This window comes from Croceicoccus mobilis (genome assembly GCF_001661965.1).
GTDB classification, from domain to species: domain Bacteria; phylum Pseudomonadota; class Alphaproteobacteria; order Sphingomonadales; family Sphingomonadaceae; genus Croceicoccus; species Croceicoccus mobilis.
Genome location: NZ_LYWZ01000011.1, coordinates 227,086 through 268,435, shown reverse-complemented (window position 1 = coordinate 268,435; position 41,350 = coordinate 227,086). Strand labels below are relative to the sequence as shown.

Annotated in this window: 42 protein-coding genes and 1 other annotated feature (1 of these 43 cut by a window edge); of the genes, 27 read left to right on the top strand and 15 right to left on the bottom strand. The window is 62.9% G+C overall.

Features of this window, described 5'->3' with window-relative positions:
- The first annotated feature begins 50 nt into the window (after positions 1–50).
- The 5 genes from A9D13_RS04010 (at position 51) to A9D13_RS03990 (ending at position 4,395) form a co-directional block, all read left to right on the top strand.
- Positions 51–1,279 (top strand): IS3 family transposase gene (locus A9D13_RS04010; RefSeq protein WP_373288794.1). Its coding sequence is split into 2 segments (ribosomal slippage): positions 51–342 and positions 342–1,279, totalling 1,230 coding nucleotides; the frame shifts between segments, so codons are not numbered across the junction.
- Positions 332–446 (top strand) — a sequence feature (AL1L pseudoknot). Its footprint overlaps the gene before it by 115 nt.
- A 187-nt stretch (positions 1,280–1,466) precedes the next feature.
- Positions 1,467–2,522: a hypothetical protein gene (locus tag A9D13_RS04005; protein WP_156521911.1), complete on the top strand. Its 1,056-nt coding sequence runs from the start codon at positions 1,467–1,469 to the stop codon at positions 2,520–2,522.
- 1 nt (position 2,523) lies between these two features.
- A complete protein-coding gene (locus A9D13_RS04000; protein ID WP_066770410.1) occupies positions 2,524–2,955 on the top strand; it encodes a hypothetical protein in 432 nt (143 codons plus the stop codon).
- Positions 2,956–3,363: 408 nt separating this feature from the next.
- Complete coding sequence (locus A9D13_RS20415; protein ID WP_156521910.1) at positions 3,364–3,762, top strand: hypothetical protein; 399 nt, start codon at positions 3,364–3,366, stop codon at positions 3,760–3,762.
- A gap of 276 nt (positions 3,763–4,038) precedes the next feature.
- Positions 4,039–4,395: a T6SS immunity protein Tdi1 domain-containing protein gene (locus A9D13_RS03990; protein WP_156521909.1), complete on the top strand. Its 357-nt coding sequence runs from the start codon at positions 4,039–4,041 to the stop codon at positions 4,393–4,395.
- Between the two features lie 363 nt (positions 4,396–4,758).
- Here A9D13_RS03990 and A9D13_RS03985 read toward each other — a convergent pair whose 3' ends face one another.
- From A9D13_RS03985 to A9D13_RS03970, 4 genes are all read right to left on the bottom strand, one after another.
- A complete protein-coding gene (locus A9D13_RS03985) occupies positions 4,759–5,004 on the bottom strand; it encodes a DUF2842 domain-containing protein (RefSeq protein ID WP_066770401.1) in 246 nt (81 codons plus the stop codon).
- The gene (locus A9D13_RS03980) at positions 5,001–5,591 is read right to left on the bottom strand and encodes a 5-formyltetrahydrofolate cyclo-ligase (protein WP_066770399.1); all 591 of its coding nucleotides are present in this window, start codon (positions 5,589–5,591) and stop codon (positions 5,001–5,003) included. The genes A9D13_RS03985 and A9D13_RS03980 overlap by 4 nt, the downstream gene beginning before the upstream one ends.
- 203 nt (positions 5,592–5,794) lie before the next feature.
- Positions 5,795–6,127 (bottom strand): cell division protein ZapA, encoded by a 333-nt coding sequence (locus A9D13_RS03975; protein ID WP_066770395.1) that lies wholly within the window; start codon positions 6,125–6,127, stop codon positions 5,795–5,797.
- Positions 6,127–6,423, bottom strand: coding sequence for a hypothetical protein (locus A9D13_RS03970; RefSeq protein WP_066770392.1), 297 nt, complete (start codon positions 6,421–6,423; stop codon positions 6,127–6,129). Before A9D13_RS03970 ends, A9D13_RS03975 begins: the two co-directional genes overlap by 1 nt.
- Before the next feature lie 430 nt (positions 6,424–6,853).
- Between A9D13_RS03970 and tkt the strand changes: the two genes are divergently transcribed.
- The 5 genes from tkt to A9D13_RS03945 are packed head-to-tail and all read left to right on the top strand — an operon-like array spanning position 6,854 to position 12,523.
- Positions 6,854–8,875: a transketolase gene (gene tkt / locus A9D13_RS03965; RefSeq protein WP_066770390.1), complete on the top strand. Its 2,022-nt coding sequence runs from the start codon at positions 6,854–6,856 to the stop codon at positions 8,873–8,875.
- Positions 8,876–8,911: 36 nt separating this feature from the next.
- Positions 8,912–9,919, top strand: a complete 1,008-nt coding sequence (gap, locus tag A9D13_RS03960; protein WP_066770388.1) for a type I glyceraldehyde-3-phosphate dehydrogenase — start codon at positions 8,912–8,914, stop codon at positions 9,917–9,919.
- 21 nt (positions 9,920–9,940) lie between these two features.
- A complete protein-coding gene (locus tag A9D13_RS03955; protein WP_066770386.1) occupies positions 9,941–10,411 on the top strand; it encodes an MOSC domain-containing protein in 471 nt (156 codons plus the stop codon).
- The gene (locus A9D13_RS03950) at positions 10,408–11,604 is read left to right on the top strand and encodes a phosphoglycerate kinase (protein WP_066770383.1); all 1,197 of its coding nucleotides are present in this window, start codon (positions 10,408–10,410) and stop codon (positions 11,602–11,604) included. The genes A9D13_RS03955 and A9D13_RS03950 overlap by 4 nt, the downstream gene beginning before the upstream one ends.
- Before the next feature lie 40 nt (positions 11,605–11,644).
- Positions 11,645–12,523, top strand: coding sequence for a fructose bisphosphate aldolase (locus A9D13_RS03945; RefSeq protein ID WP_066770380.1), 879 nt, complete (start codon positions 11,645–11,647; stop codon positions 12,521–12,523).
- An 83-nt stretch (positions 12,524–12,606) separates the two neighbouring features.
- Here A9D13_RS03945 and A9D13_RS03940 read toward each other — a convergent pair whose 3' ends face one another.
- The gene (locus A9D13_RS03940; RefSeq protein ID WP_066770377.1) at positions 12,607–13,035 is read right to left on the bottom strand and encodes a hypothetical protein; all 429 of its coding nucleotides are present in this window, start codon (positions 13,033–13,035) and stop codon (positions 12,607–12,609) included.
- A gap of 41 nt (positions 13,036–13,076) precedes the next feature.
- On the opposite strand from A9D13_RS03940, the gene thiE reads away from it, so the two are divergent.
- The 5 genes from thiE to trxB all read left to right on the top strand — a co-directional run bounded on the left by thiE (position 13,077) and on the right by trxB (position 17,312).
- Positions 13,077–13,718 (top strand): thiamine phosphate synthase, encoded by a 642-nt coding sequence (gene thiE / locus A9D13_RS03935; RefSeq protein WP_066770374.1) that lies wholly within the window; start codon positions 13,077–13,079, stop codon positions 13,716–13,718.
- Between the two features lie 76 nt (positions 13,719–13,794).
- Positions 13,795–15,090, top strand: coding sequence for a L,D-transpeptidase family protein (locus A9D13_RS03930; RefSeq protein WP_066770372.1), 1,296 nt, complete (start codon positions 13,795–13,797; stop codon positions 15,088–15,090).
- Complete coding sequence (locus A9D13_RS03925) at positions 15,087–15,800, top strand: M23 family metallopeptidase (RefSeq protein WP_229665524.1); 714 nt, start codon at positions 15,087–15,089, stop codon at positions 15,798–15,800. Before A9D13_RS03930 ends, A9D13_RS03925 begins: the two co-directional genes overlap by 4 nt.
- Before the next feature lie 9 nt (positions 15,801–15,809).
- The gene (locus tag A9D13_RS03920; RefSeq protein WP_066770370.1) at positions 15,810–16,241 is read left to right on the top strand and encodes a cupin domain-containing protein; all 432 of its coding nucleotides are present in this window, start codon (positions 15,810–15,812) and stop codon (positions 16,239–16,241) included.
- 102 nt (positions 16,242–16,343) lie between these two features.
- On the top strand, positions 16,344–17,312 hold the full coding sequence (gene trxB / locus A9D13_RS03915) for a thioredoxin-disulfide reductase (protein WP_066770368.1): 969 nt from the start codon (positions 16,344–16,346) through the stop codon (positions 17,310–17,312).
- A gap of 16 nt (positions 17,313–17,328) precedes the next feature.
- On the opposite strand, the gene A9D13_RS03910 is transcribed toward trxB, so the two are convergent.
- Complete coding sequence (locus A9D13_RS03910; protein ID WP_066770365.1) at positions 17,329–17,610, bottom strand: acyl carrier protein; 282 nt, start codon at positions 17,608–17,610, stop codon at positions 17,329–17,331.
- Between the two features lie 78 nt (positions 17,611–17,688).
- Here A9D13_RS03910 and A9D13_RS03905 point away from each other — a divergent pair, with 78 nt between their 5' ends.
- Together A9D13_RS03905 and A9D13_RS03900 are read left to right on the top strand one after the other, a co-directional pair.
- A complete protein-coding gene (locus A9D13_RS03905) occupies positions 17,689–19,227 on the top strand; it encodes an acyl-CoA ligase (AMP-forming), exosortase A system-associated (protein ID WP_066770362.1) in 1,539 nt (512 codons plus the stop codon).
- Positions 19,224–20,447, top strand: coding sequence for a pyridoxal-dependent decarboxylase, exosortase A system-associated (locus A9D13_RS03900; protein ID WP_066770360.1), 1,224 nt, complete (start codon positions 19,224–19,226; stop codon positions 20,445–20,447). Before A9D13_RS03905 ends, A9D13_RS03900 begins: the two co-directional genes overlap by 4 nt.
- On the opposite strand, the gene A9D13_RS03895 is transcribed toward A9D13_RS03900, so the two are convergent.
- The 5 genes from A9D13_RS03895 to A9D13_RS03875 all read right to left on the bottom strand — a co-directional run bounded on the left by A9D13_RS03895 (position 20,444) and on the right by A9D13_RS03875 (position 25,138).
- Positions 20,444–21,139, bottom strand: coding sequence for a pirin family protein (locus tag A9D13_RS03895; RefSeq protein WP_066770357.1), 696 nt, complete (start codon positions 21,137–21,139; stop codon positions 20,444–20,446). The two genes, A9D13_RS03900 and A9D13_RS03895, sit on opposite strands and share 4 nt — an antisense overlap.
- Positions 21,140–21,260: 121 nt before the next feature.
- A complete protein-coding gene (gene zapE / locus A9D13_RS03890; RefSeq protein WP_066770356.1) occupies positions 21,261–22,376 on the bottom strand; it encodes a cell division protein ZapE in 1,116 nt (371 codons plus the stop codon).
- Positions 22,377–22,379: 3 nt separating this feature from the next.
- A complete protein-coding gene (locus A9D13_RS03885) occupies positions 22,380–22,778 on the bottom strand; it encodes a PaaI family thioesterase (RefSeq protein ID WP_229665521.1) in 399 nt (132 codons plus the stop codon).
- Between the two features lie 68 nt (positions 22,779–22,846).
- Positions 22,847–23,632 carry a succinate dehydrogenase iron-sulfur subunit gene (locus A9D13_RS03880; protein ID WP_066770353.1) on the bottom strand — a complete coding sequence of 262 codons (786 nt, stop codon included), beginning with the start codon at positions 23,630–23,632 and terminating at the stop codon, positions 22,847–22,849.
- Between the two features lie 129 nt (positions 23,633–23,761).
- Positions 23,762–25,138 carry a lipopolysaccharide biosynthesis protein gene (locus tag A9D13_RS03875; RefSeq protein ID WP_066770351.1) on the bottom strand — a complete coding sequence of 459 codons (1,377 nt, stop codon included), beginning with the start codon at positions 25,136–25,138 and terminating at the stop codon, positions 23,762–23,764.
- A 126-nt stretch (positions 25,139–25,264) separates the two neighbouring features.
- On the opposite strand from A9D13_RS03875, the gene A9D13_RS03870 reads away from it, so the two are divergent.
- A complete protein-coding gene (locus tag A9D13_RS03870) occupies positions 25,265–26,017 on the top strand; it encodes a phosphocholine cytidylyltransferase family protein (protein ID WP_066770349.1) in 753 nt (250 codons plus the stop codon).
- Positions 26,018–26,029: 12 nt separating this feature from the next.
- On the opposite strand, the gene A9D13_RS03865 is transcribed toward A9D13_RS03870, so the two are convergent.
- Both A9D13_RS03865 and A9D13_RS03860 read right to left on the bottom strand, forming a co-directional pair.
- Positions 26,030–26,458 (bottom strand): HIT family protein, encoded by a 429-nt coding sequence (locus A9D13_RS03865; RefSeq protein ID WP_066770507.1) that lies wholly within the window; start codon positions 26,456–26,458, stop codon positions 26,030–26,032.
- A gap of 5 nt (positions 26,459–26,463) precedes the next feature.
- Positions 26,464–27,591: a CDP-alcohol phosphatidyltransferase family protein gene (locus A9D13_RS03860; protein ID WP_066770509.1), complete on the bottom strand. Its 1,128-nt coding sequence runs from the start codon at positions 27,589–27,591 to the stop codon at positions 26,464–26,466.
- A gap of 103 nt (positions 27,592–27,694) precedes the next feature.
- Here A9D13_RS03860 and A9D13_RS03855 point away from each other — a divergent pair, with 103 nt between their 5' ends.
- Complete coding sequence (locus A9D13_RS03855; RefSeq protein WP_066770348.1) at positions 27,695–28,474, top strand: nucleotidyltransferase family protein; 780 nt, start codon at positions 27,695–27,697, stop codon at positions 28,472–28,474.
- Positions 28,471–29,193 carry an SDR family NAD(P)-dependent oxidoreductase gene (locus tag A9D13_RS03850; protein WP_172808089.1) on the top strand — a complete coding sequence of 241 codons (723 nt, stop codon included), beginning with the start codon at positions 28,471–28,473 and terminating at the stop codon, positions 29,191–29,193. The genes A9D13_RS03855 and A9D13_RS03850 overlap by 4 nt, the downstream gene beginning before the upstream one ends.
- 60 nt (positions 29,194–29,253) lie before the next feature.
- Here the strand turns inward: A9D13_RS03850 and A9D13_RS03845 are convergent, their stop codons facing one another.
- Positions 29,254–32,064 carry a ribonuclease E/G gene (locus A9D13_RS03845; RefSeq protein ID WP_066770344.1) on the bottom strand — a complete coding sequence of 937 codons (2,811 nt, stop codon included), beginning with the start codon at positions 32,062–32,064 and terminating at the stop codon, positions 29,254–29,256.
- 683 nt (positions 32,065–32,747) lie between these two features.
- Here A9D13_RS03845 and A9D13_RS03840 point away from each other — a divergent pair.
- The 7 genes from A9D13_RS03840 (at position 32,748) to A9D13_RS03810 (ending at position 40,804) form a co-directional block, all read left to right on the top strand.
- Positions 32,748–33,674 (top strand): N-acetylmuramoyl-L-alanine amidase family protein, encoded by a 927-nt coding sequence (locus A9D13_RS03840; protein WP_066770341.1) that lies wholly within the window; start codon positions 32,748–32,750, stop codon positions 33,672–33,674.
- A 96-nt stretch (positions 33,675–33,770) separates the two neighbouring features.
- Positions 33,771–36,299, top strand: coding sequence for a penicillin-binding protein 1A (locus tag A9D13_RS03835; protein ID WP_082922075.1), 2,529 nt, complete (start codon positions 33,771–33,773; stop codon positions 36,297–36,299).
- 55 nt (positions 36,300–36,354) lie between these two features.
- Positions 36,355–36,906, top strand: a complete 552-nt coding sequence (locus A9D13_RS03830; protein WP_156521908.1) for a peroxiredoxin — start codon at positions 36,355–36,357, stop codon at positions 36,904–36,906.
- A 164-nt stretch (positions 36,907–37,070) separates the two neighbouring features.
- Positions 37,071–38,198 carry a peptide chain release factor 2 gene (gene prfB / locus A9D13_RS03825; RefSeq protein WP_066770338.1) on the top strand — a complete coding sequence of 376 codons (1,128 nt, stop codon included), beginning with the start codon at positions 37,071–37,073 and terminating at the stop codon, positions 38,196–38,198.
- Positions 38,195–38,977, top strand: coding sequence for a class I SAM-dependent methyltransferase (locus tag A9D13_RS03820; RefSeq protein ID WP_066770336.1), 783 nt, complete (start codon positions 38,195–38,197; stop codon positions 38,975–38,977). The genes prfB and A9D13_RS03820 overlap by 4 nt, the downstream gene beginning before the upstream one ends.
- Positions 38,974–40,380, top strand: a complete 1,407-nt coding sequence (locus A9D13_RS03815) for an NAD(P)H-dependent flavin oxidoreductase (protein WP_066770333.1) — start codon at positions 38,974–38,976, stop codon at positions 40,378–40,380. The genes A9D13_RS03820 and A9D13_RS03815 overlap by 4 nt, the downstream gene beginning before the upstream one ends.
- A gap of 16 nt (positions 40,381–40,396) precedes the next feature.
- Positions 40,397–40,804 carry a GFA family protein gene (locus A9D13_RS03810; protein ID WP_229665519.1) on the top strand — a complete coding sequence of 136 codons (408 nt, stop codon included), beginning with the start codon at positions 40,397–40,399 and terminating at the stop codon, positions 40,802–40,804.
- 1 nt (position 40,805) lies between these two features.
- Here A9D13_RS03810 and A9D13_RS03805 read toward each other — a convergent pair whose 3' ends face one another.
- A protein-coding gene (locus A9D13_RS03805) for a 2-hydroxyacid dehydrogenase (protein ID WP_066770331.1) crosses the window boundary here: on the bottom strand, positions 40,806–41,350 show its 3' portion. The gene runs 484 nt beyond the window's last position; the window shows 545 of its 1,029 coding nt (coding positions 485–1,029); its start codon lies beyond the right edge, outside the window; the stop codon is at positions 40,806–40,808.

The following is a 41,350-nucleotide window of genomic DNA, read 5'->3' as shown; positions in this document are numbered from 1 at the left end:
TGAAGCGTCCCGGGTTTTCCGGAGGCTCCTATTTGTGAGAAGGAGCCAGAATGAGCGCTACAAGGAACAAGTTTTCGCCAGAGTTTCGTGACCGCGCGGTGCGAATGGTGGATGAGCACCGGGGGGATTACCCGTCGGAATGGGCAGCGTTGTCTTCGATTGCCGGGAAGGTTGGCTGCACGACCGAGACGCTGCGCCGCTGGTGCCGTGAGGAGGCGAGCCGACGAGCGGGACCAGCGGCGCAGGCCGCCAGCGACCGGGACCGGGTCAAGGCGCTGGAACGCGAAGTGAAGGAGTTGCGCCGGGCCAACGAGATACTCCGCAAGGCATCCGCATATTTTGCTCAGGCGGAGCTCGACCGCCACGGCAAATGGTGATGTCGTTTATCGACACGCACCGTGAGGAACTGGGTATCGAGCCGATCTGCCGTGAACTGGCGATCGCCCCGTCCTCCTACCACGAGCATGCTGCCCGGCTTGCAGATCCTACCAGGCGTCCGGCCCGTGCCCGGCGCGATGATGAGATCAAGGAAGAGATCAGGCGTGTCCATGACAACAACTTTGGCCTCTACGGTTCCCGCAAGGTCTGGCACCAGTTACGCCGCGAGGGCATCGCTGTGGCCAAGTGCACCGTGGAACGGTTGATGCGCACCATGTCGCTGGCAGGCGTGCGACGAGGCAAGACGACGGTCACGACCGTCAGCAACCCCAAGGCGCCGTGCCCGCTCGACAAGGTCAACCGCGAGTTCCGCGTCAGCCGGCCGAACGCTTTGTGGGTGGTCGACTTTACCTATGTCCACACCTGGGCCGGGTTCGTCTACGTGGCATTTGTGATCGATGCCTATGCCCGCCGGATCGTGGGCTGGAAGGTCAGCACGTCGGCGACCGCCGGCTTCGTGCTCGATGCTCTGGAACAGGCGATCCATGCGCGCAGGCCTGGCCCTGATGACGGCCTGATCCATCACAGCGACAGGGGCGTCCAATATCTGGCCATGAACTACACCCAGCGCTTGGCAGAGGCCAACCTCGTCCCGTCCGTTGGCAGCGTTGGCGACAGTTACGACAACGCTTTGGCCGAGACGATCAACGGCCTCTACAAGGCGGAAGTGATCTGGCGGCAGCGATCATGGCCAAGCGTGTCGGCCGTGGAAATGGCAACGCTACGCTGGGTCGATTGGTTCAACAACCAGCGTCTGTTCGGCCCCATCGGGCACATCCCACCCGCTGAGGCCGAAGCCAATTACTATGCAGCTAGAGGGAACCTCGATATGGTCGCATGACTCAATTGAAACTGCCTCCGGAAAATCCGGGACGCTTCAACCCGTGCCGGGGGGGGGGGCGGTTTGGATTATTTTGAGACGGCGCGTGGTGCCGATGCGTTTTAACGCGCCGAATAGATGCCACCAATAATAATCGTTGTTGGTGGCAACAAATAAAAAATGGACGATGGGTATAAATCTTTAAGCATTGCGATTTGTAATTGATCTTAATTTATCGGTGTTTCATCTGTCATTTCAGGAAGTGCGCTCTTTCATGCACTTAACGACAGAATGGAACATCAACCCAATGCCTACTCTATCCCGCCATAAACCCGCACAGAATGAGCGCTCGCGGTTTCAAATCTTGCTTGACGGTGCGTCCCAGCAAGTCGGCTTCACCCACGTAACGGACGCCGACAACACAGTTCGCGCTTCCCTTAAAAAGCCTGCCGCGTCGGTTGATCATGTCAGCTTGCGCGAGATGGACGTTCCCGCATTTCCCGCGCGGGATGGCGTCAGGGTCCATTTCCCTATGGCGCAAGAGGCAGGCAAGCGGTCGAAGCTGTCGGCGGCACTCTTGAATGCCAGCCGCGTTGCGGATGCGGGCGCGGTCATCATTACCGTGCCCGACGCCGCGCCCGTCCAAACGGTCAATGGTGTAATGGCGTTTGAGCGAGCGTCGATGCGTTTTGATCTGATCGAAGCCGCGACCTTCTCCGCTGTGACCGACGGTGCCGACGCTCAAGAAAGCGCCCTCCCGTTCTTTACCGCGCCCATTGAGGTTGACGAGACTGCGAATCTCGCGTTTCGCGTGAAGCTGACGCGGGCCGACCGGCGCGCCTATGAGGCGGGCTATCTATCGGACGCCGCTCTAGCCAGCGTCTGCCTTGGCCTTGCCCGCGCCGCCGACAAAGTGTTGCTGGACGCAATCCTTGCTACCGCGCCGGACGCATTCAGTCTTGGGGCAGCCGCCGCGCAAGGCTTCAAATTCTCCGAACTGCGCGCACTGGTGGGCGCGGCTGGCAGTGGGGCAGCCGTAAGTCAGGATGGCGCTTTGCGCGTGTCTGGCGTGTCTGCTGAATTTACAGCAGACGCTACCGATACCGTGATTGGCTCTTTTAACCGTTCGGCTGTCGCGATCAGCGAACGCATTACGCTCACGGCGGAGCGGGCGAACGTGCGTAGTGACCTCAATGTGACGTGCTGGGCGAATATGCAGGCGTTGCTACCGATGCCTGCCGCGTTCTGGACAGTGGGAGGCTGATATGCGGCGCAAGTTTATCTCTTTCTTCAAGCGCGATCCATTGCTCGCGTTTGACACTGACGGGCCGGAAGCGGATTCGCCGCCCCCGGTCGATCCTAAAACTCCGGTAAGCCTGCCTGCGACAGTAAGGGACGCAATTGATGCGGCTAACATCGTTGTGCAGTTTAGTGCGCAGCATGATGAACCTCGCGTGCTTTTCAATCTGCCGGGATACAATCCGACGGTTTATTCAGATGAGGGCGTGAGAAAGATATTTGAAAATATCTTCCCTGAACTCTCGGAGCGTCAGCTTGATAAGGTGCTCAAGCGCGTTGATTTTCGGATTGTTTCGGCCGCTCAAGCTAAGTTCAATTCGGTGATGGAGCGTCAGACTTACTCTGCCAGAGTCGGCGGTGTTAATTGGGATGATGATTTCAGGAACGGCCGATGGTGAGGCGGGAGCGCGTGCGGCGCGAACGCCACCAAATGACCGTCTATCTTGAACCCGACCTCTTGGCAGCGATTGAGGCGGAGCGCGCCAGAATACTCGCAAGAGACGGGTTAAAAGTTGGCAGGTGCCAAGTCGCTACGCGCGCGATGCGTGCGGGCATAGCGACAAACGCTAGGACTTAAAATTCTGCTCGCGCAAACCGAAGGGCAGTCTCGGTTGCGGGCAGGACAGGTGGCCGGGCTAGGGTTTAATCCATTTTCCTAGCCCGGTGACCGAATCATTATCGTCGGGATCTACTTCCGCCATATTTGCCCATTTCGGTCATGCCGACCGGTCGGCGAGTGTCCCAAAAGCGGAATGTCAGCAAACGACCGATTGCGGACGATCAGATGTTGGGGCATAAATCAATTTATGAGCCAACCTCCCTCCAAGTCTGAGCGCATGGAAATTCGGAAGGCGATTGGCAACCGATCTATTCCGAGACCGAGCAATACGCCTACGCACCGCGGGCCGGATTACCTGACCGCCCATGCCTGTTTCGACTGCCGAAAGTCGTGGAAGCTGTCCGAAGACAGCGCCGCAATTTGCCCTGAATGCGGAAAGTCAGCGCATTTCATGGGCAGAGCCTTCAAGGCACCGAAGAAAACGGACAAGGAGCAATGGAAGAAAGTTGAGCGGCTTTGGACGGCTGGCTTTCGGTTTTTCCCCAATACCGGTTGGCGAGATGTTGTTCCCTATCCCGAGCGATTGCGGGAGGTCAGCGACTTCATTCGGCAAAATCCAAAACATCCGTTTAGAGTGCAAAGCTAACGGCAGCTTCCCACCCCGTTCCGGTCATTAGCCTGCGCAATAGCCCTGCCCGAAAGCGGACCGGCAGCTATTTGCTTTTTTTGTCCAAAAGCGGAATGTCTGCAAACGACCGATTGCGGACATTAGGTCGATAGGCTTACTTTCGCACCGATGAGCATAACTTGGCGAGACATTGCGTTCCAGTTGGAGCCAGGCATTGCGGGCGAGGCCGCCAAGGCTTGGTCTTGGCTTGTGCAGGAGCCATGGCAGCCAATAATCTGCTCGATGGTAGCAGGCGTGTTTCTGGAAACGCCGAAAAGCGGGGTCCTTTGGCTTGATACCGGGACAGGCTTGGTTGAGCAGGTCGCCCAAAGCCGCAGACATTTTGAGGAAATCGTCCGGTCGTCACCCGATCTTGTGGATGAGTGGTTTCTTGCACCGCTAGTCGAGCGACTTCACGGAGCGGGCAAGAGGCCGAACGAAGGGGAGTGCTACGGCTTCACAATTTTGCCGGTTTTTGCCGAAGGTAAGTATGACACAGACAACATGTTTGTGTTGCCTATAAGGGAACAAATCGTCGGAATTGCAGATGTTCATCGCCAGCTTGCTGACTTGCCGGACGGCGCGTCAGTTCAAGTCAAGGTAACGGATTAGAGCCCCGACGCATTGTGACTGCTTCCCACCCCATCCCGGTCGCTAGCGCATAAGATCCACACGCCCGAAAGCTGCCGCGGCCACGGCAAGGTCGTAGCTGTCACGTTGAACGGATCACTGCGGCTCAAAGGTCCTTGCGTCCGCTAGCCGAGGCACCGCCTCTGCCGATTTAGGTGGGTGCCGATGCTCACCTATCCATCGTTTAGACATTATCCGACTAGGCGCTCTCCAAGCTTTCGGCAGTCGAAACGTTTTCTCCACAATTGTTGAGCGTTCGTCATCGACCGCAATCGTCCGCGCTTGCAATATTTCACGCTTATTTCACAAAGACAGGTGAAAATATCTAAGCATTTGATAAATATACTATTTCCAGCGCCCTGTTTCCATCCAGATCAGGAAGCGCTTCAACGGCAGCAGCCACGCGACGCCCAACACCAGCCAAACCGGCACCTGCAGCAATATGTGCCAGTTCGAAATCGGCTCCACCAAGGTGACGCAGATTCCGGCATAGATCAGGATCGCCAATAGCAGCAGCAGAATGCCGATCGGCTTGCGCCACGTCGGCTGCCAGTCCTTACGCTTGCCATCGGGGCGTTCGGGACCGCTCATCTGACACCTGCGACGCCAAAGGGGCCAAAGATGCGCTGCGGGGTCACCACGGCGGTCAGCGGGCGGTCATGCGCCTCAACCGGCAGCGCGGCCAGTTCCTGCACGTCCCAGGCAAGACCCACGGCCATCGCATCGGGATTTGCGGTAAGCCAGCGGTCGTAATGCCCGCCGCCCTGTCCCAGCCGCGCGCCAGTGGCGGTAAAACCCAGCAGCGGCACGAACAGGAATTCGGGGTTGAGCGGTTCAGCGTCGCCTGCCGGCTGCAATGCGCCATAGGGGCCGACCTCCAGATCGGCATCGCCCCATGGATCGGACCAGCGCGCGAACTGCATCGGCGTATGCTCCGCCTCGAAACGGGGGAGAGCCAGCGGATGGCCGGCCTCTGCGAAAAAGCGCGCATAACCGCCCGTGGGCGCTTCGCCGGGGGTAGGGTGGTAGAGGCCGATCACCGCACCGGGCGGGACCAGCGTCTCGATCGGGGCGGGTGGGCGACGGAACAGCAGTGCGCGCACTGATTCGGGCAGCGCCGCCATATGCTCACGCCGGGCCTGGCGCAGCCGCTTGCGCAGATCGCGCTTGGTATCCACCAATTGCCCCCTTTTGGATCCATTATAAAGGTGACGGGCCCACCATGGGTCGTTTGCCGTATGAAATCCACCGACGCCTCAAGCATCAGGTGGGGGCCGATTGCCCCGGCCCACGAGCCGGGACAGGGTCAGCCCCCTTGGATTGTTTATAGCCTCAGGGATGTTCTGTCGGCTCGTGCCGGGCAGAACCCGTCGCCGCAGATTTAGGCGTGGTGGTCGCTACCCTCAAGGTGTCGCGCGATATTTTCGATGCGCTGCGTCAATCCGTCAATGCGTCCGGCAAGCGCGGCGCGGGCCTTCGGGTCAAGGCCGGGCGCGGTTTCGCGCGGTTCGCGGCGCAATGTGTCCAGTTCATCGGCCAGCATCAGGGCCGCGAAAAGCAGCATTCGCGGTTCCGACATCTCGACCGCGCCTGCGGCGCGCGCCTTGCCGTCGATCATCCGGCCCAGCGCCTGGATATGCGCTTCCTCGCCCTTGCGGCAGGAAACGGCAAAGCGGCGGCCCGCGATGGAGAGGGTGAGATTGCTGTCTGCCATCAGTGCTTTGCCTGCAGGTTTTCAAGCAATGTATCGAGTTGCTTTAGCGCGCCCCCGACCTGCGAGCGCATGGAGGCGTGCTTCAAGCGAAGTTCCGCCAGCTCGCTCTCGGCAGGGCTGGAAAGGACTGCGGCACGTTCCAGCCGTGACAAGGCCTTGTCCAGCCGCGCCAGCGCATCGCCCAGCACGACGATATCGCTGTCGCCTGTCGCGGCCGCCTCGACGCTCGCCGCAGGCGGCTGCGCCTCGGCGGTTTCTTCGCTTTCGAACAAGGAGTGCGAATTAGCCTGCGCCATGAATTCCCTCTCGCAAGATCATGGCGGACGCGGTTCGGTTTCCCGAAACGGCCTGCCACGCGAACATTGCGCTGCGTCACAGCAATGTCGGTTAATGGATTGTTGCAGGCGGGTAAAGCACGGCGGGCGATGCACCACCCCCTCTACGGTAAAGCACCCGTCAATCGCGACGGGCGGTGAAGTGGCCGGGGGATTGGTGCATCGCACAGCGCCCAGCCAGCCTTGACGCGCACGAGCCTGCGCCGCAAAGCGCCCCTGCGAATCGAATCGCCTGTCCAAAGGTGCGGTATGAAGGGGCAGGCGAACTCCAATACGGGGTCTGCCCGGGTGGTCGGTTGGATCGGCCATTCCGCCCGCGCGGTCCCTATGTGAAAGGTCGCCCCGTCAAGGGTGGCCTCAATCCTCGGACGGGAAAGCCTGGACTAGTCTTATGAGCATCGACAACGCCCGCATCGGCCCCATGGCCAATGCCATTCGTGCACTTTCCATGGACGCGGTTCAGGCCGCCAATTCGGGTCATCCCGGCATGCCGATGGGCATGGCCGATGTCGCCACCGTGCTGTGGGGCGAATATCTGAAGTTCGATCCCAGCGCGCCGGACTGGATGGACCGCGACCGTTTCGTGCTGTCGGCGGGCCACGGTTCGATGCTGATCTATTCGCTGCTGCACCTCACCGGCTATGCGAACCCGACGATGGACGAGATCAGCCGTTTCCGTCAGCTTGGCAGCCCCTGCGCGGGCCACCCAGAGAACTTCCTGCTTCCCGGCGTCGAATGCACCACCGGCCCATTGGGGCAGGGCGTTGCCATGGCGGTCGGCATGGCGATGGCGGAACGTCACCTCAACGCGAAGTTCGGTGACGAGCTTGTCGATCACCGCACCTGGGTGATAGCGGGCGACGGCTGCCTGATGGAAGGCGTGAACCATGAAGCCGCAGGCCTTGCCGGCAATCTGAAGCTGGGCCAGCTGATCGTTTTCTGGGACGATAACAACATCACCATCGATGGCGCGGTGGAACTGTCCTCCAACGAGGATATCCTTGGCCGTTACGATGCCTACAAGTGGCACACCGTCCGCTGCGACGGGCACAATCCGGATTCGATCCGCGCCGCCATCGACGAGGCGCTGGCCGATCCGCGCCCCTCGCTGATCGCGTGCAAGACCGTCATCGGCAAGGGCGCCCCAAATATGCAAGGCACCAGCAAGGTGCATGGCGCGGCACTGGGCGCAGACGAAATCGCTGCTGCCCGCGAAGAGCTGGGCTGGCCTTATGAGCCCTTCGTGATCCCGTCGGACATCCTCGCCGACTGGCGCAAGACGGGCGAGAAGGGCAAGCTGGCCCATGGCGAATGGGCGCAGCGTCTGGAAAGCAGCGACAAGCGCGGGGAGTGGGAGCAGCACATGATGCCGGTGGGCGATTTCGCCTCGGCCGCATTAGAAAGCTTCATCACCGATCTTGCGGCCGAGCCGAAAAAGGTCGCGACCCGCAAGGCGAGCGAAATGGCGCTGGGCCCGCTGACTGAAAAGCTCACCAGCCTGATCGGCGGCAGCGCCGACCTCACCGGTTCCAACAACACCAAGACCAAGTTCACCGAGCCCTTTACGGCGGAGGACTATGCCGGTCGCTATGTCTATTACGGCATTCGCGAATTCGGCATGGCCTGCGCGATGAACGGCATGGCACTGCATGGCGGTGTCGTGCCCTATGGCGGCACTTTCCTGATCTTCAGCGACTATGCCCGCAATGCGATCCGCATGGCCGCGCTGCAGCAGATCCGCTCGGTCTTCGTGCTGACCCACGATTCGATCGGCCTTGGCGAAGACGGTCCGACCCACCAGCCGATCGAGCAGGTGATGAGCCTGCGCCTCATTCCCAATCTCAACGTGTTCCGCCCGGCGGACGTGATCGAGACGGCGGAATGCTGGGCGCTGGCGCTGGAAACGCCCGATACTCCTTCGGTGCTGGCGCTGACCCGTCAGAACCTGCCGCAGCTGCGCGGTGCCAACATGCCGGGAGGGGGGGACGAGAACTGGACCCGCCTGACCAACCGCTCGGCCCGCGGCGGCTATCGCCTGAAATCGGCGGACGCGGCGCGCAAGGTTATCCTGATGGCCAGCGGTTCCGAAGTCGAAGTGGCGATGGATGTTGCCAAGGCGCTGGAAGCCGACGGCATTGGCGCGGATGTTCTTTCGATGCCGTGCCTTGAACTCTTCGAGGCACAGGACGCTGCCTATAAAGACGATCTTCTTCCGCACGTTAATCCGTCCGAGATACTGCGGGTATCCATCGAGGCGGGTGTCACGATGGGCTGGGAACGCTACACGATGGCCGACGGTCTCAATATCGGGATCGACAGATTCGGTGCATCCGCGCCCGCGGGCGATCTTTTCGAACGGTTCGGCTTTACCGCCGATACCATCACCGCGAAAATCAAGGAGCGGCTGGCCTGATCCGGGCTGGCGCACAATAGAAGCAGGAGCGAATTCATGGCGACCAAGGTTGCGATCAACGGTTTCGGACGTATCGGGCGGCTTGTCGCCCGCGCGCTGCTTGAGCGTGATGACCACGATCTGGAGCTGGTCGCCATCAACGACCTGGCCGATGCCAAGTCGAACGCTTTGCTGTTTGCCTACGATTCCTCGCACGGGCGTTTCCCCGGCACCGTGGAATCCGATGGCAGCAGCATGACGGTGAACGGCAAGAAGATCGCCGTCACCGCAGAGCGTAACCCCGGCGACCTGCCGCATGCCGACATGGGCATCGACATCGTGCTGGAATGCACCGGCTTCTTCCAGTCGAAGGAAGCGGCCAGCCCGCACCTGACCGCTGGCGCCAAGCGCGTGCTGATTTCCGCACCTGCGTCGGGCGTTGACCAGACCGTGGTGTTCGGCGTGAACCAGGACGTGCTGAGCGCGGACGACATCGTCGTTTCGAACGCATCGTGTACCACCAACTGCCTCGCCCCGGTTGCCAAGGTCCTCAACGACACCTTTGGCATCGAGCGCGGTTTCATGACCACGATCCACAGCTACACCAACGACCAGCGCATGCTGGACCAGATGCACAAGGACATGCGCCGCGCCCGCGCCGGTGCGACCAACATGATTCCGACCACCACCGGCGCTGCCCGCGCGGTCGGCCTCGTGCTGCCTGAGCTGAACGGCAAGCTGGACGGTTCGTCGGTTCGCGTGCCGACCCCGAATGTTTCGCTGGTCGATCTTGTGTTCGTCCCCAAGAAGGACGTGACCAAGGAAGCCATTAACGAGGCGCTGAAAGCTGCCGCCGATGGTCCGATGAAGGGTGTTCTTGCCTATACGGACGAGCCGCTGGTCTCCTCGGACTTCAACCACTACCCCGCTTCGTCGACGGTCGACAGCCTCGAAACGTCGGTCATGGAAGGCAAGCTTGGCCGTGTCGTCAGCTGGTACGACAACGAGTGGGGCTTCTCCAACCGCATGATCGACACCGCCGGAGTGATGGCGAGCTTCCTTTAAGGAGTGCGGGAGATAGAGGGCATGACAAGCGGACGATTGGCCGGAATTGCGCGGCACGATCGTCCGCGTGGCCCCATCTCTACTGTCGATGAAGTCGATGTCACCGTGCGCGAGGGCGTGCACGGTGACTATCGCGGCGCGTTGAAACCCGACGGGCCGCGCAAACGCCAGGTCTCCCTGATCGCGGCCGAGGACTGGGCCGCCGCCATGGCGGAGATCGGCGAAACCCCCGAAACACTGGAATGGTGGCACCGCCGGGCAAACCTGCTCGTCAGCGGGGTCACCTTGCCGCGCCGCGACGGCGCGCGCATCATGATCGGCGATAATCTTGTCATAGAAGTGGTGCAGGAATGCGACCCCTGCAGCCGCATGGAAGAAATCCGCCCGGGCCTGAAGGCCGCCCTCACGCCCGAATGGCGTGGCGGGGTGCTGGGACGCGTGCTGACGGACGGCACGATCAAGCTGGGCGATGAAGTGAGGATCGAGGAATGAGCTTCAAGACACTGGATGATCTTGATAATATCAAGGGCAAGGTTGCGCTGGTGCGCGTTGACCTGAACCTGCCGATGAACGGCGGTCAGGTGACCGACAAGACGCGCATCAATGCCTCGGCGCCCACTATCCTCGAACTGGCCGATGCCGGGGCGAAGGTCCTGCTGCTCGCCCATTTTGGCCGCCCCAAGGGCGCACGCAATTCAACGATGAGCCTGTCGATGGTCGTCGATGCCGTGCAGGACGTGCTGGGCCGCGAGATAATGTTCGTGCCCGAGGTTGCGGGCGACATTGTCGCGCAGTCGGTCGGCATCATGGGCGACGGCGATATCGCGATCCTAGAAAACACGCGCTTCTGGCCGGGTGAGGAAGCGAATGACGCCGATTTCGCCAAGGCGATTGCCGCGAACGGCGATTTCTATGTGAATGACGCTTTCTCCGCCGCACACCGCGCCCATGCCAGCACGGAGGGGCTGACCCATCTGCTGCCGTCATACGCCGGTCGTTCGATGCAAAAGGAGCTTGAGGCGCTGGACAAGGCGCTGGGCACGCCGGAGAAGCCGGTGGCAGCCGTTGTCGGCGGGGCGAAGGTCTCATCGAAGCTTGCGGTGCTCGAGCATCTGGTCGGGCAGGTCGATCACCTGATTATCGGCGGCGGCATGGCCAACACCTTCCTTGCCGCGCGCGGGGTCGATGTGGGCAAGTCGCTGTGCGAGCATGAGCTGACCGGCACTGTCGAGAAGATCATGGAAGCCGCCGATGCTTCGGGCTGTACGGTGCACCTGCCTTATGATGTGGTGGTGTCGAAGGAGTTCGCCGCAAATCCCGCATCCCTGCGCACCTGCAATGTGCATGAGGTCGCCGGGGACGAGATGATCCTCGACGTCGGCCCGCTTGCGGTCGAGGCGCTGGGCGATGTTTTGAAGACCTGCAAGACGCTGGTGTGGAACGGCCCGATGGGCGCGTTCGAGACCGAGCCCTTCGACGAGGCGACGGTGAAGCTCGCGCGTACTGCCGCGGCGCTCACGACCGAGGGCTCGCTGGTCTCGGTCGCCGGTGGCGGGGATACGGTCGCTGCGCTTAATCACGCAGGTGTTGCGGAACAATTCTCTTATATTTCAACTGCTGGCGGCGCCTTCCTCGAATGGATGGAAGGCAAGGAACTGCCGGGCGTCGCGGCGCTTGGCGCCTGACAGCAGCACATCAATTTCAAACAGAGGGAACGCTTGAACAATGGATATGAAGAAGCAGATCGCTGAAGGTCAGGGCTTCATCGCCGCACTCGACCAGTCGGGCGGTTCGACGCCGAAGGCGCTGCGCGGCTATGGCGTTGAAGACCATGAATGGTCGGGCGATGATGAGATGTTCGGCAAGATCCACGAGATGCGCAGCCGCATCATCACCTCGCCCTGCTTTTCCAAGGGCAAGGTCATCGGCGCGATCCTGTTCGAAAAGACCATGGACGGCATGGTCGAGGGCAAGACCACGCCGCAGGCGCTGATCGATCGCGGCATCGTGCCCTTCATCAAGATCGACAAGGGTCTCGAGGACGAGGCCAATGGCGTGCAGATGATGAAGCCGATGCCCACGCTTGACGAATTGCTGACCCGCGCCAAGGGGCTTGGCGTTTTCGGCACCAAGGAGCGTTCGGTCATCAACTCGGCCAACCCCGAGGGCATCGCCGCCATCGTGAAGCAGCAGTTCGAAGTGGGCATGCAGGTGCTTTCGCACGGCCTTGTCCCGATGCTGGAGCCTGAATACACGATCACCGCCGCCGACCGCGCGGAGGGCGAGAAGATCCTGAAGGACGAGATCCTCAAGCTTCTTCCCACCGTGCCCGAGGGCGAGCAGATCATGCTCAAGCTTTCGATCCCGGTCGAAGCGAACCTGTACGCCGAGCTGATCGCCCACCCCAAGGTGCTGGCCGTCGTCGCCCTGTCGGGTGGCTACAAGACCGAGGAAGCCTGCGAAAAGCTGGCCCAGAACAAGGGCATGATCGCCAGCTTCAGCCGAGGCCTGCTGCAGGACCTGCGCGCCGGGCAGAGCGACGATGAATTCGACGGCACGCTGTCGGCCGCGATCGACCAGATCCACGCTGCCAGCGTCGCCTGATGCGCTGACAGCCTCTCGTTTTCGAGAGACGCCGGTTGGAGAGAGGAAGGGCCGTTTCCCGAAAGGGAGGCGGCCCTTTTTGGTCACATGACCGGTTTCATGTCATTGGCGTCGAGCTTGAAACGATAATCGCTGGCGGAGATTTCGCCGGTCCCCTTGGTGGGGGCAACTTCATACAGCACGACATGCACGCCGCGCACCGATTGGTCCTGTCCGGCGATCAGGTTCACCGTCTCACGCCAGCCTGCGCCATCGACACGGGTGGTGACCACCACGCGGCCCTGCCAGACGCATTCGGTTCCAGCGGCGCAGCGGCTGTCCTCGATCACCTCCATCGGGGTCAGGACAACCGTATCGGCGGACACCGGCTGTCCCAGTGCGACCGCACTGCCATCGGGGGCAGGGGTGCCGCCATCGACGATGGGCGCATCGCCCGGATAGGTCGCGCAGGCCCCCAACGGGGCGGCAAGCAGCATGATGGTAAGCGAAATAGCGAACGGGCGGTTGCGCATGGGTCTTTTCTCTCCTTCCACTCCGCATTAAGGCGGCGCGCATGAACGCGACCCAAATCTATCTCATCTCGCCGCTCGATGTCTCGGGCGATTTCCCCGAACGGCTGGCCCGCGCCATTGATGCCGCGCCCGATGTCGTCACCGCTTTCCAGTTCCGGGTTAAGGGACTGGACCAGCACGAGGCGGCCGCGCTGGCGGAACCGCTGCAGAAAATCTGCGCTGAGCGCGAGGTTGGCTTTATCGTCAATGACGACATCGCGCTTGCCAAGCGCCTGAAGGCCGATGGCGTGCACCTTGGTCAAAAGGACGGCACGGTAAAGGAAGCGCGTGAGCAGCTGGGGCGCGATGCGCAGATCGGTGTGACCTGCCACGATAGCCGCCATTTCGCGATGGAAGCGGGCGAGGCGGGGGCCGATTATGTCGCCTTTGGCGCGTTCTTCCCTTCGACTACCAAGGAAACCGAGCATACCGCCGAGATCGAGACGATCGAGTGGTGGTACCGGATCTTCGAGATACCTTGCGTCGCCATTGGCGGCATCACGCCTGATAATTGCGCGCCGCTCGTGACGGCAGGCGCCGATTTCATCGCCGTGTCGGGCGCAGTGTGGAAGGGGGACGAGGGCGCCAATGTCCGCGCCCTTGCCGATGCCATCGCCAAGGCGCCGCCTCCGCCCGAAGACTGATCCGGATACCTTCGCCGGACCCTTTCCCCCAGTTTACGCGTTGCAGGGGGCAAGAAGACGAAGCGAAGGGAAAGAAATGCCGATCCGCCGTACCGCCGTTCAATTCTGCGCGCCGTTCGCGCTGGCTGTCGTGCTGGCTGGTTGCAGCCAGAGCGAAGAACCGGCCGAGGAGACCCAGACAGCCCCTCAGCCGGAAGCCGACGACAATTACGCCGATGAGATGCGCAGCGACGACAGCGCCGCCGCATCGCCCGATGTCATTGCCGACAGCGAAGAGCGCCCGGTCATGCAGGCGCAGGTCATCCTTGACCGGATGGGCTTTTCCCCCGGCGTGATCGACGGGCAGATGGGCATGAGCACCGAAAACGCGCTGCTCGCCTTTCAGGAGGCGAACGGGCTGACCGAATCCGGGGAACTGGATGATGCGACCCGCGCCGCGCTGCTTGGCTCCACCGCGCTTTCCGAACAGGGGCCGCAGGTGAATGCCGATGGTGAGATCGAAAATACGCCGCAGCCTACCGCGACAGCGCCCGGCGCGCATGCTGTCCCCGCGACCCGCGTAGTGACGATCCCCGAAAGCTTTGCGGTTGGCCGGTATGAAGCCATTCCCGACGATGCCGCCGATCAGGCCGAGATGACACGGCTCGGGTACGAATCGCTGGATGAAAAGCTGGCCGAAAGGTTTCACACGACCGTCGACACATTGATGATGCTGAACCCCGATGGCCAGCCGGCGGGTGCGAAAGCAAAGGGTGAAAAGCCCGCCGCACCGGATGAGGCGGAAGAGGAAGATCCCAACCCGACCGATGACGCGAGGCCGGGGCCGAAAAGCCACTTCAAGGCAGGACAGCAGATTCGCGTGCCCAATATCGGCGCCGATTTCATAGATGCGAACAAGGACATCGCCAGCGACTGGCGCGATACGCTGCGCACATTGGGCGTCGGGAGCGAGCAGCCCCATGCCGCGCGCATCGTGGTCGACAAGTCGGACGATACGCTGATCGCCTATGACGAGGACGGCAAGATCATTGCCGCGTTCACCGTAAGTTCCGGCTCCAGTCATGACCCGCTGCCGATCGGGGACTGGAAGATCCTTGGCGTCGCGCATAATCCGCCATTCGCTTATGATCCCACCCTGTTCTGGGATGTGCCCGACACGGCGGAGAAGCAGCAGCTGCCGCCCGGCCCCAATGGCCCGGTCGGCGTGGTCTGGATCGACCTGTCCAAAGAGCATTATGGCATTCACGGCACCAGCGAGCCGCAGACGATTGGCCGTGCGCAGAGTCATGGCTGCGTGCGCCTGACCAATTGGGATGCGGCCCGGCTTGCCGAAATGGTCGACCAGTCGACCGAGGTGCATTTCCAGAAATGAGCACGGCAGCATCAGACACGAAGCCTGTGAGCGGCTCTGCCAAGGGCGGGCTGGTGCGCGACATGCGGCTGGTGCTGGTGACTGCGGGCTTTGTTTCGCTATTCTGGCTGGTCGTTGGCGGGCTTTTGATGGGGTGGCTTTGGCAAAGGCCGGATGATGTGGTCGAGACGCCCGTAAAGCCGAATGCGAGCGTTTCCGACGAAGATGGCGACACTCTCGACATAAGCGCCAATGCCCCTGCGGTTCTGGCGCCGCAGGTCACTGCGGCGGGCGCTCGGCTTGCGATACCCGTCGCTGGAGTGGAAGCGGCGCAGCTGACCGACACCTATACCGACGCGCGCGGAGCAGGGCGGGCCCATGATGCGATCGACATCATGGCACCTGCCGGAACGCCTGTGCTGGCCGCGAGCGGGGGGATGATCGAAAAGCTGTTCCTGTCGGACGATGGAGGCAAGACCATCTATGTCCGCAGCCCTGATGGATCGCGTGAATATTACTACGCCCATCTTCAGGCTTATGCTCCGGGACTGGCCGAAGGACAGGCCGTGGCCACCGGCGATCTGCTGGGCACAGTGGGATCGTCGGGCAATGCCGATGCGTCCGCCCCGCATCTGCATTTCGCGGTGAACGCGATGAGCGAGAGCGATGACTGGTACGAAGGCACGCCGATCAACCCCTATCCATTGCTGGCGGGCGCTTCGGCGCGCTAAGGGCAGGGCATGAGCAATGCCCAGGACATCATCACCGCCCTTTCCATGCAGCCCCATCCCGAAGGCGGCTGGTACAAGGAGACATGGCGCGAAGGAGAGGGCCGCGGGCTTGCCAGCGGCATCCTCTACCTCATTGAGGAAGGGCAACGCTCACACTGGCATCGGATCGACGCCGCGGAGATGTGGATCTACAACGCCGGATCGCCGCTAACACTCTCAATCGCGTCGGGCGATGATGGTGAAACGGTCGTGCCCGACGTCATCCTTGGGCCCGATGTCGTCGCTGGGCAGCAGATCCAGCATGTCTATCGACCCGGCGAATGGCAGGCTGCCCATGCGGCAGCGGGTTGGACGCTGGTAAGCTGCATCGTGTCGCCCGGTTTCCGCTTTGAGGGGTTTGAACTGGCTGCGCCCGACTGGGTACCGGCGGCGTCTCGCTGACCACCATACCGTACCCTGTCCACAAGGACTGGGCATTGGGGCATTGCATTGCACGGCTTGCCCCCTAGATCGTGCCCCAGACTTACGAACGGGAACAGATTCATGACCACGCACACCACCCGCATGCTCATCATCGGTTCGGGGCCCGCCGGGCTTTCCGCCGCGATCTATGGCGCGCGCGCCGGGATGGAACCGATCGTGGTGCAGGGCCTGCAGCCCGGCGGACAGCTGACCATTACCACCGATGTCGAGAATTATCCCGGCTTCCGCGACGTGGTGCAGGGCCCGTGGCTGATGCAGGAAATGCAGGCGCAGGCCGAACATGTCGGCACGCGCATGATGTGGGACACGATTACCAGCATCGACATCAAAGGCGGCTCTCCGTTCAAGGCGGTGGGCGACAGCGGCGATGAATATGTCGGCGACGTGCTGGTCATTGCCACCGGCGCACAGGCCAAGTGGCTGGGCGTAGAGGGTGAGCAGGAATTTTCAGGCAAGGGCGTTTCGGCCTGCGCCACCTGCGATGGGTTCTTTTATCGCGGCAAGAAGGTCGTCGTCATCGGCGGCGGCAATACCGCCGTGGAAGAGGCGCTGTACCTCACCAATCATTCCGACGATGTGACCCTGATCCACCGCCGCGACGAACTGCGTTCGGAAAAGATCCTCGAAGAACGCCTGTTCGCCAATCCCAAGATCAGCGTGTTGTGGAACAAGACGGTCGAGGAATTCCTTGGCGACGAGAAGGGTCTCAACGCCCTGCGCCTGAAGGACACCGTGACTGGCGAGACCAGTGAATTTGCAACGGAGGGTGCTTTCGTCGCCATTGGTCATGCGCCTGCGACCTCGTTGTTCGAAGGACAGCTGGAGATGGACGAGAGCGGCTATCTGGTGGTCGAGGCGGGCACGCCCAAGACCGCCGTACCCGGCGTGTTCGCCTGCGGTGACGTGATGGATCATACCTATCGGCAGGCCGTGACGGCGGCTGGCACGGGCTGCATGGCGGCGCTGGATGCGGAACGCTTCCTTGCCACGCTGGATTTTGCGAAGGCAGAGGCGGAAGCGGCCGGCTGATTGCCTGCCGAAACGCTTAATCCGGGCGGCGCGCCATCACGAAGGTGAGGAGCGCGCCATAGGTCTCCAGCATATCGCCGTCGACGTCATCGTCATCGATGATGAAGCCGAAGCGATCCTCGATCTCGGTAAGAAGGCCCATGACGGCCTGCGAATCGAGTTCGGGGATAGCGCCGAACAGTTCGGTATCCGCATCGAAACCGGCCACGCGTTCCTTGTCCAATGCAAGGACATCGACAAGAATGGCGCGCAGCTTGGCGTCGGAGGATTCGGTGGCGGGCGGTGTCGTTTCGGTCATGACGGTGGCGGGCCTTAGCTTTTGCGAAAAGCACTGGCAAGCGTGGCGCATGTTTCAAGGAATGGTATCACCCCGGCAATGACCCGTCAGGCACACCCCGAACCGCTCGATCACCTGCCGCTGAAAGGGCGCGGCGATGCCCCCGCGCTAATGCTGAAGGGCGAGGTCCTCGATTATGCCGCGCTGGAGGCGTTGACCGGGAAACTGGCCGCATGGCTGGTGAATGCGGGGCGTGAGAATGGCTGGGAAAAAGGCGCGCGTATCGCCAGCTGGGCAGGCAAGGGGCTGCTGACCTGCCTGATTCCGCTTGCCGCGCCGAGAGCGGGATTCGTGCATGTGCCGGTGAACCCCGTGCTGAAACACGCGCAGGTGGCGCATATATTGTCCGACAGCGGGGCACGGGCGCTGATCGCCAATTCGGGCAGGCTGGGTGCGCTGGGCAATGGCGATGTGCCGCCCTCATGCCTTTCCGTCGATGAAAAGCAGGTGCTGGAGGAAGCGGAGCAGTGCGATCCGCTAGCTCCCTCGGATGCCGATCCACAGGATCTGGCGGCGATCCTTTACACCAGCGGTTCGACCGGCAGGCCCAAGGGCGTGATGCTGTCACATGCAAATATGTGGCTGGGGGCCGAAAGCGTTGCCGAATATCTGGGGCTGGAGCCTGACGATCGCGTTCTTGCCGTCCTGCCCTTCGCTTTCGATTACGGCCAGAACCAGCTGCTATCGACATGGTATGCGGGCGGGGCCGTGGTGCCGATCGACTATCTGCTGCCGCGCGAAGTGGTAAAGGCGGTAGAGGCGAGGCAGATCACCACGCTGGCCGCCGTCCCGCCGCTGTGGGTGCAATTGCTGGAGCAGGACTGGCCCGAGGCCGCCATCGCCCCGCTGCGCCGCCTGACCAATACCGGAGGCGCCTTGGGAGAGCCGCTGGTGCGCCGCCTGCGCGCGACGTTTCCCGATGCGCGCCTGTTCGCCATGTATGGCCTGACCGAAGCCTTCCGATCCGCCTTCCTCGATCCGGCGTTGATCGACACGCACCCCACGTCATTCGGCACGGCCGTCCCATATGTCGAGATCATGGTCGTGAACGATGCCGGACAGCCAGCGAAACCGGGCGAGGAGGGCGAGCTGGTGCATGCAGGCCCGTTCGTGGCGCAGGGCTACTGGCAGGACCCGGAGCGCACGGCAGAGCGGTTTCGGCCCGCCCCCGCGTGGTCCGAATATGGGGGCACGGCGGTGTGGTCGGGCGACCGTGTGATGCGCGATGCGGATGGCCTGCTCTATTTCGTGGGCAGGCGCGACGCGATGATAAAGGTGCTGGGCCAGCGCGTCAGCCCGCAGGAGATCGAGGATGCGGCCATCGCCACCGGCATTGTCGCAGAATGCGTGGCACTGGGTTTGCCGGATGAGAGGCTGGGACAGGCGGTCCACCTGATCGCGCGAGCGGCGCCGGATGCGACGGGCGATGTGACCAAGCAACTGGCCGCCGCCCTGCGTAAGGAGCTTCCCGCCTATATGCTGCCGCAGACCATCCATTGGCGTGACGAACTGCCACGCGGCGCGACGGGCAAGCTGGATCGCGCTGGCCTGAAACAGGAACTGGAGGTTGCGCAATGAAACCGATGGGCCCCATTCCGGCAGGTTTTGCCGGCAGCAATGGCGAATTGCTGATCGGTGGGTGCACTGCCAGCGATCTGGCTCGTGAAGGCACGCCGGTCTTCGCCTATGATCGCGCCATGCTCGCAGCCCGCGTCGCATCGCTGCGCGAGGCCATGCCCGGCCGCTTGGCCATGCATTATGCGATGAAAGCCAATCCCCACCCGGCACTGCTGCGATATATGGCGGAGCTTGTCGATGGCTTCGACATCGCATCGGGCGGCGAATTGGCATTGGCGCTTGAGGCCGGGATGGATGCGGACCGGATCAGCTTTGCCGGGCCGGGCAAGGACGATGGCGAGATCGAAGCTGCAATCCGTACCGGCGTGACGCTCAACACGGAATCAGCGGCAGAAATCCGCCGCGCGCTGGCCATCGGCGAAAGCCTTGGCACCGTGCCCCGACTGGCGATCCGGGTTAACCCCAGCTTCGACATAAAGGGATCGGGCATGAAGATGGGCGGCGGCGCCAAGCCATTCGGCATCGACGCCGCGCTCGTCCCCGATCTGGCGCGCGAAATCGTGGCGAGCGGGGCCGTTTGGCGCGGGTTTCACATCTATGCGGGCAGCCAGGCTCTCGATGCCGAAGCCGTGATCGCGACGCAGGCGGCAACGCTGGCGCTGGCCGCCGAACTGGCGGAGGCGGCGGGCGTGGATGTGCCGCACTGCAATCTGGGCGGCGGTTTTGGCATTCCCTATTTCCCAAGCGATACGCCGCTTGACCTGACCGCAGTCGGCGCGGCGCTGGGCGATGCGCTCGCGTCGATGCCCGACAGGCTGGCCGATACGCAATTCGCCATTGAATTGGGGCGCTATCTCGTGGGGGAGGCGGGGGTCTATCTGACCCGCGTGCTCGATGTGAAAGAAAGCCATGGCGAGATATTTGTCGTCACCGATGGCGGATTGCATCACCAGCTGGCGGCATCGGGCAATTTCGGCACGGTCGTGCGGCGCAATTATCCGGTGGCGGTGGCCAACCGGTTCGGTGAACCCGCGATCAATCAGGAGCAGACGGTCGTCGGACGGCTGTGCACGCCGCTGGACATCCTCGCGAACAAGGTCACCCTACCCGAAATCCGGGTGGGCGACCTTGTCGCTGTGTTCTGCGCGGGAGCCTATGGCGCAAGCGCGAGCCCCGCAGCTTTCCTGGGCCATGGCCCGGCGCGAGAGCTTCTGGTCTAGCGCGTATCGACGAGCAGCAGCTCGACATCATCCTTTGCGGTGATGGTCAGGCTGTCTTCCCCTGTCACCGCGATGCCGTCGCGGCCATTGGCGGTCTTGCCATTGGCCTTCACCGAACCGCCGACCGGCACGGTGTAATAATGGCGCGCGGGATCGAGCGGCAAGGTGATCGTGTCGCCCGCCTTCACTGTCGCGGCCAGAACCCGCGCATCGGCGCGCAGGGGCAGGGCCTCGCCCGTCGGATTGCCGCTGGCAACCGTGACCCAGCTGCCCGCCCGGTCGCCGCGCGGGAATTCGCGCTGGCCCCAGCCGGGCGCTTCGCCGGCCTGATCTGGCAGGATCCAGATCTGGAACAAGGTCGTGTCTTCGGATTCTAGGTTATATTCGGCATGGGTAATGCCGGTGCCCGCGCTCATCACCTGCACGTCGCCTGCCGCCGTGCGCCCTTCATTGCCCAGCGAATCGCGGTGGCTGATGGCGCCGCTGCGCACGAAGGTCACGATCTCCATGTTCTGGTGCGGATGCGGGGGGAAGCCGCTGCGGGCCTGGATCCAGTCGTCGTTCCATACGCGCAGACGGCCCCAGCCCATCCGGGCGGGATCGTGGTAATTGGAAAAGCTGAAATGATAGCTGGTGTCCAGCCAACCGTGATTGGCCTTGCCCAGCTGGTCAAAGGGACGGATCTCAAGCATGTGTTCTCTCTCTTCGGCGGGGTTGTCCGGCCCTGCAATCGGCACGGGGCCGCCGGTAACGATGGAGAGATGGCAGGTCTGGAGCGTCCTTCAAGAAGGCACAAATATGTGACCTTGGCGTCTACTGTTCCCCGTGTCCGCGCGCGAGATAGTCAGCCGACTGCATTTCCATCAGGCGGCTGACGGTGCGATCGAACTCGAACGCGCCATCGCCGCTGGGGTACAGGTTGGCCGGCTCCGCATCGGCCGTGGCGACCAGCTTGACGCCGTTTTCGTAAAGCGCGTCGATGAGTGTGGTGAAACGCTGCGCCTCGTTCCGCATTTCGGGGCCCATGATCGGGATGCCGACCACGATGACCGTGTGGTAATGCCGTGCAATCGCAAGAAAATCGGACGATCCGCGCGGCTGTTCGCACAGCCGTTTGAAGGAAAACACGGCCACGCCTTTCAGGCTCTTTGGAACCCACAGGGTTCGCGATTCCCCGACGGGAAGGTCATATCCGGTTACATGGGCAGCATCTTCGGGCGGATAGTCGGTCAGGCGGAAAAAGGCCTGCCGCGCCTTGGCCGTGGCCTCGTCGCCAGTGGGGCTGTACCAGACATCCATGCCGCCAAGGCGCTGCAGGCGGTAATCGGTCGGGCCGTTCAGTGTCAGCGTGTCCAGCTCCGCCTCGATCAGGTGGATGAAGGGCATGAACAGCCCGCGATTGATGCCGTCCTTGTACAGATCGCTGGGCGGCCGGTTCGACGTGGTGACGACGACCACGTCCTCCACCTCGATCAAGGCGGTGAACAGGCGGCTCATGATCATGGCGTCGGCGGTATTCTTGACCACCATCTCGTCAAAGCACAGGCAGCGGATACCGCTGGCGAGCTGTTTGGCGACAGGGCCGATGGGGTCACCCGCTTCCTTCTTGCGCTCCTCGCGGATGCGCTGGTCGACCTCCAGCATGAACTCGTGGAAATGGACGCGGCGCTTGGCCTCGATCTCCAGCGTGTCATGGAACAGGTCCATCATCATGGATTTGCCGCGACCGACATCGCCATACATATAGACGCCGCGCGGGCGAGGCGGTTTCTCGCCCTTCAGCTTTGCAAAAAAGCCTTGCTTTGGCGGCGGAGCCTCAAGCTCGTCCTGAAGCTGCGCAAGCCGCAGGATCGCAGCGCGCTGCTCGGGGTCGCGGCGAAGCTCTCCTGCTGCGATCAGCGCGTCATATCTGGCGACAAGGCCCGACACCGGTCAGCCCGCGATCTTGCGCTGCAGCGCGGTAAAGCTGGCCACGACATCGTCATCCTGCACGACCACGCCGCGGGTAAAGGTCATCCGCCCGGTTTCGCGGGTCAGCGTCACCAGCGCATCGAGCGGGCGGTCAAGATCGCCAGGCGCCACGAATTGCGTCTGCAGGTCGATGGTCGCGACATTGAGATCCGTCTTGCCCGTCAAAAGCATGGTGGCAGGAAAGATTGCGCTATCGATCAGGCTGAGGATCGCGCCGCCATGATAGACGCCGTTGACGTTACGGTGATGCTCCAGCGGTTCCAACCGGACGCGCGCGCATCCGTCGCTTTCGGCACGGACGAAAAGCCTGCCGAGCACCGAGCCGACGAAATGGTCGGCAGCGCCGATTGTCCAAGTCATCCAGCCCGGCCGTTGATCAGCCGGATTCAGAAACGCAACCGCCATCAGTTCCGCAGGTTCCGCGTCGATCAGACGAGGCGCTCGGCTTCCATCTTCTTGATTTCGGCGATTGCCTTGGCGGGCGAGAGGCCCTTGGGGCAGACATTCGCGCAGTTCATGATGGTGTGGCAGCGATAGAGGCGGAAGGGATCTTCCAGCTCGTCAAGACGCTCACCGGTCATTTCATCGCGGCTGTCGGCCAGCCAGCGATAGGCCTGCAGCAGGATGGCCGGGCCAAGGAACTTGTCCGAGTTCCACCAGTAGCTGGGGCACGCGGTCGAGCAGCAGGCGCAAAGGATGCACTCGTACAGGCCGTCGAGCTTGCCACGCTCTTCCGGCGACTGCAGGCGTTCCTTGCCCGACGGAGTCGGGGTCACGGTCTGCAGCCAGGGACGGATCGAGGCGTATTGCGCGTAGAAATGCGTGAAGTCGGGGACGAGATCCTTGATCACGTCCATGTGCGGCAGCGGCGTTATGCGCACTTCGCCCGAACCGCAATCCTCGATCGCGGTGGTGCAGGCGAGGCCGTTCTTGCCGTTGATGTTCATCGCGCAGGACCCGCAGATGCCTTCACGGCACGAACGCCGGAAAGTAAGCGTCGGGTCCATTTCGTTTTTCATCTTGATGATGGCGTCGAGGACCATCGGGCCGCACGCGTCGAGATCGATCTCGAACGTATCATAGCGCGGGTTTTCGCCGCTATCCGGATCGTAGCGATAGACCTTGAACTTCTTCACCTTCCCGCCGGTTTCCGACGCGTGAGTCTTGCTCTTGCCGGTGATCTTGCTGTTCTTGGGGAGGGTAAAGGTGGCCATGTGCAATTCTTTCGGTTGCAAAAGACAGATCGTCGGGGCCCCGGTTAGCCAAACGTGCCGCGCTGCACAAGCTGCCATTCTTGCTAATTTTGCCAGTTGTGGATGCGACCGGTCCGGCCACGGGCCGACTTATGGGCCGGCGGGGGGCGGTTCGGCGGGTTCCTGCGCGCGCGCCGCGCGATCCTCTCGCGTTAGCCGGCGCAGCACGATGAAGGTCAAAAGACCCATGGTGAAATACAGCACCGCGCCGCCGGTCGCCACGCCCCATGCCGCGCCCTGCGCCCCTGCGACCGGAACAAAGGCGAGGATACCCGCAGCCGTGGCGCCGACCGCGACGAGCCGGGCGGCAAGCGAATATTTCGCCTTCCCGGTAGAGTGCAGCACCGGTTCGAAGGCGACGCTTGCAAGTTCGAAGCTTGCCCCCACGACCAGCGCGATCAGGATCGGTTCGCCGCCGGAGAACTGTTCGCCGCCCAGCAGTTCAAGCAGCCAGCGCCCCGCCAGCACCACGATCAGCACCACGATGGCGCTGCCGCCACCGGCCAGCACGCTTGTCTGGCGGATGAGCTTCCTGAAATCCTGAATGGCGGATGTGACGCGCGCCCGCGAAATCTCGGCATAGGCGGCGCGGGCGAGCAGGGTGGAGAATTTCGCCAGCCCCTGCGCCAGCTGCTGCGCCAGGCGATACAGACCCGCAGCGCGCGTGCCGAGAAGATAGCCGACAGCCAGCAGCGGGCCATTGCGATAGGCAGCCTCGAGCGTGGAGGACAGGAAGGTGACGATGAAGAATTTCACCACGCCGGGATTGTCCTTCAGCGCGCCGGTAAAATCTTTCAGCCGTGACAGCCGTATCGCCTGGGGGCAGAGGCGACGGGCGAGGATCCAGTAAAGCGCGGCTTCGAGCAGATCGATCGCGGCCCATGCGATCAGGAAGCGCACGAGGCTCGGCCCCGTCAGCCATATCGCCACCGCAGCCAGCAGGCGGCCCAATGGTACCACCGCCTCGACATAGATCGCCATGTCGAATCGGTCGAGCGCGCGGACCACCCCGGTCGGCGCTGAGCGCAGGGCCCAGAGCGAGGCGACATTGAACCAGAAAGCCGTGGTGATGAGGCTTTTGTTCAGGCCGAGCATGTCGGCAAACTGGTAAAAGGCGAGATAGGCGATCCCGCAGCCGATCATCGCGCCCACCACGTCGAGCACGCCGGCCAGCATGGAAAGCCGGCCGAACCTGTCCCACTGCCCGTCATGCACATGTTCGGCGCCAAAACGCACGACAACGCGCCATGTCTGGAACCCCGCCACCGCGATCAGCGCCTGCGAAGTGCCAAAGATCAACGAGAAGTGGCCGAAGTCCTTAAGCCCTAGGGTGCGGGTAAGGATCGCCAGATAGACCAGTGAACAGACCGCGCCGAATCCCTTGCCTCCCAGAAGCCAGCCAAGATTGGCAAGCATCCGGCCCAGCATGGAACGGTCTTCGTTATGTTTCGGGCGCCGGCGCGACATGGCGCGCTGATTGGCCGATGAATGCGCAGGAGGCAAGCGGGCACGATCACAGTGTCCCCGTAATGCGACGGATGGCGACACGCCGGGAATTGCCGTTTGCGCCCTTTGCCACTATTGCGCGCCGCCATGATCGAACATGCAATCCTGTTGAGCGCGGGCCAGGGATCCCGCCTGCTGCCGCTGACCGCCGAGCGACCCAAGTGCCTTATCGACTTTTCGGGCCGCACTTTGATTGAATGGCAGATCGAGATGCTGGCCCGCGGTGGCGTCAAGAAAATCGACATCGTCACCGGTTTCAAGACCGACGAGGTCGAGCACGCGATTTCGCAGATCAACGATCCGCGGGTGGAGATCACCTGCCACTTCAACCCGTTCTTCAAGGTCGCCGACAACCTCGGCTCCTGCTGGATCGTGCGCGAAGAGATGAAGGGCGACTTCCTCATCCTCAACGGCGACACGCTGATTTCCGAGGACATCGTGAAAAAGGTGCTGGCAGGCGAGGACGGCCCCGACGGACCGTGGCCCATCGCCGTCACGGTCGACGTGAAACCCGCCTATGACAGTGACGACATGAAGGTGCTGCGCGAACCCGATGGCCGCCTGCTGCACATCGGCAAGACGCTGACGGCGGAAGAGACCAATTCCGAATCGATCGGCTTCCTCGCCTTTCGCGGCGAGGGCGCGGAACTGTTCCGCGAAGCCGTGCGCACCAAGATGCGCGAGCGCGACGGGGTCGAGCACTGGTATTTGAAGGTTATCGACACGCTGGCCCCGACCGGCAAGGTCGGCACCTGCTCGATCGAGGGAATGCACTGGGCCGAGGTCGATTTCCTGACCGATATCGAAACCGCGACCGCGCTTACCGATACCTGGAACTGAGCGCGGACCCGTTCAGGCGAAAAGCGGTTTTAGCGCGGCGGTCAAGGCTGCGACGCGTTCGTCGTCAAGCGTGACTGCCGTGCCGAGATCAGGCAGCTTCGGCCAGCCCGCATCGGGGAATTGCAGCCCCTCGAATTCACGCTTTCCCTCGTAGCGGGGGATGACGTGGAAATGGACATGCGGGTCGACCATCATCAGCATCAGATAATTGATCTTGGTGTAATCGACGAAGCTCTTGAGCGCCGCTTCGATGGCCGAGGTAACCTGCTTCAGTTCCGCGTGCGCTGCGGCCGGTAACGCACCGAAATCGGTCGCCTCGCTCTTGGCGGCCAGCACCAGCGAGCCCAATGTCGGCTGGGCCGGACGCAGCAAGGCCACCCAGTGGTCATATTCGGCGACCAGAGTTGCCGGGTGGCCGAAGCGGGTAATCGTCTCGTTCATCGCGCTCATCCTTCCGAAAGCCAGCTGGTAAGTTTGCCGTCGCGCCCGCGCACGATTTCCGCCTGCAACAGACGGATCGCGTGGATCGCGCAGGACACCACCGTCCACCAGGCGACCGCCACTATGCCCCAGTCGGGGCGGGCGAAGAGCATGGAGACGAACAGGATCACCATATTGGGATTGCGCCGCGCGGTGATCAGGCGGAACCAGCTGTCGAAACGCCTCCAAACGTGAATATGCATCCTGCCGTTGCGGCGCATGAATACCCCTTCGATCACGCGCTGCAGCACATAGCCGCCCTGGATCGCGATCATGATCGACACGAAATTCTCCGGGCTCAATTCAAGCCCCCAATAGACTAGCCCCGTCGTCCAGAACCACCACCAGAACGGCGGGTGCACCAGGTCGATGCCATGGTCGAAGATATTGCCCCACCAGCTGGAGGTGACGGTGCAGCGCGCCAGCTTTCCGTCCACCGTGTCGAGCACCATGAACACCAGCCCCACGGCCATGCCCGTCCAGTAATTGCCCAGCGCGAACATATAGGTCGCATAGACGCACATGACGGCGCCGATGGCGGTGACCATGTTCGGGGTCATGCCCAGCTTCGCCGCGATGCGGGTGAGGACGAGCGCGACTTCCGGCCAGAGATATTTGGTCAGAATGTCGGTCACGCCTTTATACGCGCCGAAATAGCTCGCCCGTTCGATTGTGCGGATCGTTTCGGGGGTGAGAGGCATCAGGAACGGCGTCTCGCGCTTCCTAAGCTGCTTGTTCTCGATCGTGGGGCCGCTTTCATAGGCGATGACCTCGAAGTCACCGCCTGCCAGCGCCCGGCTTTCCGCCATTGCGGCACAGACCTGCTCCGCCTCGGCCGGGGTGCGCGCATGGGCGAGGGCGGGCACGCCGCCCATCGTCAGCACCATGCCCGGATTTGCCAGCACATGCCTGAACCACGCCGGGTCCCATGCGAAATCGTCATTGGCGATCACCGCGCCGGAATCGGATTGCGGCACCAGCCCATTGGCCGCGCCGATACGGCGCGTGCGTTCGCGATTTGAGAGGCCCCAGATCGGGGTCGGGTTGTCCCCCACGCTGGCCATGGCCACGGCGGGCTTTGTGCTTTCGGTCATGGGATGCGCGATAGGCAGGACAATGGAAAAGGGCAACAAGTCGTGTGGGTCAACGCCCGGTTCGGGGGTGATTGCCAAAGGATAAGCCGCTAGACGAAGCAGCATGACCGAATTGACAGCCACCATGCCCGGACACGCCCTGATCCTTGCCGGATCCCGCCCCGGCGGCGATCCATTCGCGCATGAACAAGGTGTCGCGCACAAGGCCCTGATCGAAATTGACGGCATGACCATGCTGGCGCGGGTTCATGCGGCCCTGTCCGCGGCGGGCTATGCCTGCGTCCATGTCTCTGCCGATGACCCCGCAGTGGTTGAGGAGGCGGCGCGTCTGGGCGCGACCGTCGTCGCCCCTGCCGCAGGGCCCAGCGGCAGCGTCGCGCGCGTGTTTGCGCTTACGGGAGCGCCGCTGCTGGTGACGACCGCCGACCACGCATTGCTGCGGCCCGAATGGGTTCGTGATTTCCTTGCCGATGCGCCCGCCGCCGATGTCGCCATTTTGCTGGCGGAACGCGGCAAGGTGGATGCCGCGGTCCCCGGCACCCGGCGTACCTGGCTGCGCTTTGCCGATGGTGACTGGTCAGGATGCAATCTTTTCCTGTTGGCGGGTGACGGCGCGCGCAGGGCGCTAGAAGTCTGGAGCGGGGTGGAAGCGGATCGCAAGCGGCCCTGGCGGATCGTGCGCCGATTGGGCATCGGGACCATGTTCTCCTATGCTATGGGCCGGCTCTCACTAGCCGAGGCGGTGAGGCGGCTTGGACAGCGCAATGGGCTTTCCGCTGCCGTGGTGCCTGCGCGCGATGGCGAAGCGGCGATTGATGTGGACAAGGCGGAGGACCTGACGCTGGCCCGCCGCCTGCTGGCGCAGCGCGGGGATGCGGCATGAGCGGGCTGCGCTGCGCCGTTTTTGGCGCATCGGGCGGGATCGGTGCGGCGCTTGTCGATGCCCTCTCCGACCGGAAGGATGTCGAGGAAGTCTATGCCTTGATGCGAAGCCCCGGCCGCAAAGGCGAGAAGGCCACGCCACTTGCGTTTGACTATGGCGATGAAGGAAGCATCATCGCTGCGGTAGAACGCATGACCGGCGATGGTCCGCTTGACCTCGTCATCGTCGCCACGGGCCTTTTGAGCCGTGGTGACGAAATCCAGCCGGAAAAGACATGGCGCAGCCTTGATGCCGAAGCCATGGCGGAAAACTTCAGGATCAACACCATTGGCCCTGCGCTGATCGGCAAGCATGTGCTGGATCATTTGTCACGCGAAGGCCGCCCGCTGTTCGCGGCATTGTCGGCACGGGTGGGTTCGATCGAGGATAATGGGCTGGGCGGATGGCACAGCTATCGCGCGGCAAAGGCGGCGCTAAACCAGATCATCCGCAATTTCGCCATCGAACTGCGCCGCCGCAACAAGCGGGCCGTCGCGGTCGCCCTTCACCCCGGCACGGTCGAGACAACCTTGTCCGAGCCATTTCGCGGCAATGTTCCCGATGAAAAACTGTTCACTCCCGAATATGCGGCGGCTTGCCTGCTGTCGGTGATCGACGGGTTGAGCGCAGGGGATAGTGGCGGCTTCTTCGCCTGGGACGGCAAACCGATCCCGTTCTGATCAACGAAAAGGGCCGCCCCTGAAGGAGCGGCCCCTTTTCATTGACGCAGGCGTAGCGGCTTAGTTGCCGAAGGTGCGCTGCCACCAGCCGCGGCGCGGTTCACCATCGCTCTCGCTCGCGGCTTGCTGATCGCCACTTTCCGTGGGTTCGTCATTGGCCGCGACCGGGTTTTCGGGTTCGGCGGTCGGCTCGGGAGACGGCGCAGGGGTTTCCTCTGCCACCGGCTCGGCTGCGGGCGTCGCTTCCGGTTCGGGAGCAGCCTCGACTGCAGGTGCCTCCTGTGTGGAAGCCTCCTCGGCCTTTGGCTCTTCCTTCTTCTTGCGAGTACGGCGGCGCTTGGGCTTCTCCACGGCTTCGGGAGCGGCCTCGGCATCGGCGGCACGCGTCTCGGTTTCGCCTTCGGCCGGCGCTTCCGCTGCAGGCTCTTCCTTCTTCTTGCGGGTGCGGCGACGCTTTGGCTTTTCTTCCGCAGCTGGCGCTTCCTCAGCCGGAGCATCCGCTGCCGGATTCGCTTCGGCAGGTGCCTGTGCTGCGGGCGTTGCTTCAGTTGCCTCTTCCGACGCTGCTGTCTGCGCTTCAGCTTCGCTCGGCGCTTCGCCTTCACCGGAATCGCTGTCGCCGGTTTCGGTTTCGCCGGTTTCGCTTTCGCCACGATCAGACTTGGTCCGGCGACGACGACGGCGCTTCTTGGGCGCCGCGTCCTCTTCGTTTTCCGGCGTAACTTCGGCTTCTACCGGCTCCGACTTTTCGGTTTCGGCCTCATTATTGTCCGAACCGTTATCGTCGTCATTGCCATTTTCATTGCCGGTCTCATCGCCCTGTTCGCGATTGCGGCCACGCTTGCGGCGACCGCCACGGCGCCGACGGCGCTTACGACGGGGCTGGCCGTCATCGTCGTCACCGCCGCGCTGCGAACGTTCGTCGTTCTCATCCTCGTCATCCTCGTCGGAAACGTCGTAATCGTCTTCCGGCTCGGCGATGGGCTCGAACTTGGGCGCATTGGTCGGGCGCGGGCCCGAAGAGCCGACGCGCATCTTGGCGCCTTCGTCCTCGCCCTCGGGCAGGACTTCGACATTGACGCCATAGCGGTCCTCGATCTCCTGCAGGTCGCCGCGTTTGGCGTTGAGGAGATAGATCGCGGCCTCGGTGCTGGCGTGGAGCGTGATGATCGTGCCCTTGCCCTTGGCGGCTTCGTCCTCGATCAGGCGCAGCGCCGACAGGCCCGCGCTGGATGCGGTGCGGACAAGGCCCGAGCCGTCGCAATGCGGGCAGGTGCGGGTGGTCGCTTCCAGAACGCCGGTGCGCAGGCGCTGGCGGCTCATCTCCATCAGGCCAAAGCCCGAAATGCGGCCAACCTGAATGCGCGCGCGATCGTTCTTCAGTGCTTCCTTCATGCACTTCTCGACCTTACGGATCGAGGAGTTGTGCTCCATGTCGATGAAGTCGATCACGACCAGACCGGCCATGTCGCGCAGGCGCAGCTGGCGGGCGATTTCCTTCGCCGCTTCCATATTGGTGTGCAGCGCGGTCTGCTCGATCCCGTGCTCCTTGGTCGAGCGGCCCGAGTTGATGTCGATCGACACCAGCGCCTCGGTCGGGTTGATAACGAGATAGCCGCCCGATTTCAGCTGGACGACGGGATCGTACATCGCGGTCAGCTGATCCTCTGCGCCATAACGCTGGAACAGCGGCACGGGGTCGGCATATTGCTTCACCCGGCGCGCATGGCTGGGCATCAGCAATTTCATGAATTCCTTGGCCGATTTATAGCCTTCCGGCCCCTCGACCACGACTTCCTCGATGTCGCGATTATAGATGTCGCGGATCGCGCGCTTGATCAGGTCGCTGTCCGAATGGATCAGCGCGGGCGCAGACGAGCGCATCGTCGTCTCGCGAATCTCGTCCCACAGGCGGGCGAGATAATCGAAGTCGCGCTTGATCTCGGTCTTGGTGCGCTGAAGCCCTGCGGTGCGCACGATGCAGCCCATGCTCTTGGGCAGGCTCATTTCCGAGACGATCTGCTTCAGTCGCTTGCGGTCGGCTGCGCTCGAAATCTTGCGCGAAATCCCGCCGCCATGGCTGGAGTTCGGCATCAGCACGCAATAGCGGCCCGCAAGGCTGAGATAGGTGGTGAGGGCAGCGCCCTTGTTGCCGCGCTCTTCCTTTACGACCTGCACCAGCAGCACCTGGCGGCGCTGGATCACATCCTGGATCTTGTAGCGGCGACGCAGCGCCAGACGGCGCGCGCGCGCATCGTCGGCAGCCTTGGAACGGCCCGAGCCGCCCTTGCGCTGACCGCGGCCACGGCCCTTGCGACCGCGGCGGCCACGACCATTGCCTTCTTCACCCTCGTCCGAACTGTCATCCTCGTCATCGGAGGAATCGTCGTCGTCGCTGTCGTCGCCCGAAACCGCGCCGTCTTCGATCGTCGAGACGCTGTCGTCCTTTTCGTCGGAGACGTCCTCGACCCCGTCACCGGCCATTTCCTCGGCCAGCGCGTCGCCGCTTTCGTCGTCGTCGGAGCCGCCATCGTCGTGATCGTCGTCGTCGTCCTCGGCGCGCAGGCGTGCCTCTTCGTCGGCGACCTCCTGCTCCGCGGCGAGAAGCGCGTCGCGATCTTCCTTGGGGATCTGGTAATAGTCGGGATGGATCTCGCTAAAGGCGAGGAAGCCATGCCGGTTGCCGCCGAAATCGACGAAGGCGGCCTGCAGCGAGGGTTCGACCCTCGTCACCTTCGCCAGGTAGATATTACCCTTTATCTGCTTGTGTTCTGCCGACTCGAAGTCGAATTCTTCAATCCGGTTGCCTTTTAGCACCGCCACCCGCGTCTCTTCCGGGTGGCGCGCATCGATAAGCATGCGCGTGGTCATTGATGGATCTCCAAGCGCGCTGTGCCGCCAGCGGTCTTTCCGACCGGGCGGGTGTGTTTGCGCGACTATTCAGTGAAATGCGCGCCCTGATGGCAGGCTTGTGCCCGCTTTCCGGCGCGAAACGATAAGAGCCGGTGCGCGCTTTCATATGCGCGCCCGGCGGCGAAAATTCTTTAGTCCGCGAGGCGGTGTGGAAGGATGCGTCTGCGGCAGCGGCGACGATCCCAGCGGCCCTGCAAAGCAGGTCGGTCGCCGAAATCCCCGAATCGATGCCCATACTTACCTTTTCCATTCCCGCCCGGCGTCATTGTCCGGGGTGCGCGTCAGGCGGCCCGTGCTTGTCTGCGGCTTTTCCCGTCGCCGGGTTGACATGGCCTGCAGTGCATCGAGGCGCCGGAGCGCAGCTTGTCGGCGGAAAAGGACCGGGCCCTTGCGATACGTCGGCCCCGCTCGGGGGCCGTCGGCAGCGATATGTGCCGACTTGCGTTCGCCAGGAAATCCGATCCTCCCGACATTGTCACGCTAGCACCGGGATTGCGGTTCGGCAATAAAAAGCCTTGGGGCTGTTTAATTCTTCCCGATCCGGCCTGAACGTGGGCGGAATGGCGCAGCCCGGCGATCTCTGGTGAGGGCGGCGGCAGGGCGCTTGCCAGCCATGCGCATGCGCGGCTAGCGCTTTTGCGATGCAGGACAGCGGCAATGATGGCGGGGTATTGGATCTGGGCGCGGACCGCCCCGCGTCCGCGCGTCGGGCCAGTCGGCTGAAAACCATGGGCTGGATTGCAGGCGCGATCGTGGCCGGAATGCTGCTGGGCCTGCTTGTGATCGAGATATTTCCGCCCGGAGGTCGCGGCAAGGCGCAATTCGCCGCCCCTTTGCCGGAAAGCCGTCCTGCCGAGCTGCCGCGAATCGTCACGGGCCGTGCGGGCGCAGAGGCGCCGCTGGTGGTGATCGATGCCGGGCATGGCGGTTTCGACCCCGGTGCCAGCGGCCCCAGCGGCGCGATCGAGAAGAATGTCGCGCTTGCCATCGCGGCGGGGCTGCGCGACCGGCTGGTTGAACTGGGCGCGGTGCGCGTGGCGCTGACGCGTGAGGATGACGTTTTTCTCCCTCTCGAAGAGCGTGTCGCCGTGGCCGAGGCGCTGAAGGCCGATCTCTTCATCTCGATCCATGCCGACAGCGCGCCGGTCGAGGAAGCGCGCGGGGCCAATGTATATGTGCTGTCGGGGCGCGCCAGCGACCGTGAGGCACTGGCGCTGGCGCGCAGCGTCAATGGGGATGACGATGCCTATGCCGATGACGGCGGCGATGAGGTTGAGGCCTTGCTGGCCGAATTGGCCCGACGGGAAACGGCATTGGGCTCGGCCAGCATCGCCCGGTCTGTCGAGGCGCGGGTAAAAGGGCGGCTGCCGGTGCACGGGCGCTTCGTGCGCGGCGGCAATCTCGTGGTGCTGCGTTCTGCGCAAATGCCCTCCATCCTGTTCGAGGCCGGCTATATTTCAAGCGAGGAGGATGCCACCCGCCTGACGAGCGAGGAGGGCCGCGCCGCCATCGTATCCGCCCTTGCCGAGGCGATCGTCGCCGATCTGCTGGCGCCCCGGCCCGGATAGCGCGCGGACGGATCGTTTAGTTATCCCCGTTCATCATCGGGTAAGGCTTTTCCGGCTTTTCTCTTTCGCGAACCCCATGCTAGTGCCGCCTCGACCATGGATGCCAAAGCCCAATTGCAGACCTATGCCAGCCGCGCGCGCGGTGACCTTTCCGCGCTGAAGACAGGCTTTGCCCGCCGCTGGCGCGAAAGCCGCCTGTTCAAGGCGTTCTGGGCGCTGGTCGCGCTGGGGGTCATTACTTTCGTCGGCGGCTATATCTGGCTCGGCACCGGGCTGCCGTCGGCCGACCGCCTCCTGACCTATCAGCCATCGCTTCCCACCATGGTGCGCGGCTCCGATGGCGAGATCGTCAACAGCTACGCCCGCGAACGCCGCGTACAGCTTCGCTTCGTGGATTTTCCCGAGCAGCTGACCGATGCCTTTCTTTCGGCAGAGGACAAGACCTTCTGGACCCATGGCGGCGTCGATTACGGTGGTCTTGCCGGCGCGGTCGTCGATTATGTCTCGAAATACGGATCGGGCGAGCGCGCCAAGGGCGGGTCGACCATCACGCAGCAGGTCGCGAAGAACATCCTTGTGGGCGATGAATATTCGGTCACGCGCAAGCTGAAGGAAATGATCCTCGCCCGCCGGATTGAAGGCGTGTTGAGCAAGGAGCAGATCCTCGAGCTTTATCTCAACGAGATTCCTCTGGGCCGCCAGAGCTTTGGCGTGCAAGCCGCTTCACGCGCCTATTTCGACAAGGACGTGGGCGACCTCGACCTGAATGAAGTCGCCTTTCTCGCCATCTTGCCCAAGGCGCCGGAACGTTACGGTCGCGCCCGGTATAAGGACATGGCGATCACGCGGCGCAATTACGTGCTCGACCAGATGGTCGCCAATGGCTGGGCCAGCGAAGCCGATGCCGCCGCCGCCAAGGCGAAGCCGCTGGGCCTCGTCGCGCGCCGGTCCGAGGACTGGGACCCGGCTGCAGGCTATTTCATCGAGGAAGTGCGCCGCCGCCTGCTCGACAAATATGGCGAGACGGACGAGGACGGCCCGAACTCGGTTTACGCAGGCGGCCTTTGGGTTCGCACTTCGCTCGACATGGAAATGCAGCATGCCGCGCGCGATTCGCTGCGGGCAGGGCTGCTGCGCTATCACGGCAGCCGCGGGTGGACTGGCCCCATCGCCACGATCAACATGGACGAGAACTGGCAGACCCAGCTGATCGTTTCCAACCTGTCGGTCGATTACGATGACTGGCGCGTGGGCGTGGTGACCGGGCGCAATGGCGATGATGCGACGATCGGCTTTTCGGATGGCAACGAGCATCCGCTGAACAACCTCCCCGACAGGCTGAAGGCAGGCGATGTCATCGTGGCTTCGCCCGAAGGCGAGGGTGAAGGCGCCAGCTGGCGTGTGCGTACCATCCCCGAGGTTTCCGGTGGTCTGGTTGTGCAGGATCCGCATACGGGCCGCGTGCTCGCCATGCAGGGCGGGTTTGATTCGCGCCTCGGCAGCTTCAACCGCGCCACACAGGCGGAACGCCAGCCCGGTTCGACCATCAAGCCTTTCGTCTACGCGACCGGGCTTGATCAGGGCATGACCCCGGCGACACTGGTGTCCGATGGACCGTTCTGCGTCTATCAGGGCGCGGCGCTGGGCGAAAAATGCTTCCGCAACTTTGCGAACGAGCGCGGCGCGGGTGAACAGACCATGCGCTGGGGTCTTGAGCAGTCGCGCAACCTGATGACGATCCATATCGCCAATGACGCGGGCATGCCCAATGTCATCAACACATTCGAACGCATGGGTATCGGCAGCTACAAGCCCTACCTGTCCTTCGCGCTGGGTGCGGGCGATACGACTGTGCTGCAGCTCGTGAACGCCTATGCCGCGCTCGCCAATCATGGGCGGCAATATGAATCCTCGCTCATCGACTATGTGCAGGACAAGAACGGCAAGGTGATCTGGCGCGCGGACAAGCGCCGCTGCGACGCCTGCAATGCCGACGAATGGGACGGCAAGGCGATGCCGCGCCTGATCCCTGCGGGCAAGCAGGTGATGGACCCGGATACCGCCTATCAGGTGGTCCACATGCTGGAAGGCGTGGTCCAGCGCGGTACGGCCGTGCGCTTGCGCAGTCTCAACCTTCCGATCTTTGGCAAGACCGGCACGACCAGCGGCCCGACCAATGCATGGTTCATGGGCGGTTCGGCCGATCTGGTCGCGGGCGTGTATGTCGGCTTTGACCAGCCGCGCAATCTTGGCGGTTATGTGCAGGGCGGCAATACCGCCGGGCCGATCATCAAGCAGCTGATCGAGCAGACGAAGCCGCGCTGGCCGACCACGCCTGTCGCCGCGCCCGATGGCATCCGCATGGTGCGCATCGACCGCCGCAGCGGCAAGCGCGTGTTCGAAGGCTGGCCCGACATGAAGGAATATGTCCCCGGCTCGATCTGGGAAGCGTTCAAGCCCGATACCGAACCGCGCCGCCTGCAGGCCCGCCAGACTCTGGAAGAAAAGCGCAAGGCCGCCATCGCCGCGATCCGTGCCGCCACGGCAGAGCGTCAGTCCTCCAGCGCGGATCAGGGCGTGGCGATTGACGATACCTTCCTTGAAGATCAGGGCGGCATATACTGACACTAGCTGCAGAGTTGCATTTACTGTTGTGCGCACACCGCCTAAGGATATGCGCATGAACAGGTTCTTCCTCGCAGGCGCACTCAGCCTTGCCACGATCGCAGGCGGCATTGCTGCCGCTCCGGCCATTGCCGCGCTGCCCAAGGGGGCTCAGGCGCCGCCAATCATCACGCGCGGCGCGATCGCCGGAAAGGCGTTCGACTTCACGCTGTCCGATGCGCTGAAAAAGGGGCCGGTCGTGCTCTATTTCTTCCCCAAGGCATTCACGCAGGGCTGCACGCTGGAAGCGCGCGCCTTTGCCGAGGCGATGCCCGAATTCAAAAAAGCGGGCGCAACTGTCGTCGGCATGTCGGGCGACGATATCGAGACGCTGAAGAAGTTCAGCACCGAGGAATGCCGCGACGCTTTCGCCGTCGCGCGCGCAAGCCCCGCGACGATCAAGGCCTATGACGTGCATCTGGGCCGCGAAACCGGCTCGCAGGTCCTGTCCGACCGCACCTCTTTTGTGATCGCCCCCGATGGCCGGATCACCATGGTTCATTCCGACATGGACTGGCGCAAGCATGTCTCGCTCACGCTGGAGGCAGTGCGCGCGCTCGATCACTGACGAGGCTGGCTTTTACCGGACCGGAGGGCGGGCGCCCCGGTCCCGATCGCGGCTGCGAAACGCGCGCGGTTGATTTAGCCGCCTGTCACACTTTCCCATTTCATGGGTGTCCGCTAAGCGGGCGCCAATCGGGGGGCATGCGGCCCCCTACGAGGAGAATTACCATGCGTGCCGAAGGGCAGGCTCTTGTCGATCGCATCGAGGCGTCGCTTGCGTTGATCCGCCAGTCTCTGGACTGGGAACAGGCGCTGCGCAGGCTCGACGAACTCAGCGCCCGGGTCGAGGATCCGAATCTGTGGAACGATCCCAAGCAAGCGCAAGCGATCACGCGTGAGCAAAAGCAGCTTTCCGACGCGGTGAAGGCCGTGAATGAAATCGGCGCCGAAATGTCGGACGCGGTCGAATTCGTCGAGATGGGTGAGGCCGAGGGCGATGAAAGCGTCATCAAGGACGGCCTTACCAGCCTTGAGGCGCTGGCCGCCCGCGCCGATCGCGACAAGGTCGGCGCCCTGCTTTCGGGCGAGGCGGACAGCTATGACACCTATCTCGAAGTCCATGCCGGTGCCGGCGGGACGGAGAGCCAGGACTGGGCCGAAATGCTGCAGCGCATGTATGTGCGCTGGGCCGAGCGGCGCGGCTACAAGGTCGAGATTGTCGATTATTCCGCGGGCGAACAGGCCGGGATCAAGGGCGCGACCCTGCTGATAAAGGGCGAGAACGCCTATGGCTATGCCAAGACCGAGAGCGGCGTGCACCGCCTCGTGCGCATCAGCCCCTATGACAGCAGCGCGCGGCGGCACACCTCGTTCAGCTCGGTCTGGGTCTATCCGGTGATCGACGACGATATCGAGATCGAGATCAATCCGTCCGACCTCAAGATCGACACCTATCGCGCATCGGGCGCAGGCGGTCAGCACGTCAATACGACCGATTCCGCCGTCCGCATCACTCACCAGCCGACCGGCATCGTGGTGGCCAGCCAGAACGACCGTTCGCAGCACAAGAACCGCGCCACCGCGATGAACATGCTGAAGGCGCGCCTTTACGAAAAGGAACTGGCCGAGCGCGAGGCCGTGGCCAGCGGCGAATATCAGGCCAAGACCGAGATCGGTTGGGGTCACCAGATCCGCTCTTATGTGCTTCAGCCCTATCAGCAGGTGAAGGACCTGCGCACGGGCCATGTCTCGACCAATCCGACCGAGGTGCTGGATGGCGCTCTCGATCCGTTCATCACCGCCGCACTGTCGCAGCGCGTGACGGGTGAAAAGGTCGATGTGGAGGACGTGGATTGAGGTCCAGCGCCGCTCTCCTTGCCGTAACGGCTGCCGCGCTGGCGCTTTCGGGGTGTAACATCACCGACGAAAACGACGGCCGGCCGGAAAGCGCGCGCGATTTTCCCCAGGCGGATCGCGCCGTGTCCAGCGCCAATCAGGACGTGACCGTGCCCGAACGCACGCGCGACGACCGGCGCGAGGCTGCGACGGTTATGGATCTCGCCAATATTGCCGAGGGCATGAGCGTTGCCGACCTCGGCGCGGGCGAGGGCTATTACACGACTCGTTTGGCAGAGCGCGTGGGGCCCAAGGGCCGCGTTCTGGCCGAAGACATCGACGAGCCCGTGCTCCAGCGCCTTGGCGCGCGTGTCGAGCGCGAGCAGCTGACCAATGTGTCGATCAAGCTCGGCACCGAGGATGATCCCAAGCTTCCCGAAGACAGCTTCGATCGCATCTTCCTCGTCCACATGTACCACGAGGTGAGTGAACCTTACGCATTTCTGTGGCGGCTGCTGCCGTCGCTGCGCGAAGGCGGGCAGGTGATCGTGGTGGACACGGACCGGGCGAGCGACCAGCATGGTATTCCGCCGAAGCTGCTTTTCTGCGAATTCGAGTCGGTCGGCTTCAAGCTGGCCGCCTTTATACGTCGCCCCGAACTTGCCGGCTATTACGCCCGGTTCGAGGTGGACGGCCCGAGGCCCGATCCGGCCGATATCGTTCCCTGCGTACAGGATGTGGCGGCAACAGATGGCGTGGACGGCGCCAATGTCCGCCCCGACAGGATAGTAAAGACATGACTTTCAAGGGATTGCAGCCGATTAATTATGCCGGACGTGAAGTCTGGCCCCTCATTGAGGGCGGCAAGGGCGTATCTGCGACCAATCACGCCAGCTCCGGCGCATGGGCTGCCGCCGGCGGTATCGGCACGGTCAGCGCGGTCAATGCCGACAGCTATGACGCAGAGGGCAAGATCGTGCCGCAGGTCTATGAGGAGATGACCCGCAAGGAGCGCCACCTCAAGCTGATCGATTACGCCATCGAAGGCGCGGTGGAGCAGGTGAAGCGCGCGCACGACATTTCAGGCGGCAATGGCGCAATCAACATCAATGTGCTGTGGGAAATGGGCGGCGCGCAGGCGGTGCTGGAAGGCACGCTGGAGCGGACCAAGGGTCTGGTCGCGGGCGTGACCTGCGGCGCGGGCATGCCGTACAAGCTGGCCGAGATCGCGCAGCATTACAACGTGCACTATTTGCCGATCGTCTCCTCGGCCCGCGCCTTCCGCGCATTGTGGAAGCGCAGCTATTCCAAGGTTCCCGAACTGATGGCCGCCGTGGTCTATGAAGATCCGTGGCTGGCAGGCGGGCACAATGGCCTGTCCAACGCCGAAGATCCGACCAAGCCCGAAGATCCCTATCCCCGCGTGAAGGCGCTGCGCGAGACCATGCGCAAGGAAGGCGTTTCGGAAGAGACCGCCATCGTCATGGCCGGCGGCGTCTGGTTCCTGCGCGAATGGGACGAATGGATCGACAATCCCGAACTGGGGAAGATCGCCTTCCAGTTTGGCACGCGCCCGCTGCTGACGCAGGAAAGCCCGATCCCGCAGGGGTGGAAGGATATGCTGCGCACGCTGGAGCCGGGCGATGTGCTCCTCCACCGCTTCAGCCCGACCGGCTTCTATTCCTCCGCCGTGCGTAATCCGTTCCTGCGCAATCTCGAAGGCCGCAGCGAGCGCCAGATCCCCTATTCGCGGGTCGAGGCGGGTGAGCACACGGTGCAGCTCGACGTGGGCGTGAAGGGCAAGAATTTCTGGGTCACGCCCAAGGATCGCGACCGTGCCCGTGGCTGGGTGGCAGAGGGCCATACCGAGGCGCTGAAGACCCCCGACGACACCGTCGTTTTCGTCAACGCGACCGAACGCGCCGAAATCCGCAAGGACCAGGCCGATTGCATGGGATGCCTGTCGCATTGCGGGTTCTCTTCGTGGAAGGACCACGACGATTACACCACCGGCAGGCTTGCCGATCCGCGCAGCTTCTGCATCCAGAAGACCCTGCAGGACATCGCCCATGGCGGTCCGGTCGATGAAAACCTCGCCTTTGCCGGGCATGCGGCATACCGCTTCAAGCAGGACCCGTTCTATTCCAACGGCTACACACCGACGGTGAAGGAACTGGTCGAACGCATCCTGACGGGGGATTGATAAGGGAGCCGCGCATTTGGGCCAGACGACGAAAGGTGCCTGCCATTGCGGCACCGTGCAGTTCACCGCCGATGTCGACATGGCATCGGCACGGCGCTGCGATTGCTCGATCTGCCGGATGCGCGGCGCCGTTGCGGTCAGTGCGCCGCTCGATTCCCTGACGGTCACGGCGGGGATGGATGCGCTAACCCTCTACCAATTCAACACGAAGGAGGCGCGGCACTTCTTCTGTTCGAAATGCGGTATCTACACTTTTCACCAGCGCCGCTCCGACCCGACGCAATATGGCGTGAACGTCGCTTGCCTCGAAGGCGTGAGCCCCTTCGATTTCACTGAAGTCGAAGTGATGAACGGCCAGTTCCATCCCCGCGACGGGGGCGGCAACCGCGTGTCAGGCGTGCTGCGCTACACGTCTACAGACTAGATCAGGCATAGCCTTCGATAACGCGGTCGGGCGGGCTGTGGCCGTCGGCCCAGCTCTGAATATTGGCAATGATCTTGAGACCGGCCGCGGTACGGCCTTCCTCTGTCGCGCTGCCTATATGGGGCTGGGTGATGACATTGGGGTGCGCGATCAGCCGTTCGTCGACATTGGGCTCGTCAGGATAGACGTCCAGTCCGGCTCCCCACAGCTGGCCGTTCTCCAATGCCGTAATCATCGCCTCTTGATCGACCAGTTCACCGCGCCCCGTGTTCACCAGAACCGCTCCCGGCTTCATCAACGAGATGCGGCGTGTGTCGATCAGATGGTGCGTTTCGGCATTGGTGGGGCAGTGCAGGGTGACGATGTCGGAAGCTGCGACCAGCTCGTCCACCGTGGCGGCGTAATCGGCGCCGAAAATCCGCTCGACAGATTCGGGCAGGCGGCGGCGGTTGTAATAGATGATCTGCATGCCGAATGCGCGGGCACGATGGGCAACGGCCTGGCCGATACGGCCCATGCCCACGATGCCCAGCCGCTTGCCGCCGA

Excerpts from the sequence above, each read along its gene's own strand:
- A9D13_RS04000 (WP_066770410.1), top strand. The coding sequence starts at position 2,524 with ATGCGGCGCAAGTTTATCTCTTTCTTCAAGCGCGATCCATTGCTCGCG.
- A9D13_RS20415 (WP_156521910.1), top strand. The coding sequence starts at position 3,364 with ATGAGCCAACCTCCCTCCAAGTCTGAGCGCATGGAAATTCGGAAGGCG.
- A9D13_RS03985 (WP_066770401.1), bottom strand. The coding sequence starts at position 5,004 with ATGAGCGGTCCCGAACGCCCCGATGGCAAGCGTAAGGACTGGCAGCCG.
- A9D13_RS03975 (WP_066770395.1), bottom strand. The coding sequence starts at position 6,127 with ATGGCAGACAGCAATCTCACCCTCTCCATCGCGGGCCGCCGCTTTGCC.
- A9D13_RS03970 (WP_066770392.1), bottom strand. The coding sequence starts at position 6,423 with ATGGCGCAGGCTAATTCGCACTCCTTGTTCGAAAGCGAAGAAACCGCC.
- tkt (WP_066770390.1), top strand. The coding sequence starts at position 6,854 with ATGAGCATCGACAACGCCCGCATCGGCCCCATGGCCAATGCCATTCGT.
- gap (WP_066770388.1), top strand. The coding sequence starts at position 8,912 with ATGGCGACCAAGGTTGCGATCAACGGTTTCGGACGTATCGGGCGGCTT.
- A9D13_RS03955 (WP_066770386.1), top strand. The coding sequence starts at position 9,941 with ATGACAAGCGGACGATTGGCCGGAATTGCGCGGCACGATCGTCCGCGT.
- A9D13_RS03950 (WP_066770383.1), top strand. The coding sequence starts at position 10,408 with ATGAGCTTCAAGACACTGGATGATCTTGATAATATCAAGGGCAAGGTT.
- A9D13_RS03945 (WP_066770380.1), top strand. The coding sequence starts at position 11,645 with ATGGATATGAAGAAGCAGATCGCTGAAGGTCAGGGCTTCATCGCCGCA.
- A9D13_RS03940 (WP_066770377.1), bottom strand. The coding sequence starts at position 13,035 with ATGCGCAACCGCCCGTTCGCTATTTCGCTTACCATCATGCTGCTTGCC.
- thiE (WP_066770374.1), top strand. The coding sequence starts at position 13,077 with ATGAACGCGACCCAAATCTATCTCATCTCGCCGCTCGATGTCTCGGGC.
- A9D13_RS03930 (WP_066770372.1), top strand. The coding sequence starts at position 13,795 with ATGCCGATCCGCCGTACCGCCGTTCAATTCTGCGCGCCGTTCGCGCTG.
- A9D13_RS03925 (WP_229665524.1), top strand. The coding sequence starts at position 15,087 with ATGAGCACGGCAGCATCAGACACGAAGCCTGTGAGCGGCTCTGCCAAG.
- A9D13_RS03920 (WP_066770370.1), top strand. The coding sequence starts at position 15,810 with ATGAGCAATGCCCAGGACATCATCACCGCCCTTTCCATGCAGCCCCAT.
- trxB (WP_066770368.1), top strand. The coding sequence starts at position 16,344 with ATGACCACGCACACCACCCGCATGCTCATCATCGGTTCGGGGCCCGCC.
- A9D13_RS03910 (WP_066770365.1), bottom strand. The coding sequence starts at position 17,610 with ATGACCGAAACGACACCGCCCGCCACCGAATCCTCCGACGCCAAGCTG.
- A9D13_RS03905 (WP_066770362.1), top strand. The coding sequence starts at position 17,689 with ATGACCCGTCAGGCACACCCCGAACCGCTCGATCACCTGCCGCTGAAA.
- A9D13_RS03900 (WP_066770360.1), top strand. The coding sequence starts at position 19,224 with ATGAAACCGATGGGCCCCATTCCGGCAGGTTTTGCCGGCAGCAATGGC.
- A9D13_RS03895 (WP_066770357.1), bottom strand. The coding sequence starts at position 21,139 with ATGCTTGAGATCCGTCCCTTTGACCAGCTGGGCAAGGCCAATCACGGT.
- A9D13_RS03885 (WP_229665521.1), bottom strand. The coding sequence starts at position 22,778 with ATGACTTGGACAATCGGCGCTGCCGACCATTTCGTCGGCTCGGTGCTC.
- A9D13_RS03880 (WP_066770353.1), bottom strand. The coding sequence starts at position 23,632 with ATGGCCACCTTTACCCTCCCCAAGAACAGCAAGATCACCGGCAAGAGC.
- A9D13_RS03875 (WP_066770351.1), bottom strand. The coding sequence starts at position 25,138 with ATGTCGCGCCGGCGCCCGAAACATAACGAAGACCGTTCCATGCTGGGC.
- A9D13_RS03870 (WP_066770349.1), top strand. The coding sequence starts at position 25,265 with ATGATCGAACATGCAATCCTGTTGAGCGCGGGCCAGGGATCCCGCCTG.
- A9D13_RS03865 (WP_066770507.1), bottom strand. The coding sequence starts at position 26,458 with ATGAACGAGACGATTACCCGCTTCGGCCACCCGGCAACTCTGGTCGCC.
- A9D13_RS03860 (WP_066770509.1), bottom strand. The coding sequence starts at position 27,591 with ATGACCGAAAGCACAAAGCCCGCCGTGGCCATGGCCAGCGTGGGGGAC.
- A9D13_RS03855 (WP_066770348.1), top strand. The coding sequence starts at position 27,695 with ATGACCGAATTGACAGCCACCATGCCCGGACACGCCCTGATCCTTGCC.
- A9D13_RS03850 (WP_172808089.1), top strand. The coding sequence starts at position 28,471 with ATGAGCGGGCTGCGCTGCGCCGTTTTTGGCGCATCGGGCGGGATCGGT.
- A9D13_RS03845 (WP_066770344.1), bottom strand. The coding sequence starts at position 32,064 with ATGACCACGCGCATGCTTATCGATGCGCGCCACCCGGAAGAGACGCGG.
- A9D13_RS03840 (WP_066770341.1), top strand. The coding sequence starts at position 32,748 with ATGCAGGACAGCGGCAATGATGGCGGGGTATTGGATCTGGGCGCGGAC.
- A9D13_RS03835 (WP_082922075.1), top strand. The coding sequence starts at position 33,771 with ATGGATGCCAAAGCCCAATTGCAGACCTATGCCAGCCGCGCGCGCGGT.
- A9D13_RS03830 (WP_156521908.1), top strand. The coding sequence starts at position 36,355 with ATGAACAGGTTCTTCCTCGCAGGCGCACTCAGCCTTGCCACGATCGCA.
- prfB (WP_066770338.1), top strand. The coding sequence starts at position 37,071 with ATGCGTGCCGAAGGGCAGGCTCTTGTCGATCGCATCGAGGCGTCGCTT.
- A9D13_RS03815 (WP_066770333.1), top strand. The coding sequence starts at position 38,974 with ATGACTTTCAAGGGATTGCAGCCGATTAATTATGCCGGACGTGAAGTC.